The organism is Pseudomonas sp. Pse79 (assembly GCF_024519615.1).
Taxonomy (GTDB): domain Bacteria; phylum Pseudomonadota; class Gammaproteobacteria; order Pseudomonadales; family Pseudomonadaceae; genus Aquipseudomonas; species Aquipseudomonas veronii.
Map to the genome: position 1 here is coordinate 411338 of NZ_JALJRR010000001.1, position 57671 is coordinate 469008.

Here is a 57671-nt window from a genome sequence, read left to right on the forward strand (position 1 = left end):
TCCTTGCGAGACGCCGGCGCGGGCGTGCGCTGTGCTTCGGAAGCTGTTCGCAGTTCGCCGACCTGTTGGTTAAAGGCGTCGGCGATGGTTTGCATATCTGCGGGCGACGTCACACTCGTGACGATGCTGTTGGTCAGGCCCCATTCCTTGAGCGCGTCATGCTGGGCGACATATTCGATCTGACGCTGAGCCTGGGACACCGGGGCGATATCCGCGTACAACATGACCTCGCCGTAACTCATGGTGGATGCCCGGCCCGGCGTCTCGGCTTCTATGCGCGCCACCGCCGTACTGAAGCTGACGTGGGCGGGGGAGCCGTGAGTGACCGTGGCGGGGATATCCTTGACCAGCAACTCTGGCGCCTTGGAGGCCAGTTTCAGGTTGGCCTGGATATTGGCTTTTTCCGGTGACGAAGCCTCTTTCGTGACGTAGTACAAATGGTCGGCCACACGCTGGGCCGTCTCTGATAAAGGTTTGCCTTTAAGCTGCTGGCCGGCCAGGTCAAAGCCTGAAATGTGCTTCTGGGGCAAGGTTGCCTGGGTGAATGCATCGGTGTAATTCAGGTTCAAGGCCGCCATTAACCAGTCATTGACGCTGCCTTTGACCGACAGTGTGTTGAACTTGGCCTGGATGGCCGCCCCCAGCGCCTGGCCCTTGGGCGACTGGATGATGCGGTCGAGCAGTTGCCGTGGGTTGCGAAGCTCGTGGGCTTCGACTGCTACACCTGGCATCAACGCTTCCAACACATTGCGGTTGCTCCCCAGGTTCAGGTCACCCACATTGCCGTGCTGCAAGAACGCCAACAGTTGGCGCTGGGTGTCCGTGTCAATCGGCTGCGGCCAGGACAGGGCACCGCCGTAGTTACCATGGACGGGGCTTCGCGGTGTGGGGGTGAGGAGGAATAGCCTGAGGTTCTCCACTTCCTGTGCGGTGCCGGGTTTTTCAAAGCCGTGGTATTCAAGAAAATCAGCCAGGCTAGCCACGCCTCCTTGCTGCACGTCTCGGTCCCGTTCGTATGAGGAGTGGGGGTTCAATTCGAAGGTGGTTTCACGCAGATACGCGGGGACCTGCGACAGCTGAAGGCTGCCTGAGGCAAGCACTGTCCCCAGATGCTTCAACAACACAGTCGCTTGGTGCCGGTTGTTGATGTTCCCCAGCAGCGTCTGCTGCTGCTCGAGTGCGTCCTCGCTGCGGGTTTCCTGGAGCCCAGGGAATACAGCGGGGTCAAGCGGGGCAAAGGTTTTATCGCGCTCCAGCTCGGCGGCGCGTTGCTGGAGTTCGGAAGGGGCGATTCGCGTCGGCTCTTTGTAGAACTGCCCAACCAGCCAGGCCGGCGCACGGTTGGCGCTCTCGGACGACGGAAGGGGAAACGGCCTGTTCCTGTCGGAGATGACCCCTCCGATATTCATTAACGGTTCTCGCACCGCCGACCAGCGCTTGTCCTCGCTCGCACGCAACTGTAAGGGCGCATTGAGCGAAACATCTGGGGTTACACGGTAGGTGACTTGACCACTTTGCGGCAGGATTTTGATCGAGTCGGGCAGGGCTCTGACCGTGAGCCGCCAGTCGAGGAACTCCGGCGACCGAGCGGCATTGCCTAGTAACTTCCACCACTGGCCAAATGTTGAATTCGGCGGAATATCCACCATGATCGCGTTGTCGTGGGCGGGAACGCCGCTGAAGCCCTGCAATGCCTTGCCGTAGTTCTGCGCCAACGCACTGTCGCCCCTGGCCCGGGGGGAATCGCCAGGGGCAGATAGGTGGGGGCTTTCGCGGTCAGGCTCTACAGCTACCTGTTCGACTGGCTCCAGCGTGTCGCTGGCAATGGAAGAATGCGGGGGAAAAGCGTGGGCAAGGCTGTTGGAAATCGTCATGGGTGGCGGCTCTATCATCAGGATTGAGGTCCACTGGGTGAAAATTCCAGGTCCCAGTGGTAATCCTTCGTACCCAAGCCCCTTGACCGATTCCATTTTCGAACCGTGGCTTTATTGCACCTTGTTGCCGATTGCCTCCGCTTGGCTGGCGGCTGCGCGGATCATTTCCCTGACTTTCGCCGTCAAGAGATCAAACGTGAACGGCTTGGTAATCAACTGCATCCCAGGGTCCAGAAAACCACCGCGCACCGCCGCGTGTTCGGCATAGCCGGTGATAAATAGGACCTTGAGTTCCGGCCGAATCTGCCGGCCGATTTCCGCCAGTTGCCGGCCGTTCATGCCCGGCAGCCCGACGTCGCTGATCATCAGGTCAATGCGCTGGTCGGACTCGATGATCGGCAGTGCGGTGTTGGCATCGCTGGCCTCGACAAAGGCATAGCCCAGTTCCTTGAGCACCGCGCTGACCAGCACCCGTACCGCCGGGTCGTCCTCGACGATCAACACTGTTTCACCGGCATTGGCAAAGGGCAGCCGCGCGGGGTTCGCCGCTTCGGCCACGACCATTTCACCGACGAAACGCGGCAGGAACAGGCTGACGGTAGTGCCTTTTCCGACTTCGCTGTGGATCGTCACATGGCCACCGGATTGCCGTGCAAAGCCGTAAATCATCGACAGGCCGAGGCCGGTGCCCTGGCCGATCGGTTTGGTGGTGAAGAAAGGATCGAAGACGCGCCCCATTAAACTTTCCGGGATACCGCAGCCGCTGTCGCTGACGCTCAATTCAACGTAGTCACCGGGTTGCAATGTGCCGTAGGCGGCGGTGAACACGCTGTCGAGATGGCGGTTGCTGGTTTCCACGGTGAGGTTGCCGCCGTTCGGCATGGCATCGCGTGCGTTGATCACCAGGTTGAGCAGCGCGCTTTCCAACTGGTTGGGGTCGGCTTCGGCGGTCCAGAGCGGGTCGCTGAGGCGCATGTCCAGCGCAATGCTTTCATTGATGCTGCGTTGCAACAGTTCGCCCATGGAGGTCACCAGTTGGTTGATCTCGACGGGTTTTGAATCCAGCGACTGCCGCCGGGAGAACGCGAGCAGGCGGTGGGTAAGGCCGGCGGCCCGGTTGGCGGAGGTGACGCCCAGGTCGATCAGGCTGTCCAGGTCGTCCAGCTTGCCGCGGGAGACGCGCCTGCGCAGTAACTCCAGGCTGCCGATGATGCCGGTGAGCATGTTGTTGAAGTCATGGGCGATGCCGCCGGTCAACTGGCCGACGGCCTCCATCTTCTGCGATTGACGCAGTGCTTCTTCATTGCTGCGCAGCTGCGCCGTGCGTTCTTCTACTTGCTGCTCGAGCGTCTCCAGCGTGCGTTGCAAGCGCAGTTCGCTTTCGCTCAGGTCGATCAGCCGGTCGCGCGCATCGTATTGTCGGCGGCGTCCGCGCAGTGCCGCCGTAACCAGGCTGATCAACGTCACAGGATGGAAAGGCCGCTCGAGGAAGGTGACATTGCCCAATAACCCGCTCAGGTGCGAGGAACCGTTCTGCTCGGCGCCGCCGTGATGGGTCATCAATACGATGGGCAAATCCGACCACGCAGGCTGTTGGTGCAAATACTCGAGCAGCGGCTCCAGATCGACGCCGCGCAAGGCTTCGGCAGCAATAATCAGCAGGCCGGCTCCTTCTTCCAGTGCGTTGCACAAGGCCGTCAGGCCCGTGGCGATCACGCCGTTGTACCCGGCCTCGTTGAGCATCATCAGCGCCAACGCGCCGTCGCGGCCCATCGGCGCAAGTACGATGGCGCGCTCGGAGACGGGGGATAGGCTCGTCACTGGCCCTCATCCTTGAGCAGAGGAGAGCCGGCGCCCATGTACGTGGGGATACCGCGCAGTACGCCCTGGAAATTATCGAGCGGCTCGCCGACAGTCATGCCCTGGCTGCTGATGCGGTACTCGCGAATGGTTGATTCATGGGCACCGGTGCGTTTCTTGATGATTGAAATGGCGCGGCGCACCTTGCCCAGCGCTTCGAAATAGCGCAGCAGAATGACCGTGTCGGCGAGGTAGGTAATGTCGACGGGCGCCTGCATGTCACCGACCAGGCCGTGCTGGGCGACGGTCATGAACGTGGCGGCGCCGCGGCGGTTGAGATACAGCAGCAGTTCGTGCATGTGCAGGATCAGCGCATTTTCTTCCGGCATGGCGGCCTGATAGCCGTTGATGCTGTCGATCACCACAGTCTTGATCCCGCGCTCATCCACGCAGCGCCGCACGCGGTGCGAGAACTCGCCGGGGGTCAACTCGGCCGCGTCGACTTGTTCGATCAGCAGGTTGCCGGTGGCTTGCAGCGCGGCGAGGTCGATGCCCATGTTTTTCATGCGCTCGAAGAGCAGGCCCAGTTCCTCATCGAAGATGAACAGCGCGGCTTTTTCGCCCCGCGCCACGGCGGCGGCGGCAAACACCATCGAGATCAGCGACTTGCCGGTGCCGGCGGGGCCGAGGATCAGGCTGCTGGAGCCGGTCTCGACTCCGCCGCCCATCAAGGCATCCATTTCGCGAATGCCGCTGCTCAGGGTCTCGCGCACATAGCCGCCGCGATGCTCGGCCGCCACCAGCCGCGGGAACACATGCACGCCATCGCCCATGATGGTGAAATCGTGGAAGCCGCCGCGGTACTTTTGGCCGCGGTACTTCACGACCCGCACGCGACGGCGTTCGGCGCCGTAATTGGGCGTCAGTTCTTCCAGGCGAATCACCCCGTGGGCGACGCTGTGTACGGTTTTGTCGAGGGATTCGGTGGTCAGGTCGTCGAGCAGCAACACCGTGGCGTCGTAGCGCACGAAATAGTGCTTGATCGCCAGGATCTGTCGTCGATAACGCAGGGAACTTTGCGCCAGCAGGCGGATTTCGGAGAGGCTGTCGACCACCACGCGGGTCGGCTTGACCCGTTCCACCACTTCAAAGATCTGCCGCGTGGCCTCGCCCAGTTCCAGGTCGGAAGAGTACAACAGGCTTTGCTGCTGTTCGGCATTGAGCAGGCTTTCCGGCGGGGTCAGCTCGAAAATATGGATATTGTCATCCAGATCCCAGCCGTGGGATTTTGCGCCCTGGCGCAATTCACGTTCGGTTTCGGACAAGGTGATATAGAGCGAGCGTTCACCATTTTCTGCTCCTGCCTTCAGGAAGTGCAGGGCGACGGTGGTTTTGCCGGTCCCTGGTTCGCCTTCGAGCAGAAACAGATGGCTGCGGGACAAGCCGCCGCAAAGAATGTCATCAAGACCTTCAATACCGGTGGCCGCCTTTTCGGATAACAGCGCGTTGGACATAGACAAGAAGTGCCCTCAGGTCACATACGAGTAAGGGGTGCGCGTTCGTTCGAGCGCGCTATACCTTCTTGACCCTGGCGTATGAGCGGGGTTCCACCTTTTCGTCTTTTGCGCGCAATGTCAGCGCCTGGGCGGCGATGCGGCGCGCCTACAGGCCCTGTTGCAGCGCCGGATCATCCGGGTTTTGTTGCTCCAACTGCGCCAGCAGCACCTGAACGTTCTGCAATTGACCGCTTTCTTTCCAGTAGCTGACCAGCAGCACTCGCGCCTTGCGATTGGCCGGGTGGCGCTGGATGATTTCTTCCAACTGGCGCTGGGCGGCTTCGAGTTCTTCCTGAGCGTGCAGGGTGGTGGCCAGGTCGTAACGGTAATCCTGATTGCTCGGTTCCAGTTCCACTGCCTTGGACAGGCCGAGCAAGGCGTAAGCACGCTCGCCATGGTGCAGCAACCACATGCCCAGGGCGTGTTGCAGGTACGCGGATTCGGGGTGCGCCGCGAGCTGGCGGGCCAGCAGTTGGCGGGACTCGTCGGTCTTGCCTTGTTTATCCAGCAGTTCGATTTGCGCAACCACGGCTTGCAGGTTGTCCGGCTGCAGGCGCATCGCTTGCTCCAGGGCGTTCTGCGCCTCCGGCAACAGCGCGCTGTGGATGTACAGGCGCGCCAGTTGGAGCCAACCTTCGGCGGTTTCAGGTTGCGCCTTGAGCTTCTTCACGAACTCATCGAGTACCTGCTGCAAGGGCCCGAAATACAGGCCGAGGGTGTCGGGCGAGAGGCCGAGCAATGCGTTGGCGGCGGCAAAGCGCACGTCTTGTTGCGGATCGTCGAGCAAGGGCCCGAGCAGCAGCGTGCGCTGGCCCGTGGGCACCAGGCCGACGATGCTGTGAATCGCCGCTTCACGCACCTGCGGCGAGTCATCGGCCAGGTCCTTGTCGGCGAGCTTCAGTGCCTGGGGGCTGGGGTAATTGGGCAGCTCGGCGTGCAAGGCCACACGACGCTCGTCGGACAAGTCCGGCCGGGCCAGTTGCTGGTACAGCACGCGGGCGGCGCCCGGTTCGCCGTTGCGCGCCTGTTTCAAGGCTTTCGCGTAGCCATGGGCAATGGCGGGCGGCACGGCCACCGGGGTGGAACGGGAGAAATACCAGGTGATCAGCACAATCAACAACAGGGCGCACAGGCCGATGATGGAGTAACGGCGTGACTTTGACATGCAGGCGTCCGAGAGCTTAGGCAGCTAGGGCAAAGCTCTCAGCTTCGGTCAGACCACGGCGAGTGTCAAACCTGTATCAGGTCAGCACGTATTCCACCGGCTCCAGGGCAGGCGGCAAGGCCGTTTCGCCGAGGGCCGCCAGAATCTCGCGCTCCAGGGTCCGCACGATCGCGTTGCAGGGCAGGTCGTTCTCATCGAAGCCGAAGGGGTCCTCCAGGTCGTCGCCGATTTCGTCGAGGCCAAAGAAGGTGTAGCTGACGATTGCGGTGAACACCGGTGTCAGCCAGCCCAGCGGTTCGGCCATGGCAAACGGCAACAGAATGCAGAACAGGTAGATGGTGCGGTGCAGCAGCAGGGTGTAGGGGAAGGGCAGCGGTGTGCTTTTGATCCGCTCGCACGCTGCCTGCACCTGGGTCAGGCTGACCAGTCGGGTTTCCAGCTGGGTGTAGCGCCATTCACTGATCACGCCCCGTTCGGCCAGCCCGGAAAACCGCGCGCCGAGCTGTTGCAGGACCTGGTCCGGGAGGTTGGGGTGGCCTGCTTCGACGTCGATCCAGGGCTTCACCGCTCGCGCCTCATCTTCCAGGCGCAGGCGCGCGATCAATCCATGGGCAAAGCCGCACAGGCCGCGCAGCAGGCCGGCCCGCTCCAGCGGGTCGCTGAATACCTGGGTTTCACGGATCAGTGAGCGCACTTCGATGGTCATCTGCCCGAGTTGCTTGCGGCCTTCCCACCAGCGGTCGTAGCAAGCGTTGTTGCGAAAACTCATGAAGATCGACAGCGACAGCCCGAGCAAGGTGAACGGCGTGGCATTGACCTTGGAGAAATACGCCGGGTGCAGGGTTTCCACCAGCACGATGACCGAGGCCAGCAACGTGACCAGCAGGCTGCGCAGGGCGATGCGCTTGGCGATCGAGCCCTTGAGCGAAAACAGAATGCCCAGCAGGTTGGGTTTGGGGCGAACGATCATCGGGAGGGGCTTCTTCGGTGGCGCAGGCCATCAGGTTAGAAGCTGGCGGCCGGCGCGTCCAATCGCTTGGGCCGACCGCTTGATCGGCGGGGTCTATGATCAAGCGGCATTGGCCAAACCAGTCAGGCATGTTGGTGGCTTTGACCATTGCTGCTGCAGCGCTCTAGAGCGACTATTTCCGCGGTTCTTGTCCGAAAAAAACGTCCTGAAAATAAAAATACTGAAGGATTTGAAGCGATGCGTGACTATTTGGCTGCCACTACCGAGTTCGATTACCAACACACCGTCGACAGCACCTTGGCCGGTAACCTGCAAGGCCTCAATGCCTGCGTCGAATGTTGCGACCGGCATGCGTTACCAGGGCGCATTGCGCTGTTCTGGGAAGGCAAGGATGGGCGCAGTACCACATCCACCTTCAGCGACTTGCAAGACCAGGCAGCACGCTTCGCCAATTTCCTGCTGGCCCAGGGCGTCAAACGCGGCGACAGAGTGGCCGGCCTGTTGCCACGCACCGCCGAATTACTGGTGGTGGTCCTTGCGACCTGGCGCATCGGCGCCGTCTACCAACCGTTGTTCACCGCCTTCGGCCCCAAGGCCATTGAGCATCGCCTGAACAGTTCCGGCGCGGCCGTGGTGGTCACCGATGCGGTGAACCGGCCCAAGCTCGCGCAAGTGGAAGGCTGCCCGACGATCGTCACGGTCACTGGCGCCAAGGGCGAAGGCCTGGTACGCGGTGATTTCAGCTTCTGGGCCGAGCTGGCCACCTATTCCAACCACTGCGAGCCGGTGCTGCTGGGCGCTGACGACCCGTTCCTGCTGATGTTCACCTCGGGCACCACCGGCCCGTCGAAAGCGCTGTCGGTGCCGCTCAGGGCCATTGTTGCGTTCCAGAGCTACACCCGCGACGCGGTGGACCTGCGCCCCGAAGACGCATTCTGGAACGTTGCCGACCCGGGCTGGGCCTATGGCATCTATTTCGGCGTGACCGGACCGTTGTCCATGGGCCACCCGATTACTTTCTACGATGGCCCGTTCACCCTCGAAAGCACCTGCCGGGTGATCAATAAATACGGGATCACCAACCTGACCGGCTCGCCGACCGCGTATCGCCTGTTGATTGCCGGCGGCGAGCAATTCGCCCGCTCGATCAAGGGCAAGCTGCGTATTGTCAGCAGCGCCGGCGAGCCGCTGAACCCGGAAGTGATCCGCTGGTTTGCCGACAACCTGGGGGTGACCATCCATGACCACTACGGCCAGACCGAGTTGGGCATGGTGCTATGCAATCACCATGGCCTGGAACACCCGGTGCATGTCGGTTCGGCGGGTTTTGCCTCGCCGGGGCATCGCATCGTGGTGCTGGACGACGATCACCAGGAATTGCCCGCCGGCCAGCCAGGGATTCTCGCCGTCGACCGTGAGCAATCGCCGATGTGTTGGTTCGCCGGCTATGACGGCGTGCGGACCAAGGCGTTTGTCGGCAAGTACTACCTCAGCGGCGACACCGTCGAACTGAACCCTGACGGCAGCATCAGCTTCGTCGGGCGCAGTGACGATGTGATCACCACTTCCGGCTACCGCGTCGGCCCGTTCGATGTGGAAAGCGCGCTGGTCGAACACCCGGCGGTGGTGGAAGCGGCGGTCGTCGGCAAGCCCGACGCGGAACGCACCGAGCTGGTGAAAGCCTTCGTGGTGATCAACGAACAGTTCCGCGCCACCCCCGAGTTGGCCGAGGAATTGCGCCTGCATGTACGCCAGCGCCTGGCCGCGCATGCCTACCCGCGGGAAATCGAATTTGTCAGCGACTTGCCCAAAACCCCGAGCGGCAAGCTGCAGCGCTTCATTTTGCGTAATCAGGAAATCGCCAAGGCGCAAGCCGTGTTGGCCTGATCCACTTTTCAAGGAAACAACGATGCAGATTGCAAACAAGGTTTTTCTGGTCAGCGGCGGCGCGTCGGGCCTCGGCGCAGCCACCGCTGACATGCTGGTCGCCGCTGGCGCCAAGGTGATGCTGGTGGACCTGAACGCCGATGCCGTCGCGGCCAAGGCCAAACAACTGGGCGACAACGCCCGCAGCGCGGTGGCGGACATCAGCCAGGAAGCCGCTGCCGAAGCCGCCGTGCAGGCCACCGTTGCGGCCTTTGGGGGCTTGCATGGGCTGGTGAACTGCGCCGGTGTGGTACGCGGCGAGAAGATCCTCGGCAAGAACGGCCCCCATGGCCTGGCCAGCTTTGCCCAGGTGATCAACGTCAACCTGATCGGCAGCTTCAACCTGCTGCGCCTGGCCGCTGCGGCCATCGCAGAAACCCAGGCGGACGCCGACGGTGAACGCGGCGTGATCATCAATACCGCGTCGGTGGCGGCGTTCGACGGGCAGATCGGCCAGGCGGCGTATGCTGCGTCCAAAGGTGCGATCGCCAGCCTGACCCTGCCCGCCGCACGCGAATTGGCGCGCTTCGGCATTCGGGTGATGACCATCGCCCCCGGCATTTTCGAAACCCCGATGATGGCCGGCATGACCCCGGAAGTCCGCGATTCCCTGGCCGCTGGCGTGCCGTTCCCGCCACGCCTGGGCAAACCGAGCGAATACGCCGCGTTGGTTCGACACATCATTGAAAACAGCATGCTCAATGGCGAGGTGATCCGTCTCGACGGCGCCTTGCGCATGGCAGCCAAGTAAGAGAGGAAGCGTCATGAGCGATCCCATCGTAATTGTCAGCGCCGCACGCACCCCCATGGGCGGGTTCCAGGGCGATCTCAAAGGCCTGACCGCGCCGCAACTGGGCTCCGCGGCGATTCGCGCCGCCGTCGAGCGTGCCGGCATCGCCAGCGATGCCGTGGATGAAGTGCTGTTCGGCTGTGTACTGCCGGCCGGCCTCGGCCAGGCCCCGGCACGCCAGGCCGCGCTTGGCGCCGGGCTGGACAAGGCCACCCGCTGCACCACCCTCAACAAAATGTGCGGCTCGGGCATGGAGGCGACGATGCTTGCCCATGACTCGCTGCTGGCCGGCAGCGTTGATGTGGTGATTGCCGGCGGCATGGAAAGCATGTCCAACGCGCCGTACCTGCTGGACCGCGCACGCAGCGGCTACCGCATGGGCCACGGCCGCGTGCTCGACCATATGTTCCTCGACGGCCTGGAAGACGCTTACGACAAAGGCCGCCTGATGGGCACCTTTGCCGAAGACTGCGCACAACATAACGGCTTTACCCGCGAGGCCCAGGATGCGTTTGCCATTGCATCCCTGAGCCGCGCACAAGCGGCGATCAGCAATGGCAGCTTCGCGGCCGAGATCGTCCCGGTGCAGGTCACAGTGGGCAAGGAGCAAAAAACCATCCTGCATGATGAGCAACCGCCCAAAGCCAAGCCGGAGAAGATCGCCAGCCTGAAACCGGCGTTCCGTGAAGGGGGCACAGTGACTGCGGCCAACTCCAGCTCGATTTCCGACGGTGCGGCGGCCTTGCTCCTGATGCGTCAGTCCGAGGCGCACAAGCGCGGGCTGCAACCCTTGGCGGTGATCCGTGGGCATGCGGCGTTTGCCGATGAGCCGGGCCTGTTTCCGGAGGCGCCGGTGGGGGCGATCCGCAAGTTGATGAGCAAGACCGGCTGGAACCTGGGCGACGTGGACCTGTTCGAAATCAACGAAGCCTTTGCCGTGGTCAGCCTGATCACCATGAGCAAGCTGGAGATCCCCCACGACAAGGTCAACATTCATGGCGGCGCCTGTGCCCTGGGCCACCCGATCGGCGCCTCAGGCGCGCGGATTCTAGTGACGCTGCTGTCGGCCCTGCGCCAGAAAGGCCTCAAGCGTGGCGTCGCCGCCATCTGCATCGGCGGCGGTGAAGCCACGGCCATGGCGGTCGAATGCCTGTATTAAGGATTGAACATGCTGCCCAATGACGAACAACTGCAAATCAGCGACGCGGCCCGACAATTCGCCCAGGAACGCCTGAAACCGTTCGCGGCCGAGTGGGACCGCGAGCACCGCTTTCCCAAGGAGGCCATCGGCGAAATGGCCGAACTGGGCTTCTTCGGCATGCTGGTGCCGGAACAGTGGGGCGGTTGCGACACCGGCTACCTGGCCTACGCCATGGCCCTGGAAGAAATCGCCGCCGGCGACGGGGCCTGCTCGACCATCATGAGCGTACACAACTCGGTGGGCTGCGTGCCGATCCTCACGTTCGGCAACGATCAGCAGAAAGAGCAGTTCCTCAAGCCTCTGGCCAGCGGCGCGATGCTCGGCGCCTTCGCGTTGACCGAGCCGCATGCCGGTTCCGATGCCAGCAGCCTGAAAACCCGTGCGCGCCGCGAAGGCGACCACTATGTGTTGAACGGCTGCAAACAATTCATCACCTCCGGGCAAAACGCCGGCATCGTGATTGTGTTTGCCGTCACCGACCCGGCGGCGGGCAAGCGCGGCATCAGCGCGTTTATCGTGCCGACGGATTCGCCGGGCTACACGGTGGCGCGGGTCGAGGACAAGCTGGGCCAGCATGCGTCGGACACTTGCCAGATCCTGTTCGAAGACGTCAAGGTGCCGCTCGCCAATCGTCTGGGGGAGGAGGGCGAAGGCTACCGCATCGCCCTGGCCAACCTCGAAGGCGGGCGTGTCGGCATTGCCTCGCAATCGGTGGGCATGGCCCGCGCCGCCTTTGAAGCGGCGCGCGACTATGCCCGCGAGCGCGAAAGTTTTGGCAAAACCTTGATCGAACACCAGGCCGTGGCCTTCCGCCTGGCGGACATGGCCACGCAAATCGCCGTCGCGCGGCAAATGGTGCATTACGCCGCCGCCCTGCGCGACAGCGGCAAACCGGCGCTGGTCGAGGCGTCCATGGCCAAGCTGTTCGCCTCGGAAATGGCCGAGAAAGTCTGCTCCGCCGCCTTGCAAACCTTGGGCGGTTACGGTTACCTGAGCGACTTCCCCTTGGAGCGGATCTACCGCGATGTGCGGGTCTGCCAGATTTACGAAGGCACCAGCGATATTCAGCGCATGGTCATCTCACGCAATCTTTAAGGAGCCATTACATGAGTTACGAAACTATTTTGCTCGACGTGCAGGGCCGTGTCGGGTTGATCACCCTCAACCGCCCGCAAGCCCTGAACGCGTTGAACGCACAACTGATCAACGAGTTGAATCAGGCGCTGGACACCCTGGAACGCAACCCTGAAATCGGCTGCATCGTGCTGACCGGCTCGAAAAAAGCCTTCGCCGCCGGCGCCGACATCAAGGAAATGGCCGAGCTGACCTACCCGCGGATCTATATCGACGACCTGTTCAGCGAGGCCGATCGCGTGGCCAACCGTCGCAAGCCGATCATCGCGGCCGTCAACGGCTTCGCCCTGGGCGGCGGCTGTGAGCTGGCGCTGATGTGCGACTTCATTCTGGCGGGCGACGGCGCCAAGTTCGGCCAGCCGGAAATCAACCTCGGCGTGCTGCCGGGCATGGGCGGCACCCAGCGCCTGACCCGCGCCGTGGGCAAGGCCAAAGCCATGGAAATGTGCCTGACCGGGCGCTTTATCGATGCGGTGGAAGCCGAGCGTTGTGGGGTCGTGGCGCGTATTGTCCCGGCCGATGAACTGCTCGAAGAGGCGCTGAAAGTCGCCACGCTGATTGCCGGCAAGTCGGTGCCGATCAGCATGATGGTCAAGGAAAGCGTGAACCGGGCGTTTGAAGTGAGCCTGTCGGAAGGCGTGCGCTTTGAGCGTCGGGTATTCCATGCGGCGTTTGCGACGCAGGATCAGAAGGAAGGCATGGCGGCATTCGTGGCCAAGCGCGCGCCTGAATTCAAAGATCAGTAAGCAGCTTATAAACGCCACATCCCCCCTGTGGGACGCTCCCACAGGGGGGGTGTGGCGTGTCAGTCAGAGCTGGTAGTTCTTCAGCTCCCGTGCAATTACCATCCGCTGAATCTCGCTAGTGCCCTCGTAGATCTGCGTGATCCGCGCATCGCGGTAGTAGCGCTCCACCGGATAATCCTCCAGATACCCATACCCGCCATGAATCTGCATCGCCGAGGAGCAGACCTTTTCGGCCATTTCCGAGGCGAACAGCTTGGCCTGGGACGCTTCCGACAAGCACGGCTTGCCCGCACTGCGCAGGCGTGCGGCGTGCAGGATCAGTAAACGTGCGGCATTGAGCCGGGTTTGCATGTCGGCCAGCAGGTTGGCCACGCTCTGGTGCTCGATGATGGCCTTGTCGAACTGCACGCGGTCACGGGCATACGCCAGCGCCGCTTCAAACGCAGCACGGGCGATGCCCAGGGCTTGAGCGGCAATGCCGATGCGCCCGCCTTCCAGGTTGGACAGCGCAATCGCCAGGCCTTTGCCACGCTCACCCAGCAGGTTGGCCTCAGGCACGCTGCATTGGTTGAGGGTGACGGCACAGGTGTCCGAGGCGCGGATGCCCATTTTGTGTTCGGTACGGTCGACCACGAACCCCGGCGTGTCGGTCGGCACCAGGAAGGAAGAAATGCCGCGCTTGCCCAGTTCCGGATCGGTCACCGCAAACACAATCGCCAACTTGGCGCGCTTGCCGTTGCTGACAAACTGCTTGGCGCCATTGATCAGCCACTGGCCGTCGCGCAGTTCGGCACGGGTACGCAGGTTGTGGGCTTCGGAGCCGGCCTGCGGTTCGGTCAGGCAGAAGCAGCCGATGGCCTGGCCGCTGGCGAGGTCGGCCAGCCAGGTTTGTTTCTGTTCAGGTGTGCCGTAGTTGAGGATTGGCCCGCAACCCACTGAATTATGGATACTCATCAGGGCGCCTGTGGCACCGTCGCCGGCGGAAATCTCTTCCACGGCCAAGGCATATGCCACGTAATCGACATAGGTGCCGCCCCATTCTTCCGGCACCACCATGCCCAGCAGGCCCAGTTCGCCCATCTTCGCCACCAGGGCATCATCGATCCAGCCGGCTTTTTCCCAGGCCTGGGCGTGCGGGGCGATTTCGCCACGGGCAAAGTCGCGCGCCATGTCGCGAATCATGATCTGTTCTTCAGTATATTCAATATCTTGCATGGCTTATCTCGCAACCTGCGTGAAGTTGTGGAAGAAGCTTTCCACGTGGCTCGGGTCCAGTCCATGGAGCGTCGACGGGTTCCAGCGCGGGCTCTTGTCCTTGTCGATGATCAGGGCGCGGACGCCTTCAATCAGGTCGCCACGCTCGAACCACTGGCGATCCAGATGCAGTTCCAGGGCGAAACACTGCTCCAGCCGCAAACGGCGCCCGCGCCGCAGCATTTCCAGGGTCACGGCCATGGCCAGCGGCGAACGGGTTTGCATCAGGTTGGCCGTGGTCAGCGCCCATTCATGGCTGTTGGCGACGGTTACTTGCTGCAGTTGCTCGACAATGCTCGGCACGTCCGGCAAGGCAAAGAAATGATCGATAGCGGGGCGCAAGGCGGCAAGCGGGGCGTCCGGCAGTTGTTGCACGGCCAGCTTGGCCAACACGCCTTGCAGATCCTTGAGTGGGGAGTCTTGCCACAACAGCTGGTCGAGTTTCTGGTCGAGGTCGGCCAGCTTGGTGCTGTCCAGGTACCAGTCCGCCAGCCCGCAGTACAACGCATCGGCCGCGCGAATCTGCACGCCGGTGACGCCCAGATAAATGCCCAGTTCGCCAGGAATGCGCGGCAGGAAGTAGCTGCCGCCGACGTCGGGGAAGTAACCGATCGCCACTTCCGGCATCGCCAGGCGGCTGCGTTCGGTGACCACGCGCAGATCCGCGCCTTGCACCAGGCCCATGCCGCCGCCGAGGACAAAACCGTCCATCAGGGCCAGTATCGGTTTGCGGTAATGGTGGATGGACAGGTCGAGGGCGTATTCCTCGACGAAGAAATCCTGGTGCAGGCTGTCGCCGTTCTTGAAGCTGTCGTAAAGCGAGCGAATATCGCCGCCGGCGCAGAAGGCTTTTTCACCGGCACCGCGTAGGACCACGGCGTACACCTGGGGATCGTCTGCCCAGGCCTGTAGCTGTTCGGTCAGGCTGCGAACCATGTTCAGGGTGATCGCGTTCAAGCCGGCGGGGCGATTGAGGGTAAGGTGGCCAATATGGTTGCGAACGTCGGCCAGAACCTCTTGCTGAAGCCTGTCGGCGTGGCTTGCCTCGGATGAAACCTGAGCAGTCATCTGTAACTCCCTGCTTTTATTGTTCTTTATCAATATGTTCGGGGACGAACGCTCCCGCGATCGTACCAGTGCAAATTTGCCCAGTACAACCCGGAATCATGCAGGTCGTTTTTGCATTTATGCAGAACCGGCGATCAGGCCGCCGAAGGATGAAAATAGCCGGCCAGAGCCTCGGCGCAGAGCAGCACGGCCCGCCTGGCCGCAGGCTCGGCAGCGGGGTGGTTGATAAACCCGTGGCGCATGCCTGGGTACTCTTTGTGCCGCACCGGCACCCCGGCGGTTTTCAAGCGTCGCGCGAAGGCGCGCCCTTCATCGCGCAGCGGATCGCAGCCGGCGGTGATGATCAAGGCCGCAGGCAAGCCCTGCAGGCACGGATCGCGGGCGGGTGAAAGCCAAGGATGCGCCCGCGGCGTATCGGCGGGTACGTAGTGGCTCACGTACCACTCCAGCAATTCGGCCGTCAGCCCGAAGCCTGTGGCGAAGTCATGTCGGGAACGATTGCGCGCCAGGCAGTCGAGAAGCGGGTAGAGCAGTAATTGAAAACCGATGTGCGCCTCGCCCAGGTCCCTGGCCATTTGGCCGATCACCGCGGCAAGCCCGCCGCCCGAGCCACCGCCCGCCACGGCGATACGCCGAGTGTCCAAGCCCAGGCTGGCACCGTGGCGGGCGATCCAGACCGTGGCGGCGTAACAGCTTTTTACCGCGGCGGGGAAGCGTTGTTCCGGTGGCCTCGGGTAGTCCACCGCCACCACGGCGCAGCCGGCCCACTCCGCCATCACCCGGCAAAAGCTGTCGTGGGTATCGAGGTCGCCTGTGACCCAGCCGCCGCCGTGGAAATACATCAGCACCGCGGCCGGCGCAGGACGGGCCGGCCGGTACAGCCTCACGGCCACCGGCTGCCCCGGTGTGGCCAGGGTCAGGTCGCTGACATCCATCACCACCGCATCACGCACTTCCCGGCGTGCCTGCTCGGGGCTCATGGCCTGGCCTCCGGTGCCTGTGCCTGGGCTTCGATTTCCACCAGGTAGTCCGGGGTTATCAGCGCCTTGACGCCCAACAACATGGTGGTCGGTTCGCAGCCCTCGAAAAACTCCTTATGCGCTTGGGCGATTTGCGGCAACCACTTCACGTTGGTGGTGTACATGCGTGTGGCAATCACTCGGGTGCGATCGGTGCCCAGCCGTTTAAGCGCCGCTTCGATGATTTCCAGGCAGCGACGGGTCTGTAAGTACACATCGTCGCTGGCGTAGGGGTTGCCCTGCTCGTCGAAGGCTACCGTGCCACTGGTGACGATGGTTTCACCGACGCGCAAGGCACGGCAGTAACCGCCATTTTTCTCCCAGGGGGCGGCGGAAAAGCAGCGCTGGATCGATGCGCCCTTTGGAATCGGTTCAAGTTCGACGTGGAGGGTCTTCAAGCCGCGGAACTGCAGGTTACTGGTACGCCACACCGGCGGCTTTTTCTCCTGCAGGCGCAGGTTCGGGAAGCGCTTGAGCAGGCTGCTGAACACCACCTCGGCCTCCAGCCGGAACAGCGCCGGGCCCAGACAGAAATGCACGCCACGGCCAAAGGCCAGGTGGTCGTTTTTCGCGCGTTGAATGTTGAAGCGGTCCGGGTCGGCGAAGTGCTCCGGGTCGCGGTTGGCAGCGGCACGTATCAGGTACACCAGATCGCCTTTGCGCAGGGTCTGGCCTCTGAGCTCGATATCTTGCGTCACGACGCGATGGCTGAACTGCCCCGACGGATCAATGCGCAGCATTTCTTCGATCGCGGGTTTCATCAACGAACCATCGGCCAGCAGTGCGTTCAACTGGGCAGGGTTGGTCAACAAGTACCACAGGCCGATGCCCAGCATATCGGCGCTGGTGGTGTAGCCAGCCACCAGAACAAAGGCCACCTGGGCCAGCAGATCGTCTGTGCTCGTGTCGGGGCCGGCGGCGGCAATGACACGGCTGACCAAGTCGTCACGCGGGGCCTGTCGGCGTCGCTCGATCAGGTTGCCGAAGTACGCATACATCTCCTCCAGGCCTTGCGCGGCGGCGCCGGGAGTATTCGCCGGGTCCAGGTTGCCGACCAGAAACATCAGGATCACATCGGTCCAGCGCCGCAGCTTGAGCGCATCTTTTTTGGGGATGCCGTAGAGCATCGCCAGCACTCTGGCCGGCACCTGATTGAACAGGCGGCTCATCAGTTCGGCGGAAGGGCCCACTGTGGCGAGGAGTTCATCGGTAACCGCCTGGATGTCTGCCCGCAGCGCTTCAATCGAGCGCGGCGTGAATGCGCGGCCGAGCAGATGGCGGCTGGCCTCATGGACTTTGCCATCCTGGGCGTACATCCAGCGCGATGCTTTTTCAATAAAGGGCTCGTACATCGCGCGTTTTTCGGGCGGCAGTTGCGCGTTTACCAACTGGCGTATCCGATCCGAGGAGTAGAGCGCGGCGTCGCTTTGCGCCTTGAAGACGTCATCGAAGCGAGTCAGCATCCACGCCTTGTGCTGGGAACTCCAATACACGGGATGATGGGTGCGTAGAAACGCGTAGGCCGGGTAGGGATCGCGAACCGTGTCGGGGTCGCGGAAGTCGGGTTTGCCTTGAGGGTTCATGGTTATTGATCCTCATACAATGCGCGGGTGAACTGCTGGATGTAGTCGGCTTTCGCGATAGGCGCGTCGACCAGTTCGTCAGGCGGCTTCAGCCAGTCGCCGAGCCAGACAATGCGCGCAATGCTGGCGCACGGTTCGTCATCGTGAGCGAGCCCCCAGCGGTGCAAATAGGCGACAAACACTGCGATCAAGTCGCGCAGCAGGCCCGGTTCGAGCGGCTGGCCTTCGAGCGCCTGAATGATCAGATCGAGGGCGCGGGCGTAAGTCAGCCCCACCGCTTGCGGGTGGGAAAAATCACCGGCGTCTCGGCACTGCCGGACAATGCTCCGCTCGATTGCCTGGCCCGGGTTACAGGGCGCGACCCGGTCAAATCGCGGACGGGACAGCGCATCCTTGATCACTTGGTAGGCCATCACGCTGTTGTCCCCGGCGAATGTCGGGCTGATCTCGAAGTCCATGCGCAGGGTGACGATCTGGTTGTAGTGGTGAAACCCTTGTGAACCACACAACTCACGGCACTGGGCGATCACTTCCAGGCCCATCCAGGTGCCGATGCATTTGCTTAATGCCGCGAGAATGTGCAGGTCTTTACGCCGTTCGGTCTGCGGCCATTGCGCTTCGAAGCGTTCGAGGATGGCTTGCTCAAGATACTTGAGGGCCAATGCCTTGAGCTGGACGTTGTACAAGCGCTGGCGAAACAGCGGGTTGCCCAGTAGCGGGCCGGCCTGTGTCAGGCGGTGGCGGGCGAATTGATAGGCCAGGTGCGCGCTCAATCCTGCACCAAGGCGCGAGGCGGCCATCAACAGCAGGCGCTCCTGGAGGAATGTCTCCAGTGCATTGATAAAACGTTCGTTTTTGGGCAGGTCGCTGACGAACTGGCCGTTGCGGGTAAACCTGGCGTGGCGTTGCAACAAGGCGTCGGTGTCCAGCTGCATCTGGCAAAAGCGCAAACCGCCGACCTGATTGGCGTGAATGCCGCCCTTGGGGTCGCAAGCCATGACCTTGACACCCGGGCGCAACGGGCCGTTCTCCGCGTCGCGAATCACCACGCGAAACCAGTGGTGCCCCTGGTCTTCGCCATTGACCTGCAATCGCGCGAGTACCATCGCCACCTGGGCGGCATACAAACTGTTGCCGATCCAGTATTTACAGGCGCCGGCGCACGGAGAGTCGAGCACCAGGCAGTGCCGGGCAGGATCGTAGGTAACGGTCGTCTTGAGGTTACGCACGTCGGTGCCGCTGGCGATTTCAGTGCAGCCAAAGGCATACACAGCGCGCATCTGAATGACTTCATCGCGGTAGCGCGCCACTTGCTCCGGGCTGCCCTGGGTCAGTAAGGCGTTGGCGGCAATCATGTGGTCGACCAGCGAGGAATACAGTGCGTAATCGTAGGCGCCGATCACGCCGATCTGTTCGCACAGCGCCCTGAAATGTGATTCGTCCGGTTGGCCGAGCCACATGTCATTGTTGATCACTCCGGCATTGAAAATGGCGTGCATACGCCTGATGGTCAGGTCCATGTAGGCCCTGAGGGGGAGGTGGTGACGTTCTCGAGCAGCAAATAACGGGGTGCGAAGCAGGTGTTGCAGACATTCGTTCATACCGTAACCCTCAGCCAGACTCTGCATGTCTTCGCTACTGGGTTACGGCGTTCCAGACCTCAAGTGAACCACTGACATAGTTAGAACTTTAGCCGCCGTGTACTGCGTCGCAACTCTGTGGACACGCCACTCGTCGTGCGCCATACATGGGCTCAATTGACACGGCTTGCCAGCACCTCACCGATACTGCGGCGGCGCGCGTGGGTTTCTGCGGCGTGGATCAACTGTTCCAGTTCATTGGGTTCCACATCGTAGAACTGTTCCATCTCGGCCAATGCCAGCTTCAGGTCGGCGGCGGTAATCGCCGGGTCGCGTGCGGCCCTGGCATCCTTAAAGATCGCTGTCGGCGACTCGCTGGCACCTTTGGGATAGCGCGTGCGGGTGGCATTGTTGTAGGCCAGTGCACAGGTCAATAACGCTCCGGCGCCGAGCATCACCACCGGCAGTTCCTGCCAGCCGAGCGCCGCCGAGGCCGGATCGGCCAGTACCAGCGTCATCGCCAGGCCTCCCGCGGGCGGGTGCAGGCAGCGCAGCCAGCAGATCAGGATCACAGTCATGCCCGCAGCCAGGCAGGCGCTGCCCAAGGTGCGCCCCAGGACCCGCGCGACTAACAGCGCGACCACGGCCGCACACAGGTAGCTGCCGATGATCGACCACGGCTGGGCCAGGGCGCCGGATGAAACGGCAAACAGCAGCACGGCCGACGCGCCCAGCGGGCCGAGCAGGTGCAGGGCGACCTCCATGCCAAACACTTGGGCGCAGAGCCATACGCTGAGCAGAGTGCCCAAGGCCATGCCGATCGCGGCACGGCTCCATTCGGCAGGGCGGGTATTGATGGCGGCGGGTAACCAGCGAGCGAGCATCGACAACTTCCATAAACAGCGGGCAAAAAAAAGGCTTGTCTGGTTTCCCGGAAAAGCCCTTGAAAGTTCCTGCATTTGGGGGAGGAACCTGCGTAGTGTGCCGAGCGCGATGCAAGGTCGCCAATGCATATTAATGCAGGTTAAATACAAAAATAATGGACTCAACTGGCCGGCTGCCGCCGGCGCAGTCAAGGTTGGAGGGGCTTGTCCAAGTGCAGCAGCACGTAGGGATTCTTGTCGAATGTGCCGGTGAGCGTCGGTGTGATCGAGCGCAATCGCGGGTCTTGCAACGCTTCGAAGTCGTCCTGGCTCATGACCAGCCACGCCGGGCCTTGCAACGTCGCCAGGTCGGCGGGCTGCTGTGTGAACAACGGCACTCGGTCGCAATCGAGGTTGACGATGAACTTGATGGCTTTGGCATCTTTGCCCAGCGCATGCAGCACGACGGGCGCCGGTTGCTGGTTGACCTGGGCCTGGACTTGCAGGCTGAAGGTACGCGTGTCATAGAGGCTACGCTCCAGTGGCTCGACCACCCAAATATAGGTGGTCCATACCGCCAGCACGGCGGTCAGCGCCGGCGCCAGCATGCGCAGGCGTGCCTGGAACACTGCCACCAACGCCAGCACTTGAAGCACGCCAAGCACGCCCAACACCCAGCCGATGTGCGCCAACTGCTCCGGGTAACGCGGGCGCGCCATCCAGAGCCCGGCGATCAGCAACGCAGGCAACACGGTCCACAGGCTCAGCATCAAGCCGCGCAGCCAGCCGAACAACCGGCCGTGGGCGACTTGAAACGGATACGCCGCAATAATGGCCGCCATCGGCAGCATCGGCAGCACGTAACGCGCTTTCTTCGCCTGGGGAACCGACAAGCCGAGCATCACCAGCAAGCCCGCCGCGGCGCAGTACAGCACCAACTGCAACGCCGGATCAGGTGCGCGTCGGCCGCCCAGCGCTATCGCCAGCAGCACCAGCAACGCCAGCGGGTAAGCCAGCGCGTAGTTGCCCAGGGAACTGCTGAAGTAATACAACGCACCGCTGGAGCCTTCGCTGCCATCCATCCGCCCGAGGAACTGCATGCGGATCACGTCCTGCATGAACGCTTCGCCGCCACTGAGCTTGGCCAGCAGCAACAGCAGGCCGACGCACGCCCCCAGCAGTGCCAGGGCCAACAGGCCGAAGCTGAACAGTTGGCGCCATTGGCGGTTGATCAGGAAGTAGCTGCACAGCACGCCCGTGGGAATCACCAGGCCAATCGGCCCACGGATCGCAAAACCCACGATCAACAGCAGGTACAGCCAATGCAAGCGCTTGGCGGCGCCGAAGTGATCATGTGCATAACCCAGGTAGAACACCGTCAGGGCCACGGCCGCGAGCATCTGGTCCAGCGACACCGCGCGGGTTTCGCTGATAAACGTGCTGCTGAGCAACAGCAGCGCAACACTCAGCAGGCCCCAACGCTGGGAGTAGGGCGCCGTCAGGCGATACACCAGCATGACGATCAGCGCCGAAGCGATGGACGTCGGCAACCAGGCCGTGAAGCTGTTGACCTGGCCCAGGGGCAAGGACAGCAGCCACGTCATCAGCGTCGAGGTCGCCAGGTAATCGGCATACGGTTGCCCGTAGGTCGTGGGGAAGAAGCTCGGCCCATGGCGCAGCATTTCCTGGGCGAATACCACGAAGCGCGAGTCAAACCCGATGATTGCCTGGTGCCAGTTACCGGCGATAAATAACAGCAACGCCAGCAGCGCCATCCCCAGCGACTGGCGCCGGATCGCTGCGTTCATCAGCTGGGGCATTTGATCTTTCACTTGTCAGGCTTCCCCTGCTTGCGGCACCCACTGTTGCTGGGGAATCGGCAACTGGCAGGAGTCGCCACGGCCCATCGGGAAGTACTGGAAGCCTTTGCGCGCCAGGCGCTCGCCGTCGTACAGGTTGCGCCCATCGAAGATCACCGGAGTGTTCAGGCGTTGGTGGATCAGGTCGAAGTCCGGTGCCTTGAACTGCTGCCATTCCGTGCAGATGATCAGCGCATCGGCGCCGCTCAGGGTGGATTCCGGAGTGCCCATCAGCATCAGCCGTGGGTCGTCGCCGTAGATCCGCAGGGTTTCCTGCATGGCTTCCGGGTCAAACGCGCGCACATTGGCGCCGGCTGCCCACAGCGCTTCCATCAACACGCGGCTCGGGGCATCGCGCATGTCGTCGGTGTTGGGCTTGAAGGCCAGGCCCCACAGGGCGAAGGTCTTGCCGCGCAGGTCGCCCTTGAAGAAGGCGTTGATGCGCTCAAACAGCTTGCTCTTCTGGCGCTGGTTGATCGCTTCGACGGCTTCGAGCAGGTCGCTCGAGCAATGGGCCTGCTTGGCGCTGTGGATCAGGGCGCGCATGTCCTTGGGGAAGCACGAGCCGCCGTAGCCGCAGCCTGGGTAGATGAAGTGATAGCCGATGCGCGAGTCGGCGCCGATGCCCAGGCGTATCGCTTCGATGTCCGCCCCCAGGTGTTCGGCCAGTTCGGCGATCTGGTTGATGAAGCTGATCTTGGTGGCCAGCATGCAGTTGGCGGCGTACTTGGTCAGTTCGGCGCTGCGCAGGTCCATGAAGATGATGCGATCGTGGTTGCGGTTGAAGGGCGCGTACAGGTCGCGCATGACTTCGCGCACTTCTTCACGCTCGCAGCCGATGATGATGCGGTCCGGGCGACGGCAGTCGGCAACCGCCGAACCTTCCTTGAGGAATTCCGGGTTGGAGACGATATCGAACTCCAGGTGCCGGCCGGTCCCGTGCAGGGCCTTTTCGATATGGGCGCGCAAGGTGTCGCCGGTGCCGACGGGTACAGTGGATTTTTCCACGAGGATCACCGGCTCAACGCGATGGCGGGCAACTGCATCGCCGACCGACAGCACGTATTTCAAGTCCGCCGAACCGTCTTCATCCGACGGCGTACCTACCGCGATAAACAGCACTTCGCCATGTTCGACGGCGAGCTTTTCATCGAAGGTGAAGCTCAGTCGTCCGCTTTCAAGGTTCTCCTTGACCATCGCCGCCAACCCTGGCTCGAAAATGCTCACATGGCCCTGCTGCAATTGCCTGACCTTGTGTTGATCAACGTCCATGCAGATGACATCGTGACCGACTTCGGCCAATACAGTGGCCTGTACCAGACCGACGTAACCACTACCAAATACACTGATTTTCATGGGGCATTCCTGGGGCTTGCTGTGCTAGCACGACGAGAGTTAATAACCAGTACACCGAGGATGACCAAGGCCACCCCCAGGGTTTTTGAAAGCGAAAAATGTTCGTTGAACACCGGCAGGCTGGCGGCCAACAGGTAGACCAGCGCGTAGCTGATGCTGAGCAGCGAATAGGCGCGGCCCAGGGGCAAATCCTTGAGCGCACAGAGCCAGCACAGCATCGACAGCGCATAAGCGAGGATTGCCAGGCTCACCACGCCGAGGGCGCCCAGGTCGATGGCGTTGCTGCTGAATGCGCCGAGCCATTCGTCCGGCAGGGGCAGGCGCGTCATGCTCCAGCGCATCCCCAACTGGGCGGCGCTGACCAGGCCGACACTGCCCAGGGCGAAGGCAAACCCGCGAGCCCGGCTCATACCTGGCGCCCCAGCAGCACGACGCCGGCAATCACCAGCGCCACACCCAGCCAATGCCGGGTGTCGATATGCTCCTTGAATACGAAGCGCGCCATTAACGTGACCAAGACGAAATTGAGGCTGAGCATCGGGTAGGCAATCCCGACTTCGAGGCGCTGCAGCACCAGCAGCCAGACCAACAGGCCAAAACCCAGGCACAACAGCGCGGCCCACAACCAGGCAGAGCGCAGTTTCAGGGCCCAACCGTCAGGCTGGTCGCGCCAGCTTTCCACGGCGAACTTCTGAGCGACCTGGCCCATGCAAGTGAGCAGGCAGGCGGCCAATAACAGGAACAGGGTGATCATGGCGCAACCTGCGGGAAAATCAGGATCACGATATTGCCTTGCTCATAGCGCTTGCCATCCGGGGGCAGCAGGTTCACTTCGGCGATCTCCTCGTCACCCTTGACGCGCATCACCACGCCCACGGAGCCTTGCCGGCGGGCCTCGTTCATCCATTGCTGGACCTGGGTCATGTCGACCTTGCGCTGGGCGGCGTCCGGGTAGGCGAGGCCGTATTTCACTTCGCCGATGGTGTTATAGAGGGTGATGTCGGTGCGTTGCAGGCGCCAGGCCAAGGCCGATGCCGCGCCGAGGTCATTGCTGAGCAGGGCGGATGTCGGTTGCAGTTCCTGCAGGTGGTCGATGATGAATTGATCCGGCGTCTTGTTGTACACCACCGAATGGGGCAGCGCGGCCGGGGCCAATGCCAACAGCAACCAGCTGCCCAGCGCCGGCGCGGCCCACAGTTTCAGTGGGCGTGCAACCTGCAACAGGTTGGCGATGATCCAGCCGAACAGGCCGGTGAATACCAGCACCAGGCTGAGGGTTTCCTGGCCGTGTTCGTACAGCGGTTTTTTCAGTTGGAACCACGTCAGCGCGAGCAAGGCCACGACACCGAGGATCAGGTTCAGCCAGCCGTTGATGCGCAAGGCACGGTCACGCGCCTGGGCCAGTTTGTCGGTGAGCGCGTTCCCCATGAGCAACGCCAGCGGCAGCAGGCACGGCATGATGTAGGACGGCAGCTTACCTTTGGCCAGGCTGAACAGTGCCAGCGGCATCAGCAGCCACAACAGCAGGAATGCGGTGCCGGGCGCGCGCTTCTGCTGCCAGGCCTGCTTGACGGTGGACGGCAACAGCGCCACCCACGGCAGGCTGAATGCGACCAGCAGCGGCAGGTAGTACCAGAATGGCTCGGCGTGCTGCGCGTCTGCGCCGGCAAAGCGTTGGATATGCTCATGCCAAAAGAAGAAGTTCCAGAAATCCGGCTCCTGACTCTGCACCGCAAGCGCCCAGGGCAGGCTGATGACAATCGCCACGGCGACGGCGACCAGGCCGTAACCGAGCAGCTCGCGCAAGCGCTTCTGCCAGATCGCGTAGGGCAGGGCGATCAGCACCGGCAGCAGCCAGGCGAGGAAGCCTTTGGTCATGAAACCCATGCCACAGGCAACCCCAAGCAGCGCCCAGGACCCGACGCGACCGTTGCGGGTGGTGCTGTCGAAGCAAAACCACAGCGCCACGCCGGTCAGGTTGACCCAGAAGGTGAACTGCGGGTCCAGGTTGGCATAACCGCCCAGCGCCACGACGCTGACAAAGCTCATGTACAGCACTGTGCTGACCAGGCTCTTGTGCGGGTCATTCCACAACCGGCGCGACACCAGGTACACCAGCAGAATGCTGAGCCCGGTGCTCAAGGCCGACGCAAAGCGCACGCCGAACAGGTTTTGCCCGAAGATCGCCTGGCCCAGCGCGATCATCCAGTAACCGGCAGCCGGTTTTTCGAAATAGCGAATGCCCATAAAGTGCGGCGACGCCCATTTGCCGGTCAGCAGCATTTCCTGGCTGATCTGTGCATAGCGGGTTTCATCCGGAATCCACAGGCCATGGGTGGCCAGGGGTAACAGATAAAATGCGCCGAATGCCAACAGCAGCAGGGGCAGCGCCCAACGGCGGATCATGCCTGCTGCACTCCGAGCCAACCCTCACGGCCGCTCAGGGCGCCGCGCACCAGTTGTTGCTGGGGCAGGGTGGAGACGTCCGCCGGGAGCAGATCGCCCAGCGGTTTGAAATGGATGCCGCGCTGCCCTGCCTGGGCGAGCAACTGGCGAAAATCGTTGGCCATCAGAATCCCTTCTACTTCTGCGTGGATCGTGTAGACGTTCAGCTTCGACTCTGCGAAGCGGTCGAGAATGAACCCGTTGAAATCCTTGGCAGCCACCACCGGCCCGACGACTTCGTCGAAGGTCGGCAGGTCTACCGGAATCTGTGGGGTGCCCGCGCTGCCATCGGCCAGGGTCGGACGAAACAGGCTGGTGCCCCGGCAATCGCTGTTGTAGCGAAAGTTGAAGGCTTGCTTGGCTTGCACCACGCGTTCATCGGCGCGCCAACCGGCGGCCGCTGAACAGTCGATACGTTCACCGAGGATGTCGCTCAAGGTGTCCACACCGCGTCGGACCTGCTCGATCAACTGTGCGTCGCTCCAACGTCCGGCGTTGGCCTGCCAGCCATGGTGATCCCAGGCGTGCAGGCCGACTTCATGCCCGGCGGCCTTGGCCTGGCGCATCAAGTGCCCCAGGTCGCGGCCGATCGGCTTGCCCGGCCAGGCGGTGCCGGCGAGCAAGATATCCCAGCCATACAGGCCGGCGGCGTTGGAACGCAGCATCTTCCACAGAAATTGCGGGCGGATCAGGCGCCACAAGTGGCGCCCCATATTGTCCGGCCCGACACTGAAGAAGAACGTTGCTTTTACCCCGGCTTCATCCAGGGACTCGAGCAACCGTGGCACGCCTTCGCGGGTGCCGCGGTAGGTGTCGACATCAATGCGAAGACCTGCCTGCATCAGCGCTTGTCCGCGATTTCGAGCATGGCTTCACGCAGGAAGAAATCCAGGGTGTTGCCGATGGTTTCGCTCATCTCCACGGTCGGCTCCCAGTTCAGCAGGCGCTTGGCGTTTTCGATGCTTGGTTTGCGGTGGGCCACGTCCTGGTAACCGGTGCCGTAGAACGCCTTGCTTTCCACATCGCGGAAACCGGCGAACGGCGGGAAGTTGCCGCGCAGCGGGTGAGCTTCGAACTGACGCAGCAGTTCTTCGCCCAACTGGCGGATGCTCGCTTCGTTTTCCGGGTTGCCGATGTTGATGATCTGGCCGTTGCACGCATCGTTGTCGTTATCGATGATGCGCGCCAGGGCTTCGATGCCGTCGGCGATGTCGGTGAAGCAGCGTTTCTGCTCGCCACCGTCGAACAGGCGGATCGGCGTACCTTCCACCAGGTTCAGGATCAACTGGGTGATCGCACGGGAGCTGCCGATACGTGCCGAGTCCAGGCGGTCCAGACGCGGGCCCATCCAGTTGAATGGACGGAACAGGGTGAACTTCAGGCCCTTGGCGCCGTAGGCCCAGATCACACGGTCTAGCAGTTGCTTGGAGACCGAGTAGATCCAGCGTTGCTTGTTGACCGGGCCGACCACCAGGTTGGAGGTGTCTTCGTCGAAGTACTGGTCCTGGCACATGCCATAGACTTCAGAAGTCGACGGGAAGATCACGCGCTTGTTGTACTTGACGCAGTAGCGCACCAGCTTGAGGTTCTCTTCGAAGTCCAGCTCGAACACGCGTAGCGGGTTGCGGGTGTATTCGATCGGGGTAGCGATGGCCACCAACGGCAGGACCACGTCGCACTTCTTGATGTGGTACTCGATCCACTCGGTGTGAATGCTGATATCGCCTTCCACGTAATGGAAGTTCGGGTGGCTGCGCAGGCGCTCGATGGCGTCGGAGCCGATGTCCAGGCCGTAGACTTCGTAACGGTCGTCACGCAGCAGGCGTTCGGACAGGTGGTTACCGATAAAGCCGTTCACGCCCAGGATCAGCACGCGGGTGCGACGTGGCTTGCGGCCGGACTCGGCGCCGCGCAGGACGGAACCGTCTACCAGGCCCAATTCGTTGGCCAGGGACGGGCCGGCCAGGTACAGACCGTTGTCGTTGCGCTGACCGAACTTGATCACCAGCGAGTCTTCACCGCACGCGATGCGCAGCGGGTTGACGCTGATCACGCGGCCAGGCGCCAGGCCTTCGTTGCCCTGGACCACTTCGGCTTGCCACACGATCAGCTTGTGCTCGCCCACGGCGCAGAAAGCGCCCGGATACGGTTGCGTCACGGCGCGCACCAGGTTGAACAGTTCTTCAGCCGGTTTTTGCCATTCCAACTTGCCATCCGCTGGAGTGCGGCGGCCGAAATAAGTGGCCTTGCTTTCGTCCTGGGCGGTTTCCGCCAGTTTGCCCGCGGCCAGTTGCGGCAAGGCGTCGCGCAGCAGGCTGCTGGCGGCGTCACGCAGTTTGGCGTGCAGGGTCAGGCCGGTGTCGGAACGCTCGATCGCGACTTTCTGCTGGGCCAGGATCGCGCCGGCATCGGCACGCTTGACCATGCGGTGCAGGGTCACGCCGGTTTCGGTTTCGCCCTTGACCAGCACCCAGTTGGCGGGCGCGCGGCCACGGTATTTCGGCAGCAGCGAGCCGTGCAGGTTGAACGCCCCTTTGCGCGCGGTGGCCAGCAGGGGTTCGCTCAGCAGGTTGCGGTAGTAGAAGGAGAAGATGAAATCCGGGTTGAGCTTGGCGATGCGCTCGATCCACAGCGGGTGGTTGGCGTCTTCCGGTGCATGCACCGGGATGCCTTTGCGGGCGCACAGTTGCGCGACGGAACCGTAGAAATTGTTTTCCTTGGGGTCATCGGCATGGGTGAACACGGCAGCAATGTCGTAACCGGCAGTCAGCAGGGCTTCAATGCCAGCACAGCCAATATCGTGGTAAGCGAAGACAACAGCTTTTGAATTCATGACGAAACCTGATCGGAAGGGGAAGTAGTGGTGGTATGGGAGGACACCATGCCGTCAACGACGACCACGGGTGCCGGTGCTGCCGGTTGATTGCGCAGCACTTTTTCAATAAAGAACCGGGGACGGGCGCGGACATCGCTGTACATGCGGCCCAGGTATTCACCCAAGAGGCCCATGCCGATGAACTGGCCGCCGGTGAACACGAACAGCACCGCGAACAGCACGAACGTACCGCCGCCGGCCCATTGGGCGCCGAAGGCCAGGCGCAGGACGATCAGCGCAACGGCGAACAGCACGCCCAGGCCCGCCAGGCTGAAGCCGACGATGGACAGCAGGCGCAGCGGGGTGGTGGTCATGCAGGTCAGCAGGTCGAACATCAGGCTGATCAGGCGCATGGCGCTGTATTTGGATTCGCCGTGTTCGCGCTCAGCATGGTGTACGAGGATTTCAGTCGTGTGACGGGCAAAACCGTTGGCCAGGATCGGAATAAACGTGCTGCGTTCGCGGCAGGCGAGCATGGCGTCGACGATGGTGCGGCGGTACGCGCGCAGCATGCAGCCGTAGTCACTCATGGCAACGCCGGTCGAACGCTGCACGGCCAGGTTGATCAGGCGCGACGGCCAGCGGCGGAAGGCCGAGTCCTGGCGGTTGTTGCGCACGGTGGCAACCACGTCGTAGCCCAGCGCGGCTTGTTCCACCAGGCGCGGGATTTCTTCCGGGGGGTTCTGCAGGTCGGCGTCGAGGGTAATCACCACATCGCCCCGGCACTGCTCGAAACCGGCCATGATTGCCGCATGCTGACCATAGTTGCGATTGAGGATCACCGCGACCACATTGCTGCCGTCTTCGGCGGCGGCGTCTTCGAGCAATTGTGCGGATTTGTCGCGGCTACCGTCATCCACCAGGATGATTTCGTATTCGTAGGCCAGTTGCTTGCAGGCTGCCGTCGTGCGACGCAGCAATTCAGGCAGGCTTTCTTGTTCGTTGTAGACCGGGATGACGATCGACACACAATGAATAGGGTAGGGTTTCAAAGATTCATGACCTCGGGGTTTGAGCAACTTGGAGCGTAAAGACAACAGTCACTGGCCGAAAAGGCGGGTGTCTGGTTGAACCTGGTGTGGAGTTGGTGTGTTCATCCGACCATCCTGATGGGTTATTGAGATCTTCCATGTGCCACCGAGAGTAAAGATCAAAAATTACAAAGATAAAGACGAATCAACAAGTTACTCGGCACAGTGCGGTTCGTTCTCAAGTTCTGCGGCCAAGATTAAGCGTAAAAATGTTCAACGAATATGAAAGCCGTATGAAAAACTCGTTTATTTGACAGGTAGACAGCTAGGGTTCAGCTACACAACTAAGGCTCTGAGGGTGTTGTTTATTTAGCGTAATAGGAACGTTTTGCATGACGCCGGGCTCCACTGAGTAGGCGCGGATCTGCGTGGTGCGTGGCGGCAGTGTCTGCTACGTGTGTTTATTGAAGAATCTTCTCTGCATTGCGCCTCAAGTGCCGGTAAAGTAAGCCATCTCTTGCCAGGGTACTCGGATGAATAGCGTGCAGCGTTTAGGCGGCCAATGGCGGCCGGTGTTGATGGGATTGTTGATGAGCGCAGCCTGCGTCACCACCGCATGCGCCGATGACGCAGTGGCGCTGACCACGGTGGTCCAACTGCCGGAAGGGGTTGAAGTGCGCGGCAAGGAAGTTGCCGCCTACACCTGGGACGACCGCCAGGGCAAGAACCTGCTGGTGTTGGCCGAGCAAATCAGCGAACGCGAGGATGACGGCACCCAGTCGGCGTTTGTCTACGCGGCCCAGTATCTGATCGACGGTGACCGCCCCAAGCGCATGTGGATGCTCTACGACGACGTGCAGCACTGTGAATTCGATGCCGCGCTGCGCTTCGACATGGCGGCGACCAAAGTCACCGACCTAGCCGGCGACGGCACCACCCAGGCTACGGTGGGTTACACGCGCACCTGCACCAGTGATGTCAGCCCCAATGAATTCAAACTGATCATGCATGTCGGCAAGGCGCAGAAGTACCGCCTGCGCGGGGTCGACCGGGTCGGCGCCGCCTGGTGGGACGAAGAGGCCGGGGCACTGCGTGGCATGCCGCTGCCCAGGGATTGCAGCGTCGCCGGGCAACAAGCGTTGGTCAGCCAGTACAAGGAGCAGGGCACCGAGTTGCCTTTGCCGGGTTGCTACAGCGACGAGAAAGACTTTGCCAAGGCGCCGGAGGCCTACCTGACGTTCATGCGTCAGCACTGGTTCGCGCTGATGCAGAAACAGGATGCTGAATGGGGCCAGGCGCAGACCCCCTCCCAGGAGCCGACCGAGGACGAAGAGACCGCCCCGTGATTTGGCGCCAGGGCCGATCGTGCGTTAGACTCGGCCGTCGCCAATTCAATAAATACCTCGAATAAACAATTAGTTACTCGAGGTATTTAATCCAAAGGCTGATCTACCTTGACTGAGTCTATCCGCAACCCTCTGACCCTCTACCTCACCCGCCTGGCGCCCTCCAGCCAACTGACCATGCGTTACGTGCTGCAGGATGCCGCCGACCGCCTGGGCTTCGAGGACATCAACCTTGAGGAGATCGACTGGCACCTGCTGCAACCCGAACAGGTGATCGCGCTGGTTGCGGCCTTGCGCGAGGACGGCTACGCGCCCAATACCTCATCGCTGTATGTCAACGCTGTGCGCGGGGTCATGAACGAAGCCTGGCGCATGAGCCTGATCAGCCAGGAACACCTGCTGAAAATACGCACGGTCAAGGCTGCGCCCGGTACACGCCTGAGCCAGGGGCGCAATCTGCGTCGCACGTTGATCCGCGAAATGATGGATGTGTGCGCTGCCGATCCGCGCCCCCAGGGCCTGCGCGATGCTGCAGTGATCGGCATCTTGTATGGCTCAGGCATGCGCAAGTCGGAGTCGGTCAACCTCGACCTGGCGCAGATCAACTTTGGCGAGCGCAGCTTGCGCGTGATCGGCAAGGGCAACAAGGAACTGATCAAGTACGCGCCGGGCTGGGCCTTTGCCAAATTACAGGCCTGGCTCGAATTCCGGCGCGAACAGCTCAAGGAAGGCGAGCCAGACGATGCGTTCCTGTTCAACCGCATTCGCCGGGGCAGCCACATCACCCGCGAACGCATCACCAAGCATGCGATTTACTACATCGCCCGCCAGCGCGGTCAGCAAGTCGGGGTGACGATCATGCCCCATGATTTCCGGCGGTCTTTCATCACGCGGGTGATCGAGGAACATGATCTGTCGATTGCACAAAAACTTGCGCACCACACCAATATCCAGACCACCGCCAGCTATGACATGCGCGACGACAATGAGCGCCGGCGCGCGGTGGATCGGTTTGACCTGTAGCCGCCGGCGAGCGCGGTCGCCGCGTTCCATCCTCGGGCATGGCTCAGGAGGAAGGCGGAGCGCCGGGCAGCAAGTGCGCCGGTAAACGGCGCAAGGTCCACAACGTGGTGAACATTGCCGCGACCGCACACAGGGCGATGCCAATCAACATCGGCGCCGGGGTGTGATCGGCGAAGATTCCCACCAGGGTCATGGAGACCGCGGCCGTGATCATCTGGATCGCGCCGAGCAGTGCCGACGCGGAACCCGCCACCGCGCCATGATCCTCCAGGGACAACACACCGGCCGCCGGTAACAGCAAACCGAGAAAGCCGAAACCGATAAACAGCAGTGTCATCATCAAGGCCAGGTGATTGCCCCACAGCGTGGTGGCGGCCAACACCACCATGACCGCCGCCACGCCCACCACCGACCAGCGAATCAGCGGTGCCAGCCCGAAGCGTGCGCTCAGGCGGGCGGTGAGCTGGCTCATGGCAAAAAACGACGCCGCGTTCAGCGCAAAGCACAGGCTGAATTGGGTCGGGGTCAACCCGAAGTACTCGATGTATACGAACGGCGCGCTGCCGATAAACACAAAGAACGTTGCCAGGCCGAACCCGCACACCACCGATAAACCGATGAACACCGGGTCGCGCAACAACGCCCCATAACTGCTGAATGCATGCCCCAGGGTCTTGCCCAGTCGGCGCTCGGCGGGGTGGGTTTCAGGCAATTGCACGATGGTCATGCCCAGGCACAACACGGCCACCACCGCCAGCACGGCAAACACCTCGCGCCAACTCCAGAGCGCAATCACCAGGCTACCGGCCAATGGCGCGAGGATCGGCGACACACTCATCACCAACATCAGCAAAGCCATCAGGCGTGCCGCTTCATGGCCGGTATACAGGTCTCGCACAATCGCCCGCGGAATCACCATCCCCGCGCATGCGCCGAACGCCTGCACGGCGCGAAAACCAATCAGCACTTCGATGCTCGGCGCCAGGGCGCAGCCGATACTGCCCACGGCGAAGATCACCAACCCGGCATAGATCGGCGGCTTGCGCCCGAACACATCACTGATCGGGCCATAAAATAGCTGGCAGACGCCGATGATCATGAAGAACACCGTGAGGCTCATCTGCACCGCTGCCGGCGAGGCCTGCAGGCTGGCGCCCAGGGTCGGCAGCGCTGGCAGGTAGATATCGATGGCAAAGGGGCCGACGGCCGTGATCAGACCTAGCAGCAAAGCAAGGCGGGCGATACGTTTAGGCATGGGCAGTTCCGGGTGAAGCAAAGGTCGGTCAGCTTAAAGAACCGCCCCCGCGCAAACAAGGCGGGGAAGGCTTTGAGTTTATCTGCGCAGATCTGCGCAATTGAGCTTCAATAACAGGGAGCCTATGCCGATAACAGTATCAGTGACGCTCTAGCGGTTGGGTTCCCAACCGGCTGTCCAGGCTACGGGGATGACCAGCATGACGATCAAATTACGCTTGTGGCTATTGATTGCGACCGGGTTGCTCACCGCTTTGATCATGAGCCTGGCCGGTTACCTGGGAAACGTCCGGATGGCCGATGCCGTGCAGGATAACGAGATCAGCATGACGGTGCTGCGCAACCACATGGAAGCCGACATGATGCACGACGCCCTGCGCGCCGATGTGTTGTCGGCGATGTTGGTCGGGTTGGGTAAAAGCACCAGCACCAAGGCCGAGGTCGGCAACTCGCTCAAGGAGCATGCCGAGCACTTTCGCCAGGTGCTGGAGGACAACCTCAAGCTGCCGCTGGGCGATGCGCTCAAGACCAGCCTGGAAAAAATCAAACCCAGCCTGGATACCTATATCAGCGCTGCTGAACGCATTGCGGCACTCGCGCTGGACAACCCGGAGGCCGCTCGCGGCGAACTGGAGACCTTCAATACAGCCTTCAGCCAGTTGGAAGGTCAGCTGGCGAGCCTCAGCGAGCTGATCGAAACCAATACGCAGCAAACCAGCATCGGCACCCGACAAACCATCAGCAACGCCAACTTCACCTTGGGCGTGGTGTTGATTGCGAGCCTGCTGCTGCTCCTGGCGCAGGGCCGCTGGGTTACCCGGAGCATCATGGGGCCGTTGCAGGCCGCAAGCCGCATCGCCGACAGCATCGCCCGTGGCAATTTGAGCGAACCGATTGTCGAGCCCCAGCGCAAGGACGAGGCCAGCGCGCTGATACGCAGCCTCGGCACCATGCAGCGGGACCTGCGCGGCATGATCGAAGTGGTGCGCAGCAATGCCCATGGCGTCAATGGCATGAGCGAGCAACTGAGCCAGGGTTGCCATGAGGTGGCGGGCAGCAGTCAGCAGCAAAGTAGCGCCGCCAGCACCATGGCGGCGGCGGCCAGTGAAATGACCGCCAGTATCGAGGAAATCACCCAACATGCGGCGCGCGCACTGAACATGGCCAACCAGGCAGAAGCCTTGGCCAAGGACGGCGGTCGGGTGATCCACCAAGTGGTCAGTGACATGGCTGGCATTGCCCGTTCGGCGCAGCAGTCGGCTCACGTCATCCGCACGCTGGACAAGGAGTCCGAGGCAATCTTCAGCATTATCCAGGTCATCAAGGGCATTGCCGATCAAACCAATCTGCTGGCCCTGAATGCCGCGATCGAAGCCGCCCGTGCCGGTGAACAGGGGCGCGGTTTTGCGGTAGTCGCCGATGAAGTGCGCAGCCTGGCCGGACGCACCAGCGCCTCGACCCAGGAAATTGCCAGCATGGTCGGCCGTATCCAGCAAAACACCCGCGAAGCGGTGACCAGCATGGAGGAGGGCGTCACACAAGTGGACAAGGGCATGGCCGTGACCGCCGAAGTCGAGCGCGCAATCCGCGAGATTCTCCAGGCCACCCTCAACACCACCGAGTTGGTCAACGACATCTCCCGCACCATCAGCGAGCAAAGCCTGGCCAGTAACGAAATTGCCCATCAAGTGGAGATGATTGCCAGCATGTCGCAGCGCAACAGCCAGGTGATCGGCACGACGGCCTCGACGACGGACGAGTTGTCTGCGTTGGCGGGGAAATTGTCGCAGTCGGTGGATCGATTTCGGCTCTGAGCATCACCGCTGATTTAGACAACTCGACTCAATCCTAACGCCAGCAGCCATCGGCAATTCGTGATGGCTGAGGGATGAGGTTTGGCTGTTTGGTAGGCTGGCGGCTAGGGATATACGATCGTGACAGTCGCCATTGCAGTGACCGCTCCAGCGGGTGCGGTATCGACACCCGGCATCCGCACGTACTGTGCTGTAAAGGGCATGGTATATGAGGCCCCCGCAGCAGCCGAGGAATTGCCATATTGAATCGGTGCCTGCGAAGGCAGCGTACTGCCTGTTGGCGTAGGGCCGAATGTGATCGGGGCTGTCTCGTTGCTGTGGTAGAGGCGTACCCCCACTTTATTGTCTGCACTTGGCTGCAGATAGTTCTGCTGACTACCGGTGTGAAGCGCATCGGTGAAATAGGTGGAATAAACCGCGCCTTTGCCGCAAGCCGAGGCTGTGATCGAAAACGCCATTTCGCCCACCGTGCCCGCGCTGCGTGTACTGCCTTGCGAGGCAATCTGCGACTGTGTGGCGGAGTTGAGTTTGACCGTCTGATTCAGTTCACCGGCGCTGAACTTGCAGGTGGGCAGGTCCTTGGGCAGTGCTGATTGCAACTGAGGCAAGTTCAACGCGTAGTTGGAACCTCTAAAACAATTGATTGTGCTCTGTGTCCCCGTCGAGTCCGGGTAAACATACATGCCCACAAGAAGTTGTGGCCCGCGCTGGGCGGCCATGTACTGCGACAGAAGTGTGGTTGTCGTATCATTGGCCGCATATTTGGCCGCGTCGACGATGACCAGTTCATACTGCGCATAATAGGTAACGCTGCCATTATAACGAATGAAATTGGTGGAGGTTGGCAGATAAGCATAGGCGACGTCGAGCGTATTGGGGGCAAGTATGACTGGCGTATAACTAATTACTCTCGTGAGTATGTTGGACGTCAGTGAGGTTATCGTCATCCTGCCGCCGATACCGGACGTGGTGGAAAGTGGCACCGAATTGGTACTTGTGTCGTAATTCGGGTAGCTGCCCCCGGCGTTTGTCTGTATCCCCCATGAATACACGGAGTCCGCACCGGTGGTGCTGTTTCCGCCGCCGCGGATATTCGTCAAGGTGATTGGCAATTTCATGGTGATGGAAGCTAATACCGTACCATTGCCAAATGTCGCCGGCTGCTTGATATCCCAGCCCCCCGACGCTTGAAAGCTCGATGCGGAACAAGAGCCTATCTCCGCGTATACCGGGGAAACCCAGAGCGCACCCAGAATCAACGTGACTGCACTGCACAACTTAGCTAGACGGACACCCCAAGAGTTCAAAAGGTTGGCTAGTCTAGGCTCTGAATATTTCATCAAAATGCCCTCTGAAATTGGCCTGATATGCGTGGTATGGACTAAATATAGTTTGGCTGAAAACCTCCACGCGAGAACGCAAGTTTAAGTTAGTTTAAAAGTGCATCTAGCCGCTGTATATCGGACAAGTATTAAAAACGCTGGCAAGCCAGGTTCTGCACGATGGGATTAACCCCCTTCGAACTTGAACGGAGGTGTCACTTTGAACTCGCGCGACACTTCGCCGGAAAAGATATTCGACTGATCCTTGCCCAGGTCCAGTTTCATGACGCTGCCCGTGCCGGGGGAAAAATCGATCTTTTTCAAATCGACCCAGAAGGTATTGGGCGTCAGGGCCGATTCGAAGAAATACAACTTGCGTTGATGATCCACCACCGAACGCCAGCGGGTGGAGGAGATGTTCGGCTCCCCTGGCGTGGAGATGCCGTAGGGCACCGACACGTTCCTGATCACGCTGAATACACTGGCCAGCGACACCTGCGGGTTCTCGGTCTTGGGAATCGCGTTGACATAAAAGGACGCCCGGGCGAAGCGGTCAGCCGCACGGTTGGTGCCCGGCAACATGACTGTCCCGCCGATGGATTTCCAATAGGCATTGAGGGCCAGCTGTTGATCAAAGGTCGGTGAGTTGGTCATGACCTGGAACTCCCGACCATGGTGAATCACCGGTTTTCCCTTGATGTACTCGATGATCGCGCTGTCGCCTGACGCATCGGACAGGGACAGATGCAGGGTCGCCAGGCGAGTGTCCCCGGGAACCTTGGACGTCACCAGGGTGAACGGTTCTTTCTTCAGCGCCTCCACGGCCTCAGCCACCGTGGCGTAGTTGTCCAGTACGTATTGCGCCCAGGCGGCGATGCTCAGTCCGGGCTTAGTGCTTTTGGCCGTTGGGTATTCCGACTCCACCAGCCACAGCAGGTTGGCGACCAAACCGGCCTCGTTGACCCCGTCGGTGGTGGCGATGTCATAACCCGAAGCAATCACGCTCCCATAACGCGAAGTCCACTTGATCGAACCTGCGCCCACTTCGCCATTACGCTGCATACCCTGGGGAAAGATCCACAGGTTGGTCGCTACATCGGTTTTCCAGTCCATGGAGCGCGCGGTGATCACCGTCTGGTTATCCCCCAGGTAGGTCAGTCGCGTGCAGGCCTGGGCCACCGGCAGACACAGCATGAATCCTGCCAGGCCAAGGGCTAGCGCGCGGGTGATGGGTTTACGCAACTGTGCTCCCTTCATTGTATGACTCCTCAACTGCTGATCAGAAACGCACGGACAGGCCGATTGCCGGGCCGCGCTGGGTAACGTCGTACTTGAACGTATTACCGGTGAAATCGTGAGTCTGATATTTCTGTGATAACACTCGATAGCCCGCTCGCAGCGTAGTTGGGTATTGGAACAGGTGGGTCCGATACCCCAAATACCCCTGGGCGCTGTAACTGCTCTTCGTCGCGGTATCGAAGCCGCCGACGTCCACTTCGCCGGAGGCCGTCCAACGTTCATCAAGATCCGTCAGCATCCGCACGCCCAAGAACGGATCGCTCCATTGCGCTTTCTTGCGGGTGGCAAAGCCGATGCTGTCGATCTCCAGTTTGCTCGCCAGGCGGGTCCAACGTACCCCGGCAGTCGGTTCCACGCGCCAGGCGCGCGGGTCGCCGAAAATCGTCGTGCCGCCGAGCGCTTGCTCATGGGCGAGGTAATAGACCCCCGCCGCGATGGTGGTCTGCGTGATGTTGAGTCCAGCCTTCTGGCCCAACACCCGGTGGGACTCATGAGTATCGGCATGGACTCCATCGACATAGAAGCCGAGGCTGCGGTTGGTGACGTCGAGATTACCCATGAAGACCGAGCGCAAGTTGTTCAAGGTTTCAGAAAACGGCACGTCGACGTGGGTGCTTACACCGCCGAGCGTCGCCTGGCCGGACATCGAAGGTGCCCACGCAAATGGGCTGACAAGCACGCGCCAGGGCGCATCGCCATGTGCGGATGCAGCGCTCGAGTCAGCCGCCTGGGCCTGTTGCCATTGCATGGAAAAACAACTGATGGCAATCAGGATATAGATCATTTTTGTTTTAGCGCACTTGAATGTCATGGCCGGATTTTTCCACTTTTGCACAATGGGTTCGCTCCGAAAAGTCATCGCCAAACCAAGGTTTTCCGGTGGTTTTCGAGATTAACAAGAGAAAGATATGAAGCGAGCCTGAACTTTATCGTGAATTTACTAGCGCCAGAAGATAGACGGACTTGCATTCGTTCCAGTCTTATTTGTTTGCACTAAAAAAGCAGACGGGTACGAGAGTCTGCAAGGTGGCAGGCCACTATATTAGTCCTCTGATAACGATTGGGCCTAACCATCAACTAGTTGCGAATATCATGAAAATCAATCTCATTATTGCTGATGATCACCCAGTGTTAATCTCGGGTATACAACATGAGTTGTCCAGCATTCATACGCTGCAGGTGGTGGGAACTGCCAACAACTCTACTGAAATAATGGAGCTGCTCGCCAAGGAACAATGCGACATCCTGATCACGGATTATGTGATGCCTGGCGGTGAGTTTGGTGATGGGATGACCATGCTCTCGTTTCTGCGCCGGCGCTACCCGAGCCTGAAGATCATCGTGTTCACCATGATCGACAGCCAGATCATGCTGACCGAGTTGATCAAGCTCGGCGTACACTCGGTATTAAACAAATCGGAGCATATCAGTCACCTGATATTTGCCATTCATGCACTCTACGCGGGGGCCACTTATTTTTCGCCGAAACCCCATCCCGGCAACGATCTCAACCCTGCCCAGACCCGCACGACGCGGCGTTTATCCAGGCGCGAGGCAGAAGTCATTCGGTTGTATGTGTCTGGACGCTCGGTCAATGAAATTGCCAGCGAATTCAATCGAAGCAAGCAGACCATCAGTTCGCAAAAAACCAGCGCCATGCGCAAACTGGGCATCAAGCGTGACGTTGAACTGATTCGCTTCGCCCGTGAAATGGGATTAGTTACCACCATGCGCTCAGATGATTGCTTTGAGGAAAAACTCGATTAATTAAGAACGCCATGATGAATGTTTTTGATACTTGTCTCATTGTTCGAGCATATGACGACCTGAATAATGAGTCGCGTCGCCACCCGCCAACTTTTCTTGGTTATGCAAAAGGCTTTATGGTTTTTTAACTCGCGTTACTGCAGTTGGTATTTCTCTATGTTTATTAAAAACAGTCTTGAGCCTGGGTTGAATGACCAGGACTTCATCCATGCCATTACTGGCGGCCGGGCTTTTCGCGTGGTCTTGCAGCCCCAGCATGATCTGCTGACCGGCGCCCTGGTCGGCGCTGAAGCCCTGGCCCGCTGGGACCATCCACAACACGGCGAAATTGCGCCCTCGCTGTTCATACCTGCCTTGACCCGGCTGGGGGGCGAGCCCGGGCTGTTCAAACAGGTGGTCAGGCAGATCCAGGCGGTATTGTGGGTGCTGGTCGAAGCGGATGCGGCATGCCCGATTTCAGTCAACACCTCGGTGGCGACGCTGTCGATTCCAGGCGTCTTGCGCGAGCTTGAGCGCAGCCTGAACGAAAGCCAGGTTTCGCCGCGCTTGATGAAAATCGAGATCACTGAAGACCTGGCGATCGATGATCTGCAAAGCCTCGCCGATGAACTCCATCGGATGCGCGCTCAAGGCTTCGGGATCAGCATGGATGACTTCGGCATCGGTACCTCCACGCTGGAGCGACTGACACAGTTGCCTTTCACCGAGCTCAAGATAGACCGCTCCTTTGTCCGCCGAATGCTGCATCAGCCAGCGGCGGGCGCTGTGGTGCGGGCGGCTCTGGAGTTGGGTAATACCCTGGGGATGGAGGTGGTGGCAGAAGGCGTCGAGTGCGCCGAACAGATCCACTTACTGCGAGAGTTCGGCGGGAGGGTGGGGCAAGGTTATGGACTGGGCGCCCCCATGGAAGTCGAGGCCTTCATTGCCTATGCGCTGGCTGCGGCGCGCCAGCAAGAGATCACTCCGGGGACGCGTCTGTCTCGCTGGAAGGCGTAGATGCCGTGGCGATACCGGTTTCGTAGGCGAAGCGAAACAGGTCGGCATCGCGCTCTATGCCCAACTTGCGCATGGCGCTGGTTTTTTGCGAGCTGATGGTTTGTTTTGAGCGGTGCAGTTGTTCCGCAATTTCGTTGATCGACTGACCGCCGACGTACAGCCTGACCACTTCCAACTCGCGTTTTGTCAGATCCAAGCCTTCATCCGCATTCCTATGGTGACCGGCAGAGCCCGTCCGTGAAATCTCGGAGGGGAAATAACGAGCGCCTGCATGCACAGCATGAATGGCCGATATCAGATGACGGGTTTCGTTGACCTTGCCCAGCACCGATTCCACCCCGAGTTTGGCCAGTTCTTGAACGATGGCGGGGCTATCCAATGTGGTGAATACGACAATCTTCAAGGTGGGAAAACAACGGCGCAAATAAGAAATGAAGGTCAACCCGTCGCCGTAGGCACCTCCAGGCATCGCGTAGTCGGTAACCAGGACATCGCAGGATTGGTGCTGCAACAACCCAACCAGTTCGCCAGAATCCCGGGCGACACCGACGACGTCAAGGGTCGGAATCGCTGCGAGATCATGTTGGATGCCCGACAAAAGGGCTGGGTGATCATCGGCCAGCAGAATACGGATCTTCATGATGCGCGCGCTTTACTCGTGGAAGGTGGAGAAACAATCGATTCAAACCGTCGGGAATTTATAACAACGCCAATCAGACACGGTAGCACTCGATTGTTCTTCGACGGAAGACACTAAGACCTCATTCATCAAAGTACTAAAAGTTGCGTAATGGGGCTAGTACTTGTCTGCAATGGGTCTCCAGCCGTCCTGAAAAAGTCTGACTCGGTTCATAGTATGCCCCTACTAAAGGATGAGCCCAGTGCTGTGACCAACGCCCAAATAAACGTCTTGACTCGCTATCGCCGTTTTCAGCGACTGCTGCTGTTTGGAGGAGGTCTGTTCACCACGCTGATGGTGTTGTTGACTTTCTCATTGGGGGTGCATGAGCGCTGGCGCACGCATCTGGAAGTGTTACGCCAGGTCTTTATCGTTAACCGCAATATTCTGGCGACACAGGACATGAGCGTACTGGTCACGCCATTCGATTTTTATGGCATGTGCAGCACTGTGCTGATTCTGCCGCGCAACGGCGACGTACAGGTCAGTGCCACCAACCCGTGCGATGACTCTCGCGACCTGGCGCCTGACTACCTGCATGATCTGGTCGATAACACATACTTGCCTCTGCAAGAGCGATACGGCGACGGGGTGTTCAGCCTCACGGGTATCGTCGCGGACAGCGATTGGGTCCTGGTGCATGCCTATAGCTCGCGCAGTATCGGCATCATCATCGGCCGGCAAGTGGGCATGGAGGGCGCGTTGACCCTGATAACGCTGATGTTGATGTGGCTGTTACTGATTGCTCTTAGGCTAGGGGTCTTTTCTCCGTTATTGAAATGGGCGCGGAGTGTCCACGAGAGTGAAAAACTCAACCGTATCTTGATCGACACCGTGCCGGTGGGATTGGGGGTGATTGCCCTGGATAGTGGCGAGGTACTGCTATGCAGCCCCACGATGCTGGAAACGGGTGAACGCTTAGCCCCTGTGGGCGCCCCCTTGTCGGCGGCCTTTATCAAACGGTATGACGAGTTGATGCTTGAATACCGCGGGCAACCAGGGAAACCGCCTGAGGCGTTCCATGAAGAGTTGAGCTTCACATTGCGCGATAACTCCAGGCTCGACTTGTCGGTGAGAATGGCGCGAGCACGCCACAAGGGGCGAGAGGTGCTGGTGACGGCATTCGCTGACATCACGGCGAAGATCCGGGTGACAGAACAGATGCGCGAAGCGCGCCAGCACGCCGATTCGGCCAATGCCGCGAAATCGGCGTTCCTCGCGGCCATGAGCCATGAGATCCGCACCCCCCTCAACGCTATCCTCGGCAATCTGGAGCTGCTGTCCCATTCCGCCCTCGATTGCGTGCAGCGCGATCGGCTGAACGTGATCCGCGCCTCCTCCGATGGCCTGCTGGCGACTATCAGCGATGTATTGGACTTCTCTAAAATCGAGGCCGGCGAGCTGTGTCTGGAGCACATCGAGTTTGATGCGCTGGAGGTGGTGTCCCGCGCGCTCATGATGTTCGCTCCAGTGGCGGCGGCCAAGGGCCTGCGATTGATGGGCGAATTGGGCCAGGCATCGACGCAGCCGATGCGCGGAGACCCGACCCGCCTCGGGCAGGTGATCTATAACCTGCTATCCAATGCCATCAAGTTCACTGAGTCCGGGCAGGTCCTGTTGCGCATGCTGACGGACGAGTCCAGGTCACAGTTGCTGATCGAGGTCCAGGATAGCGGCATCGGCTTGTCATCGGGGCAGTTGGCGCGCATGTTCCAGGCCTTTAGCCAAGCGGATGCGTCTATCAATCGCCGCTTTGGCGGTACCGGGTTGGGGCTGGCGTTGTGCTCGCGGCTGGTGCAGGCCATGGACGGCACATTGTCCGTCGTCAGCGAACTGGGGCAGGGCAGCCGTTTCATCCTGAGCCTGCCCCTGGGGGCGTGTACGCAAGTGCCATTGGTGCCGCGCTTCAATGGCCAGCACGTATTGCTGGTGGTGGCCTCGCATTCCGCCTGTGACTATGTCTGCGGCGTGTTGCAAGCGTGGGGCCTGCGTGTCACCTGCTACAGCCATCCCTCCCAGGTCGGATCAGAGGCAATTTCGACGGCGTCGATATTGATCCTCTGGGGGGAGCGGCACAGCTGGCACGCCGCTGAGGAAAATCGACTTGTGGAGGAGTCGTCGTGGGTCATCGATTGTGCTATCGATGGAACCCGGGAACCCTTGGTTGCTGGACGTCTGTTGAGTGTTTCGATGTTCGGGCTGCGTGGGCTGGTCGCAGGCTTGCGTCATGCGCTGCAAGGCAAAGCGTTGGCCGCGCCACAAAACGCCAGAAAAGTGCTGGTCAAGCCATTGCGGGTGCTGGTCGTCGAAGACAATCTATTGAACCGGGAGCTGTTCAGGGAGCAACTCAAGCTGCTGGGCTGTGCCCCGTTGGTGGTTGCGAATGGCGAGCAGGCGCTGGCATGGCTGGACGATCAACCGTTTGACGCACTGCTCACCGACCTGGCCATGCCCTTGCTCGATGGTTACGAATTGGCACGTCGGGTGCGGCAGCGCTGGCCCGATATGCCGGTGTTGGCGGTCACCGCCCATGTCACGATGCAGGACCGCAGGCGTTGCGAAAAGGCGGGCATGCTCCGCGTGCTGGGCAAACCCTTGTCGCTGAATGCACTGGCCCAGGCCCTGTCGGAAGTGACGGGCACCGAATGCACTTACTATGAGGTCGGTCAGGGCAGTGGGCTACTGGGTGGGCAGGTCATGCCGGACAGTATTCGCGAAATGTTCTGGGAGTCCTGCGAAAGCTCATTGGCCGTGCTGCGCCAGGCCAGGCGCGACGGTGATGTGCAGCAAATGCTCGCAGAGTTACACTCCCTGCGCGGCATGCTCGGGGTGTACCGGATGCGCGGGGTGAGCCGCAAGCTGATCGATGCGGAGAACGGGCTGAAGTGTGGGGCCGCTTCCGCGCTGGCGGAGGTGGACAGGCTGATGGCAGAACTGGCGGCAGAGATCAATCTGGCGCGCACCGCAGCTATCGCGTGAGCTTGCCGTTACCGCGTCTGAAAGCAGCGATCCATATTTCAGCAAATGAGTGCGCAGTGGGAGAACGTTCGAGCGATGACCACAACCTTTGACCAGGATGGTGTGCTGGCCCGCTTGCATCGCTATCAGACTATGTTGGTCATGGGCGGTGGCATTGCCATCACCGTGTTGGTGCTGCTGGCCGGGGTACTGGAAGTGGTTGCCTCGGTGATGACCTACGTTGCCCGGACCAACGAAGAAGTCTCCGTCGATGTGCGTCACGTAATGGACTTCACTGCGCGTGCCACGGCGACTTTACGCAACAATGTGCAGAACATGGAGCTTGCCTGGGAGCGTGCCGAGGCACCGGACAGCAAGCGTCTGCAGGCCTACATCGAAGCTGGCAAGCTGGTCCGCGTCAATGCGTCCGCTGCTGCGCCTTCGTTGCTGGTGCTCGGCAGCACCCACCAGGACGATCTCGCCCAGGCCTGGCGCTACATCGATCTGGCGCAGCAGATGGCGCCCGCCACCGCAGTGATAGCGGCCCGAAACGCCGGTGATCTCAGCGCCTACTTCTACAGCCCCGAACGTAGTGTTCTCATCCTCGCGGTTGCACCCTGGCCTGGAGCAGAGTGGCAGGCGCGTATCGCGGCGTCCCGCGACAGTCTGTTCGAAACCCTGACCCGTCAGAACGGACGCGCACTGCTCGCAGCGGACAACCCTGCGCGGAATAGCGCAAAGGGGCTGCCGGCATTTCAGTGGCTGGCGCCCTATGACAGCCCGCTCACCGGCGCTTCGGCGATTCGGGTGGCGGCACCGCTGATCGGCCGTGATCAGCACTCTTTCGGCACTCTGGTGTTCGAGCTGCCGCTGTCCAGCCTGGCAGCCAAGTTGCCGGACACCGGCCTGCAAGGCAGTTGCATGATTCTGGGCGCCGATGGCTCGCCGATCTTTTCCTGTCAGCAGGCGGGTGGGCCTCAAACCTTGAGCGAGGCCCAGCAGGCATTGGCTGACGGCTTGGGGCGCAGCCGCCAAACGACCTATCTGCAAGGCCATGTTCTCAGCGGCTGGCCGCTGGGAGACACCTCCTGGACGCTGGTGTACGCCCAGTCGTGGCAGCAGATCGCTAAAGGTGTTGCACCGCAGATCGCCGTCACCGCACTGACCTCGGCCCTGATCATCCTGGCCACCTGGCTGGTATTGCTGCTGGTCAAGTGGCGGTTGCTGGCGCCAGCCGTGGCGCAGTCGCGCCGGGTGTTTGAAAACGAGCAACTCAGCCGGATTCTGGTGGAGACCGCACCGATAGGGCTGGGCCTGATTGCTGTCGACAACGAACAACCGTTGCTGCGCAGCCCGGCGATGATCGACATGGCCCGGCATATCTCCCGCCCTGGAACCAGCTTGTCGGCACTGTTTGCCCGGCATTTCAAACAACGGCTGACACTGCCGGGCACGCCTCCGGTGCATACCATTCGCCAGGAAGACCTCGGTGTTTCCACCCTCGATGGCCAACACATCGACCTGTCGGTGAGCATCGCCCAGGCCCGTTACCAAGGTCGTGATGTGCTGGTGACGGCATTCACCGACGTGACCGCGAAAAAACGTCTTGAGCAGCAACTGCGTGAAGCACACCAGGCCGCGGACGCCGCCAATGCGGCCAAGTCCGGGTTCCTGGCGGCCATGAGCCACGAAATCCGCACGCCGTTGAACGCCATCCTGGGCAACCTCGAATTGCTTGCCTACTCGCCGCTCAACTCGCGCCAACGCGACCGCCTCAAGACCATCCAGACAACCTCCGATGCGTTGCTGGCGATCATCAGCGACGTCCTGGATTTTTCCAGAATCGAAGCCAATGAGTTACGCCTGGAGGACCTTGAGTTCGATGCCCTGGAGATCGCGTCTCGGGCGCTGATGATATTTGCGCCGGTCGCGCGGGCCAAGGGCCTGACGTTGCTCGGCGAATTCGAGGAGAGTGTTTCGTTGCCGATGCGCGGTGATCCTACGCGCATGGGGCAGGTGATCCATAACCTGCTGTCCAACGCCATCAAGTTTACGGACAAGGGCCAGGTACTGCTGCGCCTGACTGCGGATAAAGTTGCCCGCACCGTGACTATCGAGGTCGAGGACAGTGGGATCGGTCTGACCGCCGAGCAACAGGCGCGGCTGTTCAGTGCGTTCAGTCAGGCCGACGCCAGTATCAACCGTCGGTATGGCGGCACCGGATTGGGGTTGGCACTGTGCTCGCGCTTGACCCAGGCCATGGGCGGCAGCCTTGTGGTGCAAAGCGAGCATGGTCACGGCAGTCGATTTACCCTGCGCTTGCCTCTGGGAGCGGCGACCGGCCACCCGGATCTTCCGCGCTTCGAGTCTGAACGCGTGCTGTTGGTGGCGGCCTCGCCTGATTGCCGCACCTATTTGACCCGGGCTCTGTGCAGTTGGGGGTTACAGGTCCAGTCCTATGGTCACCCGGCACAATTGCAAGATGACCAGCTTGAGGGCGCCGACACCCTGATTCTGTGGGGCTCACGACAGACCTGGCATGCCGATGACGAAAACCGCCTGGTGGAAAAGTCTTCTTGGGTCATCGATTGCACGGAGGATGGCCCGGCCGAACCCGTGGCCGCCGGGCGCGTCCTCAGTGCGTCGGTGTTCGGTCTGCGCGGGCTGGCAGCGGCGTTGCGCTATGGCTTGCAAGGTCAACCGTTAGCGAAGGCGGAGCAAGGCATATCGGCACTGGCCAAACCGCTGAAGGTATTGATTGCGGAAGACAGCGCGGTCAACCGCCGACTGTTCGAGGAGCAGCTCAAGCGACTCGGATGCCTCGCCACCACAGTGGAGAGCGGGGCAAAAGCGCTGGCCTGTCTGGAGCAGGAGCCTTTCGATGTGTTGCTGACCGACCTGTCGATGCCGGATATGGACGGTTATGAGCTTGCCTTGCAGGTTCGCCAGCGATGGCCGGCACTCCCGGTGCTGGCGGTCACGGCGCACGTAACACCGCAGGAGCGCGCGCGCGGCGAAGACGTCGGCATGACTCGCGTGTTGAGCAAGCCGTTGTCGCTCAGGGACCTGGGCCAAGCCTTGTCCGAAGTGACCGGTACCGAGTGGGGGGGCAAGGCCTGGTCTGGCAATGAACTCCTAGCTGGCGACGCAGTGCCTGATGACATCCGGCGGGTGTTTCGCGAATCCTGCCAAGCATCGGTGGCAACCCTGTGTCGGGCCCGGGACGCGGACGATACCGCCGCGATCCTGGCAGAACTGCATGCGTTGCGTGGCGCCTTGGGCGTATTCAATATGCAACACATGGCCGCGCTGTGCATGGACCTGGAACAGGATGTGCGCGCCAACGGTGTAAGGGCTTGCAGCACCGGCGTGAAGCAATTGTGCGATGCGCTGCAAACCAGTGTGATCAGCCCCCCTGAATCATTGCATGATCTCCTGAAACGGATGTTATCCCTGGCGGATGCCAAGGCGCCCGAAGACGCCATGGCTCAAATCGCCGTGCTGGCGCGCCAAGCCCAACAACGTCTACGCGATGGTTGATCGCGGTGACTGACTGCTATGCGTCGCTCTCGGCGTTAGTTGCCTTTCCGAGGCCTCTCAGGCACGGAACTTGACCTGGATCAATAACGCTGTTAGTCCGCTGCGATTTTGCGCCGAAAGTTTAACTTCCGTACTGGTCCTACATAAAATTTATCTGCTTTTACTTAGTATTCGTTGGTGCCGGTAACGGCTATCGATCGATATGCAAAGGCCTGTGGGACTTCCATTGGCGGACGATATCTATACTCCATTAAAGCAGACACTGAATATGAAAAAGCTCTTTCTAAGCGTTGCAGTTATTTCGGCAATGGGGCTCTCGGCCATGGCCAACGCGGCTTCTACTCCTACTGTTGGTGCTACAGGCACTATCACTTTCAATGGCACTATCAGTGCCGATAGTTGTGTTGTTCATAGTGACGGCCCTGGCACTGCGGGCGGCAACCTGACTTACAACCTCGGGACTGTTCCAGTCAGCGCCCTGGGGACTGAAGCCAATCCAAGTGGCGGCGGTACCCTGACCGCGCTGCCGACAGACCTGAACTTGAGTGTGGAGTGCGGTTCGGCGGCAACCACCGTCGAACTGAAACTGACGCCGACTGCAGTCTCCGGCAAAGGTATTGCGGTGAGCGGTGGTGCGACCAACGTACAAATCATGTTGGTTGATACGCGTACCAGTACTCCGGCACCGCTTGACTTCACCTCAGGCAGCGCAACCTTGACCGGCGCGATCAGCGGTGGCAGCAGCAGTATCCCGCTGAAGGCTTACTACACCCACACGTCCTCGGGCGCGGCAACTGCGGGTCCGGCCAACGCAACCGTGGCCTACACCCTGTCTTACAACTAAGCCCTCGGCTTGTCTCAAGCGAGGTTGCAGAACCTTGCTTGAGGTCTTTTTTCGGAGGATTGTTTTTTGACCACTTTCATATTTCGTAGTCTCGCGGCCCAAGTCATGCTGGTGACGGCGTGCCTGGGTTTCAGTTTGTCCGCGCAGGCTGCCATTTCCCTTAGTGGTACTCGCCTGATATTTGAGGGTAAGAATAAAGAAGCCTCTATCATTGTTCGCAATGAAGGTTCAAAAGTGCTGGTCCAGTCGTGGATCGAGAGCAATACGCCCGGTGATAGTGGTGAACTACCATTTGCAGTAACACCGCCATTGGCCAAGATGCAACCTAATGGCCAACAACTGTTGCGCGTACTCTATGCAGGCAAGAGCGATTTGCCGACCAATAAAGAGACCGTGCTCTGGCTCAATGTTCAGGAAGTTCCGGAGCAAGTCGAAGGCGAGAATACGCTGCAGTTGGCGATTCGTCAGCGCATCAAGCTGTTCTATCGTCCTGCGGGCATCAGCGGAACGGCGGCCGATGCGGCTACCGGTTTGACCTGGCAATTGGTTCAGCAAGCCGGAAAACCGGCGCTGAGAGTCGTCAATTCCAGTGCTTTTCATGTCCCGATCAATACTGTCGATCTGAGTGCCATGGCGCAGCAGGAAAAACTCTCCACGCCCTTCATGATCGCGCCGGGAGAGACCCATTACCTGACGTTGAAGAACGCTGGCATTTCGCCCCAGGCGCGCCTCAGCTTCAAGGCCGTCAACGATTACGGCGGCGTCGACACTTTCAACGCACAACTTGTCAGCGGCACCCCCGTTCAAGCTCAACGCGCAACGCCTTAACCACACGCCCGAGCGCCTCCCTGGCATCTGTCCCATACATAGCGCTAAGGCTTGCGCTGATTGCCTGAGTCATATGGCTGCGCGTTCGTTTTTTTGAGCAGAATCTCTCGAAACTATCATGTCGATACCTAGCTTGTTTTTCACATCACACATGACCGGCTCGCGACTTCGCATCGGCACTCCGCGTCTGATGCTGTTGAGCACATGCTTATGTTTCTGGATCGACGCTATCGCGGCCGACGGCCTGGTCAAGGCCGTACCGGAGGCCGACACTCAGTTGATTGCCAACGCTACGGCGGTAGATATCACTCGCACCCCCGGCCGGGGGCATGAGGGTTACAACGTCGCGTTCCTGTATGGCATGGGCCAGTCTGCGGATGTGAAAACGTTGTTGATGAGCAGCGACGTACTGCCGGGCATCTATCGGGTCGACATCTATGCAAACAACACGCTGGTCGGACGCCAGGATGTGGTCTTTTCCGAGAACCCCAAGTCCGGCGAGGTCGAGGCGTGTTTCAGCGAGGATCTGCTCAAGCAAGTCGGCATCAACACCGTGGCGTTGCACAGCGAGGGGAAGCTCAAGGCCGACACTGACTGCTATCGTCTGCCTGATCTGATCGATCAAGCCGGTGCGGTCTACGATTCGCCGCGATTGCGCTTGAACCTGAGCGTGCCGCAGGCCGCGATGACCCGCGAGCGCCGCGGTTATGTCGATCCTTCCGTGTGGGATTCCGGAGTCAGCATTGGCTTCGTCAATTACAACCTCAATAGCCGCTACGACTACAGTTCCAGCAATGAAAGCCGGCAATCGACCAACCTGGGGCTGCGCATGGGGCTGAATGTGGGTGACTGGCGTCTGCGCAATAACTCTTCCCAGACTTCCAGTACCGGGCAACCGTCGAAGTTCACCAGCCAGAACACCTACCTGCAGCGGGACATCACGGGACTGAAAAGCCAACTGTGGCTAGGCGAGACCTACACCAATTCGCCGCTGTTCGACGGGGTACGTTTTCGCGGGGTGCAGATGGCCTCCGACGAAGGCATGAGTCCGGATAGCGAACAGGGTTATGCGCCAGTCATTCGAGGGAATGCCGAGTCCAACGCCACCGTTGAAGTGCGCCAGAACAATTATCTGATCTACAGCGCAAACGTCTCGCCAGGGCCTTTTGAAATCACCGACCTCTCGCCGTCCGGTTCCAACGGCGACCTGGAGGTGACCATCATCGAGGCGGATGGCCGCCGTCGGGTGATGCGCCAGGCGTTTTCCAGCCCACCCTTGATGGTGCGTGAAGGGCGGCTGCTGTATGACGCAACGCTGGGGGAGTTCCAGCAGGATTACGGTTCCAGTGAACGTCCGGTATTTGCCAATGGCTCGATGATGTATGGCCTGACCAGCGACCTGACCTTGGCCAGCGGTCTGCAGGCGGCTTCCGGCTTTCAGGCCTATAGCATGGGCGCTGGGATCAATACGCGTATCGGCGCAGTGTCCCTGGACGGAACCCAGTCCCACAGCAGCATTGAGGGTACGAGCAAGGCCGGCCAGCGCTTGCGCCTGCGCTATGCAAAATTCATCGAGAGCACCAACACTAACGTGTCGGTCAATGCCCAGCGCAGCCTCAATGAAAACTTCCGAAGCCTCTCCGACCACGTCTATGCCAGCAGCGCTGCACAGGGGCATGCGTGGTATTCGAGTGAGTTTCCTGATTATTCGTCGACTTCTTCTGCGTACTCGCGAACGCGTCTGGACGTCTATCTGGCGCAGAACCTGGGCAAGGACAATCGCTTTGGCAGCGTGTACCTCAACGGATCGGACGACCGCTATTGGAACAATTCAAGCTCACGCAGCTACTCGGCGGGCTATAGCAACTCCTGGCGCAGCCTGAGCTACAACGTGGGTGTGACCCACGCGCAGAACGTCAGCTCGTCGGTGTATAACAGTCGCTACAGCGACACCACCCTCACGCTTTCACTGTCCTTCCCGTTAGGTGGCGGGGAAAGGCCGCCGCAAGTGTTCATGAACAGCAGCCGGCAGCAGGGCGGCGATACCAGCCTGCAGACGGGCGTCACCGGGACTTTGCCCAGTGACCGTGACGTGAACTATTCGGTGGTCGCCGGCCGGGGAGCGGACGGAACCGGCAATGGCTCGGCATCGGTGGGCAGTAACACGTCCGTCGGCAACATGACGCTGGGTTACAGCTATGGCAATCAGTACCACTCGACTTCTCTGCAAGCCAACGGCGCTATCGTCGCCCATGCCGGAGGCGTCAACCTCGCCCAGCCGCTGAGCGAGACCTTTGCCTTGGTCAAGGTCGAACCGCGCATGGCGGACGTACCGGTGGCGAGCTACTCGGGGGTGAAAACCGGTGCCAACGGTTACGCGGTCGTCCCCAACGCTACGCCATACCGGGCGAACTGGCTGGGCCTAAGCGCGAATGGGATGAGTCCTGACGTCGAGATCGACACGGCCATGCAACAAGTGGTGCCGCGTCGTGGTGCTGCGGCATTGGCTACGTTCAAGTCCAGCAGTGGACGCCGGGTGCAGTTCGAGCTGTTCCGTCCGGATGGCAAGCTGATGCCCTTCGGTGCGACGGTGGATCATGACGACGGCCAGCGCCTGGGTATTGCCGATCCACGCGGACGGGTGCTCGCGTTGCTGAGCGATGAGCAGACTTCGGGTGAGCTGCTGATTAGCTGGGATAACAATCAGTGCCGCGTAAGGTTTGCTTTGCCGGAGAAAAAAGCCGGGGAGAACTATCAGAGTCTTTCTCTGAAGTGCAACGCAGTGACTCCGACGCCAGACAAGCCTGCACCTGCACCGAAAAAGATCAAGAGTGCCGTGCCGAGCATTGCGTTCTATCAGCCTCCGCAATAACCATCGACTTCGCCATGTCCATGAGCGTTATGGACCTCAATTGCGCGCCGCCCTCGAGGGCGGCGCTGCCTACAGAGCGCGAGGCTCAGAAGTAACTCAAGGTGATTCGGTAAGCGTCATGCGAAGCATCTTGGCTGAGAACAATACCTTTTCCCGTTGAACTCAGGTGCCGCCAGACAACCACATCAGTATCCATGCTTGCGGTGACCAGCGACGTCATTTCACTGCGCTCGCACTGGATGGCGAGCGCGGAGGGGAGGGTGGTGTGGAAGGGGGAGTGGAGGGGTTGGCATTGCGCCGCTTCTACGATTGCTCCGCTGAACTTAATCTTGCCCGTCGTAACGGCCTCTGCGTTGGCCTGATTAATCACGATAGGACTAATAAGCAATGTAAGTAACACCATTAGACCGGGTTTTATGGTATTCATGGTTTTCTCCTGCTAGTACTGGGTCGAGAATCGAACCAGGCTACTGCTATCTAATTCAACGGCACCTTTTTCATAAACTTTAGGGTCGGCTGATTAAATACAGTGCGCAGTAGCAGCGGAGCATTGATACGATCGGATCGTGTTCTGAGAGGTCTTATCCTGAATGGGGCTGCTTGATTCCCGCGTGACTTCGTTCAATACGGATATCGGACGGTGTCCTGCACTGGAATGGAATTATCTGTTGATGAGATTATCCATTGGAGTTCCGCGCGATCGACAAAAGTCGCATCGCAAATGGTGACTTTACCGCAACGAATGACCGACCCGGCGACCAGCTTTTCGCTGCCATAGATCAATGCAGAGAGAATCTGCGGGGAGTCGAGGCAAAAAGCCAGTGGGGCAAAGCTGTTCTGGTTGCTGAATTTCTCGTTGAGAATCAGTACATCAAACGGCGCATACGCATAATCTACCAAGCGCCGTAATTCCGTAATGGATTGCACTGGTGCAATCCGGTGATAGCCCAATTGGTTCAATACCCTTTCAATTCGCAAGCGAAAGAAATGCTGTTCATCGGCGATGAGAATTCGTGATGACTTATGTATCATTTTTACAGCCCTGCGCGGTAAGGTATGCAGTAGAGGAAACTTATTCCTACAACAGCCCAGCCTAACGATGCTGTAATTTTTATTATATGGGACGAGTATTAAAAACAGCGCGCACACAGTAGCGACGTCTACGAAACCCCGTGACGTTTCAATCAAAGACTCTTTGTAAGGTTGCCTAGCATCTCTTTTGCGGTAGAGACAACTTTGGAGTTCATTTCATAGGCTCGTTGAGTGGTGATCATGTTGACCATCTCTTCAACGGTACTCACGTTTGAGGTTTCCAAGGTGCTCTGCAATGTTGTGCCGATACCATTGACTCCTGGAGTGCCGACTTGAGGAGCCCCGCTGGCGGCGGTTTCCAGAAAGAGGTTGGCGCCTTGTGCTTGCAAGCCTGCCGGATTAATGAAATCGGCTATCTGCAGATTGCCAATCACCTGCGAGGCAGGGCTGCCGGCGACAGTGATCGATACAGTCCCGTCCTGGCCCACGGTGAATGTCTGGGCGTTGTTGGGGACAACGATCGCCGGTTCCAGGGCGAACCCATTCGCGGTGACGATCTGACCGTTTGCATTTAAGTGGAACGTGCCGTCCCTAGTGTAGGAAAGGCTGCCGTCGGGTTGCAGTATCTGGAAAAAACCACGCCCGTTCAGCGCCAGGTCCAGAGGTTGACCGGTCGTTTGCAGGCTGCCGGCAGAGAAGTTTTTCTGGGTGCCGACGACATGCACCCCGGTGCCTAGTTGCAGGCCAGAGGGCAGTGCGCTGTTCTGGGTTGACTGTGCGCCTGGCTGTCGTTTGATCTGATAGACAAGGTCTTGAAACTCGGCGCGATCACGTTTGAAGCCGGTAGTCGAGACGTTCGCCAGATTGTTGGAAATAGTGGTCAGGTTAGTGTCCTGGGCAGAAAGCCCGGTTTTTGCGACATACAGTGCAGGCAGCATCCAAATCTCCTTGGCGGCGGTGGTGCGGGGTCAGGATCTATCGAGTGGAGCAAACAATGGACTTCCGACCACGCCTCACGTCATCTGGAGTAACGTCTTGTTAATGGTGCTCTCGGTCGAAATCGTCTTGGCGTTTGCCTGGTAGTTGCTCTGGGCCTTGATCAGGTTCACCAGCTCGGTGGTCAGGTTAACGTTGGAGTTCTCCAGAGCATTGGCGACGATCGATCCCAGTGTTCCGGCCTGAGGGACGTCATAACCCGGCTGGCCAGAAGCGAAGGTTTCCTTCCAGGTAGTGCCACCCGCCGGCTGCAGGCCTTGCTCGTTGTTGAAACTGGCCAGCGACAGCTGGCCGATCGCTTTACTTTGTTGGTCGCTGAACGTGGCGAACATCACACCGCTACCGTCGATTTTCAGGCCGGTAATTTGCCCCGTCGCGTAACCATCGGTGATCGGCGGGTTGCGATAGCTGGCAGAGTTGTACTGTGTAATGTTGCCCATGTTGATCGCAACGCCACCCGGGTTGGCGGCAGCGCCGTTATCTTTCCATGCGCCATTGACCAGCGCGCCCGGCTTCCAGTCGGTAATCGTCAGGGTGGTCTTGGACGTGGTGGAGGGCGGTACTGTAATAGTCGAAAGGGTGCCCGACGTGTCAAATGTCAACAGTGAGCCGCTGGGCGCGACACCGGCGGGGCCACTGATCGCCGTGCCGTCTGGATTGCGTCCATCGATCAGCGTGTAAGACATCCATTTATTGGCGTCCGTCTTCACCATGTACTGCACCATAGCGTGCGAGTTGCCTTGGGTGTCGTACAAGGTGGTGCTGTATTGGGTCGTGAAGCTGCTGGTGTCGGTTGGGTCGAACGGCTTGGTGGCTTGGTTGATCGCCGGCGCAGACGCGTTCAGGTTGCTGGTGGAGTCCACCTTGCTGGAAGCCTTTGGCGGCAGGTTCGACAGGTTCAGCCGCAGGTCGGTCAACCCGCCCTTGATGATCTTGCCGTCGGCGTCTGCGGCGTAGCCTTGCAGGCGAGAGGTGCCCGTATTGTTGGTGATGTAGCCATCTTTGTCTGCGCTGAAGGCACCGTTACGGGTGTACTGCAGAGAGCCGTCGCTGCCTTTCTGCACAAAAAAACCACCGCCTTGGATCGCCATATCCAGTGTGCCGCCACTGCCGTTGACATCGCCTTGAGTGAACTGCTGGGACACAGCGGACAGGTTCACACCATTACCGATAGCGTTACGCCCAGTACCCAGCTTGGCAGCCGCATAGATATCAGCAAATTCTGCACGGGATGATTTGAAACCGGTGGTGGCGACGTTGGCGATGTTATTGCCAGTGACATCCAACTGTTTGTTGGCCGCAAACAGCCCGCTGAGCCCAATATTAAAAGACATAGCCACTCCTTATTTTGCCATTCGGTTTGAATTTGAAGCAGGGGGCTGATCTGGCCGGGATTGAAGCATGGGGTTGCTGAGACACCCTTGGAGTATCTTTTTCAGGCCGTCAGTTAGTCATCCAAGCGCCCACCGCTTAATCGGCGATGACATTAGAGATCCTGATTGTGCGCAAAGAATGTCGGGTTTTATGGGAGGAACCGTGGAGGAATGATGGAGGCGTCAGATTTCTTGTGGGAGGCATAACTTAAACGGTGATCTGATGACCGACGTTACAAGGTACATTGTGTTCGCACTCTTCCAAGGACAGACAATGCTTATCGTATTCAGCGGCCTTCCGGGCACTGGAAAAACCACTATCGCCAAGGCCCTCGTCGCTACGACAGGCGCCCTCTACCTGCGGATCGATACGATCGAACAAGCGATTCGAAACTCCGGTGCTCTTGCGCAAGACGTGGGGCGCAGTGGCTACATGGTCGCTAATGAACTTGCCCTGAGTAATCTTCGTCTAGGCCGTATGGTCATCGTTGATTGCGTAAATCCAGTCATCGAAAGCCGAATGGCGTGGAACGAAGCCGCCTCGAAAGCGGGTGTTCGGTTGGTAAATATTGAAGTGATTTGCTCGGATAAAAACGAACATCGGCGCCGGATAGAAACGAGGCTGGGTGATATTCCCGGGTTGATTCCACCAACCTGGCAATCTGTGTTGGATCACGAATATGAAGCGTGGGCCGAAGCGCCGTTTTGCATAGACACCGCGCTGACTTCGCCGGAGCAAGCAGTATCGATGCTCACCGAAGGCTTATTGCCCAGTGAGTAGTGGCGGCTAATGGGAGCTTAGTCTGCGGTGAGGGCAGGGGAGTTTGCGCACTTGCCTGCGGCGCGGCGCGAGCAACCGCTGTTTTCGCTAGCGAAAACGCTCGGCAGCGGGGTCAGCCAACAGCTCGTTCACCAGGTTGAATACGGTGTTCTTCACCGGACTGTCCAGATCAACCCAGGCAAGGCCGGTCGTTGCCCGGTAATCGCCCAACTCCAGGGGCTTGGACATCACGTTGGCGGGCAGGGCACGCCCGGCACGAGCCGGCAGTAACCCGACGCCGAGCCCGGCGGAAACCAGCGCGAGCATGGTGGTGAACTCGCCGAGTTCCGATGCTATTTCCAGCTGCGCGCCGTGGGTGCTCACGGCATGCATTAGGCCATCGTAAAATCCGGGTGCATAGCGTCTGCCGAGGACGAAAACGGGTACGTTTGCCAGCGCTGTGGGGTGCAGCGTGCCGCACACAGCCAGAGGATGATCGCCGTGCAAAGCCACTATGAAGGTCTCCCGTAGCACTTCCAGGGTTTGAATGCCCGGGGCCACGGCCGGCAAACGCATCAAGCCGAAATCGAGCTGGCCATTTTTCAGCGCCGCTGTCTGATCCGGGCCCGGCATGTCCTTGAGTTCCAGTTCAATCCGCGGGAATCGTTGATGCAGTGAGCGGATCAAGGTGGGCAGCAATTCGGGTAATACCGAGGAGACGAAACCTAAACGCACGCGACCTATTTCACCGCGCCCTGACGCCCTGGCCACGTCCGCTGCATGGGCCGCTTGATGCAAGGTCGCGCGCGCCTCTGGTAGGAAAATCAGTCCCACTTCGGTCAAAGCGACCGAGTGCCGACTGCGCTCGAACAGGCGCACCCCCAGTTCTTCCTCGAGCAACTTGATCTGCATGCTCAGCGCCGGTTGAACGAT

The 57671-nt window shown here is 60.3% G+C and carries 45 protein-coding genes and 1 pseudogene (2 of these 46 running past the window's edge); 17 read left to right on the plus strand and 29 right to left on the minus strand.

Annotated features, from left to right (window positions below):
• The 5 genes from NR164_RS01875 to NR164_RS01895 form a co-directional block, all read right to left on the minus strand.
• Positions 1 to 1874, minus strand: the beginning of a protein-coding gene (locus NR164_RS01875) for a hypothetical protein (RefSeq protein WP_256822181.1). It extends 2890 nt beyond the left edge of the window; 1874 of the gene's 4764 nt are visible here — the first part of the coding sequence; the start codon lies at positions 1872 to 1874; the stop codon falls past the left edge of the window.
• A 111-nt stretch (positions 1875 to 1985) separates the two neighbouring features.
• A complete protein-coding gene (locus NR164_RS01880) occupies positions 1986 to 3695 on the minus strand; it encodes an ATP-binding protein (protein ID WP_256822182.1) in 1710 nt (569 codons plus the stop codon).
• Complete coding sequence (locus NR164_RS01885; RefSeq protein ID WP_126588402.1) at positions 3692 to 5194, minus strand: ATPase domain-containing protein; 1503 nt, start codon at positions 5192 to 5194, stop codon at positions 3692 to 3694. Before NR164_RS01885 ends, NR164_RS01880 begins: the two co-directional genes overlap by 4 nt.
• A gap of 142 nt (positions 5195 to 5336) precedes the next feature.
• Positions 5337 to 6395 carry a lipopolysaccharide assembly protein LapB gene (locus NR164_RS01890; protein WP_017846266.1) on the minus strand — a complete coding sequence of 353 codons (1059 nt, stop codon included), beginning with the start codon at positions 6393 to 6395 and terminating at the stop codon, positions 5337 to 5339.
• A 76-nt stretch (positions 6396 to 6471) separates the two neighbouring features.
• Complete coding sequence (locus NR164_RS01895; protein WP_057004149.1) at positions 6472 to 7365, minus strand: bestrophin family protein; 894 nt, start codon at positions 7363 to 7365, stop codon at positions 6472 to 6474.
• A gap of 237 nt (positions 7366 to 7602) precedes the next feature.
• On the opposite strand from NR164_RS01895, the gene NR164_RS01900 reads away from it, so the two are divergent.
• From NR164_RS01900 to NR164_RS01920, 5 genes are read left to right on the plus strand one after another with little or no spacing between them, the layout of a single operon-like run.
• Positions 7603 to 9252, plus strand: a complete 1650-nt coding sequence (locus NR164_RS01900; protein ID WP_256822183.1) for an AMP-binding protein — start codon at positions 7603 to 7605, stop codon at positions 9250 to 9252.
• 22 nt (positions 9253 to 9274) lie between these two features.
• Positions 9275 to 10042 (plus strand): SDR family NAD(P)-dependent oxidoreductase, encoded by a 768-nt coding sequence (locus NR164_RS01905; protein ID WP_017846263.1) that lies wholly within the window; start codon positions 9275 to 9277, stop codon positions 10040 to 10042.
• Positions 10043 to 10055: 13 nt separating this feature from the next.
• Positions 10056 to 11240, plus strand: a complete 1185-nt coding sequence (locus NR164_RS01910; protein ID WP_017846262.1) for an acetyl-CoA C-acyltransferase — start codon at positions 10056 to 10058, stop codon at positions 11238 to 11240.
• A gap of 9 nt (positions 11241 to 11249) precedes the next feature.
• The gene (locus tag NR164_RS01915) at positions 11250 to 12377 is read left to right on the plus strand and encodes an acyl-CoA dehydrogenase (protein WP_256822184.1); all 1128 of its coding nucleotides are present in this window, start codon (positions 11250 to 11252) and stop codon (positions 12375 to 12377) included.
• 11 nt (positions 12378 to 12388) lie between these two features.
• The gene (locus NR164_RS01920; RefSeq protein ID WP_017846260.1) at positions 12389 to 13162 is read left to right on the plus strand and encodes an enoyl-CoA hydratase; all 774 of its coding nucleotides are present in this window, start codon (positions 12389 to 12391) and stop codon (positions 13160 to 13162) included.
• Between the two features lie 63 nt (positions 13163 to 13225).
• Here NR164_RS01920 and NR164_RS01925 read toward each other — a convergent pair whose 3' ends face one another.
• The 14 genes from NR164_RS01925 to arnC form a co-directional block, all read right to left on the minus strand.
• The gene (locus NR164_RS01925) at positions 13226 to 14377 is read right to left on the minus strand and encodes an acyl-CoA dehydrogenase family protein (protein WP_046383502.1); all 1152 of its coding nucleotides are present in this window, start codon (positions 14375 to 14377) and stop codon (positions 13226 to 13228) included.
• A gap of 3 nt (positions 14378 to 14380) precedes the next feature.
• The gene (locus NR164_RS01930; RefSeq protein ID WP_046489483.1) at positions 14381 to 15484 is read right to left on the minus strand and encodes an enoyl-CoA hydratase/isomerase family protein; all 1104 of its coding nucleotides are present in this window, start codon (positions 15482 to 15484) and stop codon (positions 14381 to 14383) included.
• Between the two features lie 134 nt (positions 15485 to 15618).
• Complete coding sequence (locus NR164_RS01935) at positions 15619 to 16464, minus strand: alpha/beta hydrolase (protein WP_017846257.1); 846 nt, start codon at positions 16462 to 16464, stop codon at positions 15619 to 15621.
• Entirely contained in the window at positions 16461 to 18086 is a 1626-nt protein-coding gene (locus NR164_RS01940) for a cytochrome P450 (RefSeq protein WP_256822185.1), read from the minus strand. Before NR164_RS01940 ends, NR164_RS01935 begins: the two co-directional genes overlap by 4 nt.
• 2 nt (positions 18087 to 18088) lie before the next feature.
• Positions 18089 to 19606, minus strand: coding sequence for an acyl-CoA dehydrogenase family protein (locus tag NR164_RS01945; protein ID WP_256822186.1), 1518 nt, complete (start codon positions 19604 to 19606; stop codon positions 18089 to 18091).
• A 233-nt stretch (positions 19607 to 19839) separates the two neighbouring features.
• Positions 19840 to 20550, minus strand: a complete 711-nt coding sequence (locus NR164_RS01950) for an HPP family protein (protein ID WP_046383498.1) — start codon at positions 20548 to 20550, stop codon at positions 19840 to 19842.
• A 188-nt stretch (positions 20551 to 20738) separates the two neighbouring features.
• On the minus strand, positions 20739 to 22349 hold the full coding sequence (locus NR164_RS01955) for a glycosyltransferase family 39 protein (RefSeq protein WP_256822187.1): 1611 nt from the start codon (positions 22347 to 22349) through the stop codon (positions 20739 to 20741).
• 15 nt (positions 22350 to 22364) lie between these two features.
• Positions 22365 to 23744: a UDP-glucose/GDP-mannose dehydrogenase family protein gene (locus NR164_RS01960; RefSeq protein WP_046383496.1), complete on the minus strand. Its 1380-nt coding sequence runs from the start codon at positions 23742 to 23744 to the stop codon at positions 22365 to 22367.
• Positions 23741 to 24154, minus strand: coding sequence for a 4-amino-4-deoxy-L-arabinose-phosphoundecaprenol flippase subunit ArnF (gene arnF / locus NR164_RS01965; RefSeq protein WP_046489489.1), 414 nt, complete (start codon positions 24152 to 24154; stop codon positions 23741 to 23743). The genes NR164_RS01960 and arnF overlap by 4 nt, the downstream gene beginning before the upstream one ends.
• Positions 24151 to 24498, minus strand: coding sequence for a 4-amino-4-deoxy-L-arabinose-phosphoundecaprenol flippase subunit ArnE (arnE, locus tag NR164_RS01970; RefSeq protein ID WP_017846250.1), 348 nt, complete (start codon positions 24496 to 24498; stop codon positions 24151 to 24153). Before arnE ends, arnF begins: the two co-directional genes overlap by 4 nt.
• Positions 24495 to 26150 (minus strand): lipid IV(A) 4-amino-4-deoxy-L-arabinosyltransferase, encoded by a 1656-nt coding sequence (gene arnT / locus NR164_RS01975; RefSeq protein ID WP_256822188.1) that lies wholly within the window; start codon positions 26148 to 26150, stop codon positions 24495 to 24497. Before arnT ends, arnE begins: the two co-directional genes overlap by 4 nt.
• Positions 26147 to 27031: a 4-deoxy-4-formamido-L-arabinose-phosphoundecaprenol deformylase gene (arnD, locus tag NR164_RS01980; protein WP_046489491.1), complete on the minus strand. Its 885-nt coding sequence runs from the start codon at positions 27029 to 27031 to the stop codon at positions 26147 to 26149. The genes arnT and arnD overlap by 4 nt, the downstream gene beginning before the upstream one ends.
• A complete protein-coding gene (gene arnA, locus NR164_RS01985) occupies positions 27031 to 29022 on the minus strand; it encodes a bifunctional UDP-4-amino-4-deoxy-L-arabinose formyltransferase/UDP-glucuronic acid oxidase ArnA (protein ID WP_104903216.1) in 1992 nt (663 codons plus the stop codon). The genes arnD and arnA overlap by 1 nt, the downstream gene beginning before the upstream one ends.
• Positions 29019 to 30056 (minus strand): undecaprenyl-phosphate 4-deoxy-4-formamido-L-arabinose transferase, encoded by a 1038-nt coding sequence (gene arnC, locus NR164_RS01990; RefSeq protein WP_032804319.1) that lies wholly within the window; start codon positions 30054 to 30056, stop codon positions 29019 to 29021. The genes arnA and arnC overlap by 4 nt, the downstream gene beginning before the upstream one ends.
• 512 nt (positions 30057 to 30568) lie before the next feature.
• Between arnC and NR164_RS01995 the strand changes: the two genes are divergently transcribed.
• Both NR164_RS01995 and xerC read left to right on the plus strand, forming a co-directional pair.
• Complete coding sequence (locus NR164_RS01995) at positions 30569 to 31381, plus strand: M949_RS01915 family surface polysaccharide biosynthesis protein (protein ID WP_079443863.1); 813 nt, start codon at positions 30569 to 30571, stop codon at positions 31379 to 31381.
• A gap of 108 nt (positions 31382 to 31489) precedes the next feature.
• Positions 31490 to 32404 (plus strand): tyrosine recombinase XerC, encoded by a 915-nt coding sequence (gene xerC / locus NR164_RS02000; protein WP_017846244.1) that lies wholly within the window; start codon positions 31490 to 31492, stop codon positions 32402 to 32404.
• 43 nt (positions 32405 to 32447) lie between these two features.
• On the opposite strand, the gene NR164_RS02005 is transcribed toward xerC, so the two are convergent.
• The gene (locus NR164_RS02005; RefSeq protein WP_256822189.1) at positions 32448 to 33659 is read right to left on the minus strand and encodes a multidrug effflux MFS transporter; all 1212 of its coding nucleotides are present in this window, start codon (positions 33657 to 33659) and stop codon (positions 32448 to 32450) included.
• Positions 33660 to 33858: 199 nt separating this feature from the next.
• Between NR164_RS02005 and NR164_RS30420 the strand changes: the two are divergent.
• Positions 33859 to 34614 (plus strand): annotated as a pseudogene (locus NR164_RS30420) (HAMP domain-containing protein); the annotation flags it as partial.
• A 132-nt stretch (positions 34615 to 34746) separates the two neighbouring features.
• The gene (locus tag NR164_RS30425) at positions 34747 to 35472 is read left to right on the plus strand and encodes a methyl-accepting chemotaxis protein (protein ID WP_370737550.1); all 726 of its coding nucleotides are present in this window, start codon (positions 34747 to 34749) and stop codon (positions 35470 to 35472) included.
• Between the two features lie 104 nt (positions 35473 to 35576).
• Here NR164_RS30425 and NR164_RS02015 read toward each other — a convergent pair whose 3' ends face one another.
• The 3 genes from NR164_RS02015 to NR164_RS02025 all read right to left on the minus strand — a co-directional run bounded on the left by NR164_RS02015 (position 35577) and on the right by NR164_RS02025 (position 38928).
• Positions 35577 to 36590 (minus strand): fimbrial protein, encoded by a 1014-nt coding sequence (locus tag NR164_RS02015; protein ID WP_256822190.1) that lies wholly within the window; start codon positions 36588 to 36590, stop codon positions 35577 to 35579.
• Positions 36591 to 36980: 390 nt separating this feature from the next.
• A complete protein-coding gene (locus tag NR164_RS02020) occupies positions 36981 to 38051 on the minus strand; it encodes a linear amide C-N hydrolase (protein WP_256822191.1) in 1071 nt (356 codons plus the stop codon).
• Positions 38052 to 38073: 22 nt separating this feature from the next.
• Positions 38074 to 38928: a hypothetical protein gene (locus NR164_RS02025; RefSeq protein ID WP_372340275.1), complete on the minus strand. Its 855-nt coding sequence runs from the start codon at positions 38926 to 38928 to the stop codon at positions 38074 to 38076.
• Between the two features lie 257 nt (positions 38929 to 39185).
• On the opposite strand from NR164_RS02025, the gene NR164_RS02030 reads away from it, so the two are divergent.
• Both NR164_RS02030 and NR164_RS02035 read left to right on the plus strand, forming a co-directional pair.
• Positions 39186 to 39860, plus strand: coding sequence for a response regulator transcription factor (locus tag NR164_RS02030; RefSeq protein WP_256822192.1), 675 nt, complete (start codon positions 39186 to 39188; stop codon positions 39858 to 39860).
• Positions 39861 to 39926: 66 nt separating this feature from the next.
• Positions 39927 to 40856 carry an EAL domain-containing protein gene (locus tag NR164_RS02035; RefSeq protein ID WP_256822193.1) on the plus strand — a complete coding sequence of 310 codons (930 nt, stop codon included), beginning with the start codon at positions 39927 to 39929 and terminating at the stop codon, positions 40854 to 40856.
• Here the strand turns inward: NR164_RS02035 and NR164_RS02040 are convergent.
• A complete protein-coding gene (locus tag NR164_RS02040; RefSeq protein WP_017846236.1) occupies positions 40819 to 41496 on the minus strand; it encodes a response regulator transcription factor in 678 nt (225 codons plus the stop codon). The genes NR164_RS02035 and NR164_RS02040 overlap by 38 nt on opposite strands.
• Before the next feature lie 246 nt (positions 41497 to 41742).
• Here NR164_RS02040 and NR164_RS02045 point away from each other — a divergent pair, with 246 nt between their 5' ends.
• The 5 genes from NR164_RS02045 (at position 41743) to NR164_RS02065 (ending at position 52577) form a co-directional block, all read left to right on the plus strand.
• Entirely contained in the window at positions 41743 to 44514 is a 2772-nt protein-coding gene (locus NR164_RS02045; RefSeq protein ID WP_256822194.1) for an ATP-binding protein, read from the plus strand.
• A 75-nt stretch (positions 44515 to 44589) separates the two neighbouring features.
• Positions 44590 to 48033: an ATP-binding protein gene (locus tag NR164_RS02050; protein ID WP_256822195.1), complete on the plus strand. Its 3444-nt coding sequence runs from the start codon at positions 44590 to 44592 to the stop codon at positions 48031 to 48033.
• A 268-nt stretch (positions 48034 to 48301) separates the two neighbouring features.
• Positions 48302 to 48877 (plus strand): fimbrial protein, encoded by a 576-nt coding sequence (locus NR164_RS02055; protein ID WP_026139933.1) that lies wholly within the window; start codon positions 48302 to 48304, stop codon positions 48875 to 48877.
• A gap of 66 nt (positions 48878 to 48943) precedes the next feature.
• The gene (locus tag NR164_RS02060) at positions 48944 to 49705 is read left to right on the plus strand and encodes a molecular chaperone (RefSeq protein WP_226926191.1); all 762 of its coding nucleotides are present in this window, start codon (positions 48944 to 48946) and stop codon (positions 49703 to 49705) included.
• 118 nt (positions 49706 to 49823) lie between these two features.
• Positions 49824 to 52577, plus strand: a complete 2754-nt coding sequence (locus NR164_RS02065; RefSeq protein WP_256822196.1) for a fimbria/pilus outer membrane usher protein — start codon at positions 49824 to 49826, stop codon at positions 52575 to 52577.
• An 85-nt stretch (positions 52578 to 52662) separates the two neighbouring features.
• Here the strand turns inward: NR164_RS02065 and NR164_RS02070 are convergent, their stop codons facing one another.
• The 4 genes from NR164_RS02070 to flgE all read right to left on the minus strand — a co-directional run bounded on the left by NR164_RS02070 (position 52663) and on the right by flgE (position 55939).
• Positions 52663 to 53004: a hypothetical protein gene (locus NR164_RS02070; protein ID WP_108524158.1), complete on the minus strand. Its 342-nt coding sequence runs from the start codon at positions 53002 to 53004 to the stop codon at positions 52663 to 52665.
• Between the two features lie 194 nt (positions 53005 to 53198).
• Complete coding sequence (locus tag NR164_RS02075) at positions 53199 to 53609, minus strand: response regulator (RefSeq protein WP_132849932.1); 411 nt, start codon at positions 53607 to 53609, stop codon at positions 53199 to 53201.
• 152 nt (positions 53610 to 53761) lie between these two features.
• The gene (flgG, locus tag NR164_RS02080; RefSeq protein WP_057004138.1) at positions 53762 to 54547 is read right to left on the minus strand and encodes a flagellar basal-body rod protein FlgG; all 786 of its coding nucleotides are present in this window, start codon (positions 54545 to 54547) and stop codon (positions 53762 to 53764) included.
• Positions 54548 to 54622: 75 nt separating this feature from the next.
• On the minus strand, positions 54623 to 55939 hold the full coding sequence (gene flgE / locus NR164_RS02085) for a flagellar hook protein FlgE (RefSeq protein WP_256822197.1): 1317 nt from the start codon (positions 55937 to 55939) through the stop codon (positions 54623 to 54625).
• 313 nt (positions 55940 to 56252) lie between these two features.
• On the opposite strand from flgE, the gene NR164_RS02090 reads away from it, so the two are divergent.
• Entirely contained in the window at positions 56253 to 56759 is a 507-nt protein-coding gene (locus NR164_RS02090) for an AAA family ATPase (RefSeq protein WP_079445016.1), read from the plus strand.
• An 87-nt stretch (positions 56760 to 56846) separates the two neighbouring features.
• Here the strand turns inward: NR164_RS02090 and NR164_RS02095 are convergent, their stop codons facing one another.
• Positions 56847 to 57671: the 3' portion of a LysR family transcriptional regulator gene (locus tag NR164_RS02095; protein ID WP_046383487.1), read on the minus strand. Its footprint extends 78 nt past the window's final position; only the last 825 of its 903 coding nucleotides appear in the window; its start codon lies beyond the right edge, outside the window; its stop codon occupies positions 56847 to 56849.

Bases quoted from the DNA above. Each gene is read 5' to 3' on its own strand.
- NR164_RS01890 (WP_017846266.1), bottom strand. From the start codon at position 6,395: ATGTCAAAGTCACGCCGTTACTCCATCATCGGCCTGTGCGCCCTGTTG.
- NR164_RS01895 (WP_057004149.1), bottom strand. From the start codon at position 7,365: ATGATCGTTCGCCCCAAACCCAACCTGCTGGGCATTCTGTTTTCGCTC.
- NR164_RS01900 (WP_256822183.1), top strand. From the start codon at position 7,603: ATGCGTGACTATTTGGCTGCCACTACCGAGTTCGATTACCAACACACC.
- NR164_RS01905 (WP_017846263.1), top strand. From the start codon at position 9,275: ATGCAGATTGCAAACAAGGTTTTTCTGGTCAGCGGCGGCGCGTCGGGC.
- NR164_RS01910 (WP_017846262.1), top strand. From the start codon at position 10,056: ATGAGCGATCCCATCGTAATTGTCAGCGCCGCACGCACCCCCATGGGC.
- NR164_RS01915 (WP_256822184.1), top strand. From the start codon at position 11,250: ATGCTGCCCAATGACGAACAACTGCAAATCAGCGACGCGGCCCGACAA.
- NR164_RS01920 (WP_017846260.1), top strand. From the start codon at position 12,389: ATGAGTTACGAAACTATTTTGCTCGACGTGCAGGGCCGTGTCGGGTTG.
- NR164_RS01925 (WP_046383502.1), bottom strand. From the start codon at position 14,377: ATGCAAGATATTGAATATACTGAAGAACAGATCATGATTCGCGACATG.
- NR164_RS01930 (WP_046489483.1), bottom strand. From the start codon at position 15,484: ATGACTGCTCAGGTTTCATCCGAGGCAAGCCACGCCGACAGGCTTCAG.
- NR164_RS01935 (WP_017846257.1), bottom strand. From the start codon at position 16,464: ATGAGCCCCGAGCAGGCACGCCGGGAAGTGCGTGATGCGGTGGTGATG.
- NR164_RS01940 (WP_256822185.1), bottom strand. From the start codon at position 18,086: ATGAACCCTCAAGGCAAACCCGACTTCCGCGACCCCGACACGGTTCGC.
- NR164_RS01945 (WP_256822186.1), bottom strand. From the start codon at position 19,606: ATGGACCTGACCATCAGGCGTATGCACGCCATTTTCAATGCCGGAGTG.
- NR164_RS01950 (WP_046383498.1), bottom strand. From the start codon at position 20,550: ATGCTCGCTCGCTGGTTACCCGCCGCCATCAATACCCGCCCTGCCGAA.
- NR164_RS01955 (WP_256822187.1), bottom strand. From the start codon at position 22,349: ATGCCCCAGCTGATGAACGCAGCGATCCGGCGCCAGTCGCTGGGGATG.
- NR164_RS01960 (WP_046383496.1), bottom strand. From the start codon at position 23,744: ATGAAAATCAGTGTATTTGGTAGTGGTTACGTCGGTCTGGTACAGGCC.
- arnF (WP_046489489.1), bottom strand. From the start codon at position 24,154: ATGAGCCGGGCTCGCGGGTTTGCCTTCGCCCTGGGCAGTGTCGGCCTG.
- arnE (WP_017846250.1), bottom strand. From the start codon at position 24,498: ATGATCACCCTGTTCCTGTTATTGGCCGCCTGCCTGCTCACTTGCATG.
- arnT (WP_256822188.1), bottom strand. From the start codon at position 26,150: ATGATCCGCCGTTGGGCGCTGCCCCTGCTGCTGTTGGCATTCGGCGCA.
- arnD (WP_046489491.1), bottom strand. From the start codon at position 27,031: ATGCAGGCAGGTCTTCGCATTGATGTCGACACCTACCGCGGCACCCGC.
- arnA (WP_104903216.1), bottom strand. From the start codon at position 29,022: ATGAATTCAAAAGCTGTTGTCTTCGCTTACCACGATATTGGCTGTGCT.
- NR164_RS01995 (WP_079443863.1), top strand. From the start codon at position 30,569: ATGAATAGCGTGCAGCGTTTAGGCGGCCAATGGCGGCCGGTGTTGATG.
- NR164_RS02005 (WP_256822189.1), bottom strand. From the start codon at position 33,659: ATGCCTAAACGTATCGCCCGCCTTGCTTTGCTGCTAGGTCTGATCACG.
- NR164_RS30425 (WP_370737550.1), top strand. From the start codon at position 34,747: ATGGCGGCGGCGGCCAGTGAAATGACCGCCAGTATCGAGGAAATCACC.
- NR164_RS02015 (WP_256822190.1), bottom strand. From the start codon at position 36,590: ATGAAATTGCCAATCACCTTGACGAATATCCGCGGCGGCGGAAACAGC.
- NR164_RS02020 (WP_256822191.1), bottom strand. From the start codon at position 38,051: ATGAAGGGAGCACAGTTGCGTAAACCCATCACCCGCGCGCTAGCCCTT.
- NR164_RS02030 (WP_256822192.1), top strand. From the start codon at position 39,186: ATGAAAATCAATCTCATTATTGCTGATGATCACCCAGTGTTAATCTCG.
- NR164_RS02035 (WP_256822193.1), top strand. From the start codon at position 39,927: ATGAGTCGCGTCGCCACCCGCCAACTTTTCTTGGTTATGCAAAAGGCT.
- NR164_RS02040 (WP_017846236.1), bottom strand. From the start codon at position 41,496: ATGAAGATCCGTATTCTGCTGGCCGATGATCACCCAGCCCTTTTGTCG.
- NR164_RS02050 (WP_256822195.1), top strand. From the start codon at position 44,590: ATGACCACAACCTTTGACCAGGATGGTGTGCTGGCCCGCTTGCATCGC.
- NR164_RS02055 (WP_026139933.1), top strand. From the start codon at position 48,302: ATGAAAAAGCTCTTTCTAAGCGTTGCAGTTATTTCGGCAATGGGGCTC.
- NR164_RS02065 (WP_256822196.1), top strand. From the start codon at position 49,824: ATGTCGATACCTAGCTTGTTTTTCACATCACACATGACCGGCTCGCGA.
- NR164_RS02070 (WP_108524158.1), bottom strand. From the start codon at position 53,004: ATGAATACCATAAAACCCGGTCTAATGGTGTTACTTACATTGCTTATT.
- NR164_RS02075 (WP_132849932.1), bottom strand. From the start codon at position 53,609: ATGATACATAAGTCATCACGAATTCTCATCGCCGATGAACAGCATTTC.
- flgG (WP_057004138.1), bottom strand. From the start codon at position 54,547: ATGCTGCCTGCACTGTATGTCGCAAAAACCGGGCTTTCTGCCCAGGAC.
- flgE (WP_256822197.1), bottom strand. From the start codon at position 55,939: ATGTCTTTTAATATTGGGCTCAGCGGGCTGTTTGCGGCCAACAAACAG.
- NR164_RS02090 (WP_079445016.1), top strand. From the start codon at position 56,253: ATGCTTATCGTATTCAGCGGCCTTCCGGGCACTGGAAAAACCACTATC.